The 57,671-nt window shown below is 54.2% G+C and carries 47 protein-coding genes (1 of these 47 running past the window's edge); 11 read left to right on the top strand and 36 right to left on the bottom strand.

What is annotated here, in order from left to right:
* The first annotated feature begins 256 nt into the window (after positions 1-256).
* Positions 257-820, top strand: coding sequence for an alkyl hydroperoxide reductase subunit C (gene ahpC / locus HZS52_RS13430; protein WP_190372951.1), 564 nt, complete (start codon positions 257-259; stop codon positions 818-820).
* Between the two features lie 173 nt (positions 821-993).
* Positions 994-2,550 (top strand): alkyl hydroperoxide reductase subunit F, encoded by a 1,557-nt coding sequence (gene ahpF, locus HZS52_RS13425; RefSeq protein WP_190372950.1) that lies wholly within the window; start codon positions 994-996, stop codon positions 2,548-2,550.
* 97 nt (positions 2,551-2,647) lie between these two features.
* Here ahpF and phaC read toward each other — a convergent pair whose 3' ends face one another.
* The 5 genes from phaC to prmB all read right to left on the bottom strand — a co-directional run bounded on the left by phaC (position 2,648) and on the right by prmB (position 7,974).
* Positions 2,648-4,555, bottom strand: a complete 1,908-nt coding sequence (gene phaC / locus HZS52_RS13420) for a class I poly(R)-hydroxyalkanoic acid synthase (protein ID WP_022522770.1) — start codon at positions 4,553-4,555, stop codon at positions 2,648-2,650.
* A gap of 118 nt (positions 4,556-4,673) precedes the next feature.
* On the bottom strand, positions 4,674-5,084 hold the full coding sequence (locus HZS52_RS13415) for a phasin family protein (protein ID WP_007113285.1): 411 nt from the start codon (positions 5,082-5,084) through the stop codon (positions 4,674-4,676).
* Between the two features lie 253 nt (positions 5,085-5,337).
* Entirely contained in the window at positions 5,338-5,847 is a 510-nt protein-coding gene (locus tag HZS52_RS13410) for a hypothetical protein (RefSeq protein WP_051430497.1), read from the bottom strand.
* A gap of 62 nt (positions 5,848-5,909) precedes the next feature.
* Positions 5,910-7,001: a chorismate synthase gene (gene aroC, locus HZS52_RS13405; protein ID WP_053857021.1), complete on the bottom strand. Its 1,092-nt coding sequence runs from the start codon at positions 6,999-7,001 to the stop codon at positions 5,910-5,912.
* Positions 7,002-7,014: 13 nt separating this feature from the next.
* Positions 7,015-7,974 (bottom strand): 50S ribosomal protein L3 N(5)-glutamine methyltransferase, encoded by a 960-nt coding sequence (gene prmB, locus HZS52_RS13400; protein ID WP_009287957.1) that lies wholly within the window; start codon positions 7,972-7,974, stop codon positions 7,015-7,017.
* Between the two features lie 176 nt (positions 7,975-8,150).
* Between prmB and HZS52_RS13395 the strand changes: the two genes are divergently transcribed.
* The gene (locus HZS52_RS13395) at positions 8,151-8,720 is read left to right on the top strand and encodes a Smr/MutS family protein (RefSeq protein ID WP_022522766.1); all 570 of its coding nucleotides are present in this window, start codon (positions 8,151-8,153) and stop codon (positions 8,718-8,720) included.
* Positions 8,721-8,723: 3 nt separating this feature from the next.
* On the opposite strand, the gene HZS52_RS13390 is transcribed toward HZS52_RS13395, so the two are convergent.
* The 4 genes from HZS52_RS13390 to HZS52_RS13375 form a co-directional block, all read right to left on the bottom strand.
* Positions 8,724-9,755, bottom strand: coding sequence for a patatin-like phospholipase family protein (locus HZS52_RS13390; RefSeq protein ID WP_022522765.1), 1,032 nt, complete (start codon positions 9,753-9,755; stop codon positions 8,724-8,726).
* A 15-nt stretch (positions 9,756-9,770) separates the two neighbouring features.
* Entirely contained in the window at positions 9,771-10,688 is a 918-nt protein-coding gene (locus tag HZS52_RS13385) for an alpha/beta fold hydrolase (protein WP_022522764.1), read from the bottom strand.
* Between the two features lie 278 nt (positions 10,689-10,966).
* Positions 10,967-13,558 carry an ABC transporter permease gene (locus HZS52_RS13380; RefSeq protein WP_190372949.1) on the bottom strand — a complete coding sequence of 864 codons (2,592 nt, stop codon included), beginning with the start codon at positions 13,556-13,558 and terminating at the stop codon, positions 10,967-10,969.
* Positions 13,555-14,355, bottom strand: a complete 801-nt coding sequence (locus HZS52_RS13375) for an ABC transporter ATP-binding protein (RefSeq protein WP_022522761.1) — start codon at positions 14,353-14,355, stop codon at positions 13,555-13,557. The genes HZS52_RS13380 and HZS52_RS13375 overlap by 4 nt, the downstream gene beginning before the upstream one ends.
* 76 nt (positions 14,356-14,431) lie before the next feature.
* On the opposite strand from HZS52_RS13375, the gene HZS52_RS13370 reads away from it, so the two are divergent.
* From HZS52_RS13370 to HZS52_RS13360, 3 genes are all read left to right on the top strand, one after another.
* Entirely contained in the window at positions 14,432-15,136 is a 705-nt protein-coding gene (locus tag HZS52_RS13370; RefSeq protein WP_022522759.1) for an arylesterase, read from the top strand.
* Positions 15,137-15,222: 86 nt separating this feature from the next.
* Positions 15,223-15,924 carry a transglutaminase-like cysteine peptidase gene (locus HZS52_RS13365; protein ID WP_009287953.1) on the top strand — a complete coding sequence of 234 codons (702 nt, stop codon included), beginning with the start codon at positions 15,223-15,225 and terminating at the stop codon, positions 15,922-15,924.
* A gap of 14 nt (positions 15,925-15,938) precedes the next feature.
* Positions 15,939-17,840, top strand: a complete 1,902-nt coding sequence (locus HZS52_RS13360) for a bifunctional diguanylate cyclase/phosphodiesterase (protein WP_022522758.1) — start codon at positions 15,939-15,941, stop codon at positions 17,838-17,840.
* A 23-nt stretch (positions 17,841-17,863) separates the two neighbouring features.
* On the opposite strand, the gene HZS52_RS13355 is transcribed toward HZS52_RS13360, so the two are convergent.
* The 12 genes from HZS52_RS13355 to HZS52_RS13300 form a co-directional block, all read right to left on the bottom strand.
* Positions 17,864-18,184, bottom strand: coding sequence for a hypothetical protein (locus HZS52_RS13355; protein WP_022522757.1), 321 nt, complete (start codon positions 18,182-18,184; stop codon positions 17,864-17,866).
* Positions 18,185-18,236: 52 nt separating this feature from the next.
* Positions 18,237-18,713 (bottom strand): hypothetical protein, encoded by a 477-nt coding sequence (locus HZS52_RS13350; protein WP_022522756.1) that lies wholly within the window; start codon positions 18,711-18,713, stop codon positions 18,237-18,239.
* Between the two features lie 72 nt (positions 18,714-18,785).
* The gene (locus tag HZS52_RS13345; RefSeq protein ID WP_190372948.1) at positions 18,786-27,899 is read right to left on the bottom strand and encodes an Ig-like domain-containing protein; all 9,114 of its coding nucleotides are present in this window, start codon (positions 27,897-27,899) and stop codon (positions 18,786-18,788) included.
* A 291-nt stretch (positions 27,900-28,190) separates the two neighbouring features.
* Positions 28,191-30,020: an ABC transporter ATP-binding protein gene (locus HZS52_RS13340; RefSeq protein WP_190372947.1), complete on the bottom strand. Its 1,830-nt coding sequence runs from the start codon at positions 30,018-30,020 to the stop codon at positions 28,191-28,193.
* The gene (locus HZS52_RS13335) at positions 30,020-30,988 is read right to left on the bottom strand and encodes a hypothetical protein (protein WP_223827927.1); all 969 of its coding nucleotides are present in this window, start codon (positions 30,986-30,988) and stop codon (positions 30,020-30,022) included. The genes HZS52_RS13340 and HZS52_RS13335 overlap by 1 nt, the downstream gene beginning before the upstream one ends.
* Before the next feature lie 40 nt (positions 30,989-31,028).
* Entirely contained in the window at positions 31,029-34,001 is a 2,973-nt protein-coding gene (locus HZS52_RS13330) for a UDP-N-acetylmuramoyl-tripeptide--D-alanyl-D-alanine ligase (protein ID WP_223827926.1), read from the bottom strand.
* A gap of 315 nt (positions 34,002-34,316) precedes the next feature.
* Positions 34,317-34,949 carry a response regulator transcription factor gene (locus tag HZS52_RS13325; protein WP_022522751.1) on the bottom strand — a complete coding sequence of 211 codons (633 nt, stop codon included), beginning with the start codon at positions 34,947-34,949 and terminating at the stop codon, positions 34,317-34,319.
* Positions 34,949-36,379, bottom strand: a complete 1,431-nt coding sequence (locus HZS52_RS13320; RefSeq protein WP_190372944.1) for an HlyD family type I secretion periplasmic adaptor subunit — start codon at positions 36,377-36,379, stop codon at positions 34,949-34,951. Before HZS52_RS13320 ends, HZS52_RS13325 begins: the two co-directional genes overlap by 1 nt.
* Positions 36,379-38,556, bottom strand: coding sequence for a type I secretion system permease/ATPase (locus tag HZS52_RS13315; RefSeq protein WP_190372943.1), 2,178 nt, complete (start codon positions 38,554-38,556; stop codon positions 36,379-36,381). Before HZS52_RS13315 ends, HZS52_RS13320 begins: the two co-directional genes overlap by 1 nt.
* A gap of 124 nt (positions 38,557-38,680) precedes the next feature.
* Complete coding sequence (locus HZS52_RS13310) at positions 38,681-40,198, bottom strand: TolC family outer membrane protein (protein WP_223827925.1); 1,518 nt, start codon at positions 40,196-40,198, stop codon at positions 38,681-38,683.
* A 358-nt stretch (positions 40,199-40,556) separates the two neighbouring features.
* On the bottom strand, positions 40,557-41,429 hold the full coding sequence (locus tag HZS52_RS13305; RefSeq protein ID WP_009287682.1) for a DMT family transporter: 873 nt from the start codon (positions 41,427-41,429) through the stop codon (positions 40,557-40,559).
* Positions 41,426-41,695, bottom strand: coding sequence for an Rdx family protein (locus HZS52_RS13300; RefSeq protein ID WP_022522748.1), 270 nt, complete (start codon positions 41,693-41,695; stop codon positions 41,426-41,428). The genes HZS52_RS13305 and HZS52_RS13300 overlap by 4 nt, the downstream gene beginning before the upstream one ends.
* A 135-nt stretch (positions 41,696-41,830) precedes the next feature.
* On the opposite strand from HZS52_RS13300, the gene HZS52_RS13295 reads away from it, so the two are divergent.
* From HZS52_RS13295 to ettA, 4 genes are all read left to right on the top strand, one after another.
* Entirely contained in the window at positions 41,831-43,144 is a 1,314-nt protein-coding gene (locus HZS52_RS13295; RefSeq protein ID WP_022522747.1) for an MFS transporter, read from the top strand.
* 234 nt (positions 43,145-43,378) lie between these two features.
* Complete coding sequence (locus HZS52_RS13290; protein ID WP_022522746.1) at positions 43,379-43,813, top strand: PAS domain S-box protein; 435 nt, start codon at positions 43,379-43,381, stop codon at positions 43,811-43,813.
* Positions 43,814-44,001: 188 nt separating this feature from the next.
* Positions 44,002-44,229 carry a PA3496 family putative envelope integrity protein gene (locus HZS52_RS13285; RefSeq protein ID WP_022522745.1) on the top strand — a complete coding sequence of 76 codons (228 nt, stop codon included), beginning with the start codon at positions 44,002-44,004 and terminating at the stop codon, positions 44,227-44,229.
* A 168-nt stretch (positions 44,230-44,397) separates the two neighbouring features.
* A complete protein-coding gene (ettA, locus tag HZS52_RS13280; protein WP_009287680.1) occupies positions 44,398-46,059 on the top strand; it encodes an energy-dependent translational throttle protein EttA in 1,662 nt (553 codons plus the stop codon).
* Between the two features lie 95 nt (positions 46,060-46,154).
* Here the strand turns inward: ettA and HZS52_RS13275 are convergent, their stop codons facing one another.
* The 7 genes from HZS52_RS13275 to phaR all read right to left on the bottom strand — a co-directional run bounded on the left by HZS52_RS13275 (position 46,155) and on the right by phaR (position 50,734).
* Positions 46,155-46,313, bottom strand: a complete 159-nt coding sequence (locus HZS52_RS13275; RefSeq protein ID WP_022522744.1) for a DUF1328 domain-containing protein — start codon at positions 46,311-46,313, stop codon at positions 46,155-46,157.
* Between the two features lie 71 nt (positions 46,314-46,384).
* Positions 46,385-47,026, bottom strand: a complete 642-nt coding sequence (coq7, locus tag HZS52_RS13270) for a 2-polyprenyl-3-methyl-6-methoxy-1,4-benzoquinone monooxygenase (RefSeq protein WP_027960152.1) — start codon at positions 47,024-47,026, stop codon at positions 46,385-46,387.
* A 39-nt stretch (positions 47,027-47,065) separates the two neighbouring features.
* Positions 47,066-47,407 carry a histidine triad nucleotide-binding protein gene (locus HZS52_RS13265; RefSeq protein ID WP_022522743.1) on the bottom strand — a complete coding sequence of 114 codons (342 nt, stop codon included), beginning with the start codon at positions 47,405-47,407 and terminating at the stop codon, positions 47,066-47,068.
* 112 nt (positions 47,408-47,519) lie between these two features.
* Positions 47,520-48,392, bottom strand: coding sequence for a phosphoribulokinase (locus tag HZS52_RS13260; RefSeq protein WP_009287678.1), 873 nt, complete (start codon positions 48,390-48,392; stop codon positions 47,520-47,522).
* On the bottom strand, positions 48,392-48,832 hold the full coding sequence (locus HZS52_RS13255) for an acyl-CoA thioesterase (protein WP_022522742.1): 441 nt from the start codon (positions 48,830-48,832) through the stop codon (positions 48,392-48,394). The genes HZS52_RS13260 and HZS52_RS13255 overlap by 1 nt, the downstream gene beginning before the upstream one ends.
* 41 nt (positions 48,833-48,873) lie before the next feature.
* Positions 48,874-50,160, bottom strand: a complete 1,287-nt coding sequence (purD, locus tag HZS52_RS13250; protein WP_022522741.1) for a phosphoribosylamine--glycine ligase — start codon at positions 50,158-50,160, stop codon at positions 48,874-48,876.
* Between the two features lie 67 nt (positions 50,161-50,227).
* The gene (gene phaR, locus HZS52_RS13245) at positions 50,228-50,734 is read right to left on the bottom strand and encodes a polyhydroxyalkanoate synthesis repressor PhaR (protein WP_009287676.1); all 507 of its coding nucleotides are present in this window, start codon (positions 50,732-50,734) and stop codon (positions 50,228-50,230) included.
* 149 nt (positions 50,735-50,883) lie between these two features.
* On the opposite strand from phaR, the gene HZS52_RS13240 reads away from it, so the two are divergent.
* Positions 50,884-51,597, top strand: a complete 714-nt coding sequence (locus HZS52_RS13240; protein ID WP_190372942.1) for a 16S rRNA (uracil(1498)-N(3))-methyltransferase — start codon at positions 50,884-50,886, stop codon at positions 51,595-51,597.
* Positions 51,598-51,616: 19 nt separating this feature from the next.
* On the opposite strand, the gene rloA3 is transcribed toward HZS52_RS13240, so the two are convergent.
* From rloA3 to HZS52_RS13200, 8 genes are all read right to left on the bottom strand, one after another.
* On the bottom strand, positions 51,617-52,186 hold the full coding sequence (gene rloA3, locus HZS52_RS13235; RefSeq protein WP_051052079.1) for a retropepsin-like aspartic peptidase RloA3: 570 nt from the start codon (positions 52,184-52,186) through the stop codon (positions 51,617-51,619).
* A gap of 41 nt (positions 52,187-52,227) precedes the next feature.
* Positions 52,228-53,496 carry a lytic murein transglycosylase gene (locus tag HZS52_RS13230; protein WP_190372941.1) on the bottom strand — a complete coding sequence of 423 codons (1,269 nt, stop codon included), beginning with the start codon at positions 53,494-53,496 and terminating at the stop codon, positions 52,228-52,230.
* 86 nt (positions 53,497-53,582) lie between these two features.
* The gene (locus HZS52_RS13225) at positions 53,583-55,028 is read right to left on the bottom strand and encodes a DASH family cryptochrome (protein WP_190372940.1); all 1,446 of its coding nucleotides are present in this window, start codon (positions 55,026-55,028) and stop codon (positions 53,583-53,585) included.
* A gap of 63 nt (positions 55,029-55,091) precedes the next feature.
* A complete protein-coding gene (locus HZS52_RS13220; RefSeq protein ID WP_083868814.1) occupies positions 55,092-55,226 on the bottom strand; it encodes a DUF2256 domain-containing protein in 135 nt (44 codons plus the stop codon).
* Between the two features lie 227 nt (positions 55,227-55,453).
* Entirely contained in the window at positions 55,454-55,858 is a 405-nt protein-coding gene (gene mnhG / locus HZS52_RS13215) for a monovalent cation/H(+) antiporter subunit G (RefSeq protein WP_007113321.1), read from the bottom strand.
* Entirely contained in the window at positions 55,851-56,120 is a 270-nt protein-coding gene (locus HZS52_RS13210) for an MrpF/PhaF family protein (protein ID WP_022522735.1), read from the bottom strand. The genes mnhG and HZS52_RS13210 overlap by 8 nt, the downstream gene beginning before the upstream one ends.
* On the bottom strand, positions 56,120-56,593 hold the full coding sequence (locus HZS52_RS13205; protein WP_022522734.1) for a Na+/H+ antiporter subunit E: 474 nt from the start codon (positions 56,591-56,593) through the stop codon (positions 56,120-56,122). The genes HZS52_RS13210 and HZS52_RS13205 overlap by 1 nt, the downstream gene beginning before the upstream one ends.
* Positions 56,590-57,671: the 3' portion of a Na+/H+ antiporter subunit D gene (locus HZS52_RS13200; RefSeq protein WP_190372939.1), read on the bottom strand. Its footprint extends 523 nt past the window's final position; only the last 1,082 of its 1,605 coding nucleotides appear in the window; its start codon lies off the right edge, out of view; the stop codon is at positions 56,590-56,592. Before HZS52_RS13200 ends, HZS52_RS13205 begins: the two co-directional genes overlap by 4 nt.

The raw sequence follows: 57,671 nt of genomic DNA, 5'->3' as shown, positions 1-57,671 counted from the left end.
AACAATAGCGTAGGCCATATTACTGACCGTGCGAATTTTGCGGTGCAGTGACGCCTACCGCAAGCCAATGTGAAAAATTCTTGTATTTTGCCCTACCGACCCCATTAAGTAGCTAGTAAAACAGGATCTTGTGGTACGCCAATAGGGCAATGCTATTGGCTAGATGGCTTTTTTTAATTTTAGACATTAGTCGCTAGCCGTTAGCATTAGCACTACTTTATAAACCCTTCGCTCATGACAACTGGAGATTATCTGAATGTCCTTGATCAACACTGAAGTAAAACCGTTTAAAGCCACTGCTTACCTGAATGGCGAATTCGTCGACGTAAGTGAAGCTGATCTGCAAGGCCAGTGGTCTATTTTCTTCTTCTACCCCGCCGATTTTACCTTTGTTTGCCCCACTGAGCTGGGCGATTTGGCCGATCACTATGCCGAGTTCAAGAAGCTGGGCGTTGAGATCTACAGCGTTTCGACCGATACCCACTTCACTCACAAAGCATGGCACGACAGCTCAGAGACCATCGGCAAGCTGCAGTACCCAATGATCGCCGATCCGACGCTACGGATTTCACGTAACTTCGAAGTGTTGATTGAAGAAGCGGGTCTTGCTGAGCGCGGCACATTCGTTGTCGACCCAGACGGTAAAATCCAAATTGTCGAAATCAACGCTGGCAATATCGGCCGTAACGCCGAAGAGCTGCTGCGTAAAGTGAAAGCCGCTCAATACGTTCGTGCCAACCCGAACGAAGTGTGCCCGGCTAAATGGAAAGAAGGCGAAGAAACGCTGGCACCTTCACTGGATCTTGTAGGCAAAATCTAAACCGCCTACGGCTTTCACGCGCTTGCTCTTATTTGCGTGGCGCAAGAGCGTGCAGGTTCAACGCCCGGGTTTCGCCCGGGCGTTCTGTTTTAAAACAGTTTTAAATTATTAATGATTAGTGCCGTCACACGCGTGTATTTAATACGTCTGTTACTTGCGAGGAAGCTACTGTCATGCTGGACGCCAATTTAAAATCCCAGTTAAAAGCGTATCTGGAAAAAGTGACTCAGCCGTTCGAGATCGTTGCCTCCCTCGATGACGGTGCCAAGTCACAAGAACTACTCGGCCTGCTTGAGGACATCAGCAGCCTGAGCGATCAGATTACCCTACACAGCGATGGCCAGGACGACCGCACGCCATCATTTGCGATTAACCGCCCGGGTGAAGAAACTGGCGTGGTGTTTGCCGGTATCCCCATGGGCCACGAGTTCACGTCGCTGGTGTTGGCACTGCTGCAAGTCGGCGGTCATCCGCCTAAAACGTCTGCTGAGCTACTCGACCAAATCAAAGCCCTCGACGGCGAGATGCTTTTCGAGACTTACTACTCGCTCTCGTGCCAGAACTGCCCTGACGTGGTTCAAGCGCTTAACCTCATGGCTATCTTCAACCCGAACGTTCGTCACGTCGCTATTGACGGGGCACTGTTTCAGGACGAAGTTGAGTCGCGGGAAATCATGTCAGTACCAAGCATCTATCTGAACGGTAAGCCGTTCGATCAAGGCCGTATGACCCTTGAGCAGATTTTGGCCAAAGTTGATACTGGTGCCGCCGAACGCGATGCCAAAAAGCTCAACGAGAAAGCCGCTTTCGATACGCTCGTCATTGGTGGTGGCCCGGCAGGCGCGGCGGCCGCCATTTACTCAGCACGCAAAGGCATTAACACCGGCATTGCCGCTGAGCGTTTCGGTGGTCAGGTGGCTGACACCATGGGAATTGAAAACTTTATCTCCGTTTCCCATACCGAAGGCCCCAAGCTAGTTAGCGCGCTTGAAGAGCACGTAAAAGATTACGAAGTCGATGTCATGAACCTGCAGCTTGCCACGGCGTTTAAAGCAGCCGAGGCGGAAGGTGGGCTGCACGGAGTCACCTTTGAGTCGGGTGCGACGCTTAAGAGCAAAACCCTGGTACTGGCGACGGGTGCCCGCTGGCGCGAAATGAACGTGCCCGGCGAACAGCAGTACCGCAACAAAGGGGTGGCTTACTGCCCTCACTGTGACGGCCCGCTGTTCAAAGGTAAGCGGGTAGCGGTGATTGGCGGCGGTAACTCTGGCGTTGAAGCGGCGATCGATCTGGCGGGTATTGTCGGCCATGTCACGCTCGTAGAGTTTATGGGTGAGATGCGTGCCGACGCAGTGCTGCAGAAAAAGCTCAAGAGTCTGCCTAACGTCGATATTATCCTCAACGCACAAACCACCGAAGTAACGGGCGATGGCAGCCGTGTGAATGGCTTGAACTATAAAGACCGCACGTCCGACGAGAGCAAATCCATCGCGCTGGAAGGCATTTTTGTTCAGATTGGTCTGGTGCCTAACACCGAGTGGTTGAAAGGCTCTCCGATTGAAATGACGCCCCGCGGTGAGATCATCGTCGATGCTCACGGTATGACATCCGTGCCCGGCGTCTTCGCCGCAGGCGATGTAACTACCGTGCCCTACAAGCAGATCATCATCGCCATGGGCGAAGGCGCCAAGGCATCGCTGGGTGCTTTCGACTATCTCATTCGAAACTGACAGTGGCGAAGAAAAGCCCGCTGACAAAAATGTCAGCGGGCTTTTTAGTGGGAGGGAGTTTCAGCTCGCGAAACCTTAGGCTATTCGCCTATGCCAATTACGAAGAAGACGGGATTTCCCCCAACACTTCGGGGATTGTCATCTTCACGTAGCGGCCCGGCGCAGGCTCAATAATGTTGAGTTCACCGTCCCCTGGTTGGCGCACGGGCACCATTTTTTCGCTATTGGCATAGCCATTGTCGGTCATCCATGCCTGCCAGTGAGGCCACCAGGAGCCTTCCTGAGCCGTAGCACCTGCAAGCCACTCCTCATGGCTTTCGGGCAGTGTGTCGTTAGTCCAGTAGCTATACTTGTTCTTATGGGGCGGGTTGACGATACCTGCGATATGCCCCGAGCCGCCGAGCACAAAGGTCACCGGCCCCTTGGGTAGCAACGCCCCATAGTAGGTGCTGTTCCATTTGGCGATGTGGTCTTCTTTGGTGGAGATAAAATAGCTGGGCGCCGACACCTTGCGCAGATCAATTTTCACGCCATCCAACTCAATGCCACCTGGCTCAACCAAGCGGTTCTCTAAATACATATGGCGTAAATACCAGGCATGGGTGCCTGCGGTTAAATTGGTACCATCAGTATTCCAGTAGAGTAGATCAAAGGCGGCAGGCGTCTCGCCCTTCAAATAGTTATTAATGTAGAACGACCAAAACAGATCATTCTCACGCAACAAATTGAAAGTGTAAGCCATCGAGCGGCCATCAAGGTAGCCCTTCGCTTCTAGCGTTTGTTCGATCCCTTCAACCACCCGCTCATTGAGAAATACGCCGATATCGCCAGGATCACGAAAATCCTGCAGCGTGGCCATATAGGTCACCGACTTTACTTTGCGCCCACGGCGGGTGCTGGTGAGGTACGCTACCGTAGATGCCGTTAACGTGCCGCCGACACAGTAGCTGAGGAGATTAACCGACTTCTCGCCGCAGGCCTGCTCGATAGCTTCTATCGCGCTGATCGGCCCCATCTGCATATAATCGGCCCAGGTAATATCGCGCTGCTCCGGGCCAGGATTACGCCAGGAGATCAGGAACACCGTATGGCCCTGATCCACCAGCCACTTCACCATGGAATTATCTTCACGCAGATCGAGAATGTAGTACTTATTGATCCACGGCGGCACCATTAGCAATGGCGTTTTAAAGGTCTTTTCCGTCGTTGGCGTGTATTGGATCAACTGAATCAGTTCGTTTTCATACACCACTGAACCGGGCGTTACCGCTATGTTTTCGCCCACGCCAAAGGCGGCGCGGTCTGTCATGCGGACATTAATGCCTTCACCAGAGTTACCTAAATCTTCACGTAGACGGGCCAGACCATCCACTAGGTTTTGACCACGGGTTTCAATGGTGCAGCGCATGACCTCTGGATTGGTAGTTATAAAGTTAGTGGGCGCCATCGCGTTGACCAACTGGCGCGCGTAAAACATCAAGTTACGCTTCTGGGTTTCATCCAACCCACTTAAGTTTTCAACCAGCTCTTCCACCATCTGCGAGAACAGTAAGTACTGCTGCATAATGGCCATATAGTGGGGGTTTTGAGTCCAGGCTTCATCTTTGAAGCGACGGTCACTTTTAGCCGGAGTAATCAGCGGCGTTATTTGCTCGCCAGCCATGCCACGCAGGGCCTGTTGCCACAATAGCCACTGGTCTTGAAGCAAACGGTTCTGGGTTTCCCACAGCAGCGTAGGGTTTTGCATTAATGACTGAGCACCCGCTTCAAAGCTTTCACGCATATCACTGTAAATTGAGTCGGCGGCTTCACTGGGCGCAATACGGGAAAGCAGATCCTGCATCAATCCTTGGTACTGTTCGCTAATCTCTTTAAGCTGGTTATTCCAGGCTTCAATTTCCTCTGGGGATAACCCTTCAGGCAGTCCTTGAGAAAGCCCTTCAGACAGGCTGTCAGATAGCCCTTGTGATATTGCCTGGAACGGATTGTGCCACGCTGACTGCATACTCATTCTCCCTACGCCTATCATCGGGCGCACCGACCACTTTGGCTATGTAAGCATATATAAATTAAAGCTTATAAATGCATCGCGGCGCCCTTGGGCGCCGCGATGAGGTCACTAATCAGCTTTTGCGCGATGACTGACTAGAGGCTTTGGCAGGTTGCTCGCTTTTTGTAGCCGCCTTGGCTTGCTCGGACATTTGCTGACCGGCTTCGCTGAACATTTTTTCCATTTCAGACTTAAACTGCAGGCTCATTTCGCTCATGACGCGCGCGTCTTCCTGCATCTGCTGGGAAAGCTCGTTCATCATTTCAGCTTGCTTGGTGCCGAAATCACGCAGGCTTTCTGCGTCTTGAATTTCAGTGGCGCTACGAATGCGCTCTGTACCCATCTGGCTGTAGCGCTTCATGGCTTCCAGCTGATACTGGGTCATTTTTTCCATGTTGTTGAGCATCAGCGAATTAATTTTACGCATGGGCTCAAACATTTGCTTAGTTTGGGCGTTGAAGGCGTCCATCATATTGTCTTGCATAGTGTCTGCTCCTGTTTAGTTCCTTGGCATGAGCCTTGGAGTGACTCATCGTGATGTAGCTTGTCTTGCCTTGATTTGCTGCACTGCAAAAAGAGTAGTCCCTGGCATGCTGCATTGCAACAGCGACACTGTTTTCAGTAGCTGCATTCAGTAACGCTGCAAAACGTCTCCGCATTGCCTCTCTCACATCGCCATTAGCGATCTTTCAATCCACTTCCCCACAATCTATTTTTGCCAGTCTATCGTTACTGATTTATGAATCACTGCGCTTGGATGTTGAACGTGTGCTTGAGCCGGAACGGGAGCGCGACGACGCTGTTGACTTGGCCTTACCACCACTACTGGTACTTTTATTGGCACTACTATTATTAGTACTGCTCGCCCTGGAACTCGCCGCACTGCTTTTAGAGCTGGTGTTACCACCCTGTTCAGCCGCACTGCCGTTAGACGAGGACGCACTAGTGGCATTAGTGCTGGCGCTGCCCGCTTGGCGCAACATATCCAGCATCATTTGCTGATAAGTGCCGAAGTTGGCTAGCCCTTGAGACAGTCCTTCAGATAGTCCCTGCGAGAGCCCTTGCTGCATCATCGGCTGCTGGAGAAAGGGCCTCATAAGACTCATGGGGTCGTAGCCCTCTACCCCAGACTCCATTTGCCGCTGGATATTTTCCAGCAGGTTTTTCTGGAAAGCTTCGACATCCGGCAGACCCAGAGATTGGCGAAATTCGTCCGGGGTAAGATCAAATTCAACGTTAATCTTCATAGGCGGCTCCTGCACTGTTTTGTTTGAGTGTAGCAGTGAACTGCAAACCTCACCGTATTGCGCTAGCGCTGGGTTAAACGCGGCGTATCAACGCTCACCTCACTATTTTGGCCGCGATGACGCAGCCAGTGATCCAGCAACGTAATCGCCATCATCGCCTCAGCGATGGGCGTTGCGCGAATACCCACACAGGGGTCGTGACGCCCTTTGGTAATCACTTCGACGGCCTGTCCATGGATATCGATAGAGCGGCCAGGCGTGGTAATGCTGGACGTCGGTTTTAGCGCCAAACGAGCCACAATGGGTTGGCCGCTGGAAATACCGCCCAGCACGCCACCAGCATGATTGGAGAGAAAGCCTTCAGGCGTCATCTCGTCACGGTGTTCACTGCCCCGCTGAGCGACACAACCAAACCCTGCGCCTATCTCCACACCTTTTACCGCATTAATACTCATCAAACCATGCGCCAGGTCAGCATCCAGGCGGTCAAACACCGGTTCGCCCAGCCCTACCGGCACCCCTTCGGCAATCACGGTGATCTCAGCACCTACCGAATCCTGATCGCGGCGCAGCTGATCCATGTAGGCTTCCAGTTCTGCTACGCGCTCCGGGTCAGGGCAGAAAAAGGCATTTTGACCCACCGCTTCCCACTGTTTGAAATCAATCTTGATGGGGCCTAGCTGGCTCATATAACCGCGAATCTGAACACCTTGGGCGGCCAAATATTTCTTGGCAATCGCCCCTGCCGCCACTCGCATAGCGGTTTCACGGGCGCTGGAGCGCCCACCGCCGCGGTAGTCACGGTGGCCATATTTATGGTGGTAGGTGTAATCCGCATGCGCTGGCCGAAACTGCTCTTTGATTTTTGAGTAGTCGTTAGAGCGCTGATCGGTATTTTCGATTAACAGGCCAATAGAGGTGCCGGTGGTCTTGCCTTCAAACACCCCTGACAGGATGCGCACCTGATCAGGTTCTTTGCGCTGGGTAGTATGCCGCGAACTGCCCGGCCGACGGCGATCCAGATCATGCTGTAAATCTGCTTCGCTTAACGGTAACCCAGGCGGGCAGCCATCAACGATCGCGCCGAGCGCAGGGCCGTGACTCTCACCAAAGGTAGTGACGGTAAATAGTTTGCCAAACGTATTGCCAGACATGGCGATTAGTTCCTCACTGGAAAGACGCCACATGGGCGTCGAGTTCAGCGGCGCTCAAGGCAAATACGCCCTGGCCGCCACGCTCGAATTCAAGCCATAGGAAAGGCACGTCGGGAAACGCCGCTTCCACATGGCGATCAGAGTTGCCGACTTCTACGATCAGCCAACCCTCATCGGTTAGGTGTTCCCGCGCTTCACGGAGTATGCGCCGCACGATATCCAAGCCATCGCTGCCTGCCCCCAGTGCCAAGGAGGGTTCATGGCGGAACTCAGCAGGCATGGTGGCCAAGTCGCGGGCATCAACATAGGGCGGGTTGGAGACGATGAGATCAAAACGTCGACCTTCCAAGCCGCTGAATACATCCGATTCCACCGCTCGCACCCGGTCTCCCACATCATGGCGGGTAATATTTTGCCGTGCCACAGCCAGGGCATCCTGGCTGATATCAGCAAGCGCCACTTCACAAGTGGGCAAATAGAGTGCCGTAGCAATGCCGATACAACCGGAGCCAGTGCATAGATCCAGCACGCTAGCAGGCGGCTCTTCGGGAAACCAGGCGGCAAAGCCGTCTTCAATCAACTCGGCAATCGGCGAGCGCGGAATCAGCACGCGCTCGTCAACGCTAAACGGGTGACCGGCAAAGAAGCTCTCGCCGAGCAGATAAGGCAGCGGGCGGCGGGTGGTAACACGCTCCCGCGCCAGGGCAATAATCCGCTGACGCTCCACGGGCAGCAGCCGCGCCTCTAGCACACTGGGGTCGATATTCCACGGCAGGTGCAGCGCGCCCAAGCAGAGTGCCACCGCCTCATCCCAGGCAGAATCGGTACCATGGCCATAGTGCAGGCCCGCCAGATAAAACTCGCTGGAGACCCAGCGCAGGTAGTCGCGCAGCGTAAAGAGCTGGCTCACCAGCAACGACTCCGACAGGGAAAGGGTTGAGTGAGAATGCTCAACATTTAGATGCGTGGTCACAGCGGCTCCTGGTTAACGATAATCATGACTGCAGGCAATAGAACCTGAGCCATATGACGAATAAAAGATTGTACCTTTCACGCCGCCCGGTTCACAGCAACGCTCAGCCCGCTATACTGTGCTTCTTTAACTGATTCACCCGTGCTACCCCCATTTTTCTACCACCCGAGCCTGACATGACGCGACACCGCCACCTGCCAAATGATGACGATATCAGTGCCTTCCGCGACGCCTTGAAGGCGGCGGGGGTACGCCCTATCGCCACCAATCAGGCCGACCCTGGCAAACCCAAGCGCGACGTTAAGGCCCATGAAGCACGGCGCAACGCGGCGGTTGAGAGCAGCGCCCCTCAATCCAGCGGGCGCACTTCGGATGGCCGGGTGGAAGCCGTGCGCCCCTCAGAGTACCTCGAGTTCAGCGTGCCCGACTTGCCATGGCGCACGTTTAGCCAGCTAAAGCGCGGCCAAACCGCATGGCAGGCGGGGCTTGATCTGCATGGCTATACGCTGGAGGAGGCCCGCACGGAGTTGGAGAGTTTTCTGCGTGATTCAGCGGGGCAAGGTCTGCGCTGTGTGCTGGTGGTGCATGGCAAAGCGTGGGGCACCACCTCTGATTTTCCTGTACTCAAAAGCCATACCAATACCTGGCTACGGGAGTGGCCGGGGGTGTTGGCGTTCTGCTCGGCCATCGATCTCGATGGTGGCACTGGGGCAGTGTACATCCTACTGCGCAAGCGGGGTCAGTAGCCGTTACTCGGTAGCATCGGAAGCGATACTGGGCATCCGGCGTTCCAGCGCTTCATCTGCCAAGTGGCGACCAAGGCGAATCAAATCTCGGCCCCGGTAAAATTCGTAAGTACTACACACCGTTTTGGGGATTTCGATCAGCACATCGGGTGGATATCCTGCCACTTTGTACTTGGCCAACGCCGCCTGGGTAATATCGAATGACTCCAAAATCATATCGAGCTTGCTCCACTCGCGCTTGCCGCGCGCTTCAGTGGTTTCTTCTAGCTCTTTGTCGTCGCTCTCCCCGTTTGCGCCATCACCATTGGCACCCAGCCCTGCCCACAGTTTTTGGGTAGCTGCGCGTACATCGCCTATCCAACTGCTCATGCGTTGATCGCGGTCGATCTCGCTTTGGGTGCGGCTATCGGCTTCTTCCTCCTCTTTAGGCAGTAACTCCTCCAAGGTCACCGGCAACGGGCTATGGGCAGTCACATTAACCGCTACCACAAAGTCTGCTTGGTGCGCGGCTACCATAGGCATAATCGGCAGCGGGTTGAGCAGCCCGCCATCCACCAGCACCTGCTCGCCCAGATGAACAGGGGTTATAACACCCGGCACGGCCATTGAGGCACGAATCGCCTGCAGCAAGGGGCCACTTTGAAACCACACTTCCCGTTGCCGCACCAGGTCTGTCGCTACCGTGGTGACGGGGATCGCTAGGTCTTCTATCAGAATATCGCCGACCAGAGCTTCCAGTTTGCTCATGACTTTGCTGGCACGCATCGCCCCCATTGAGCTCCAGGTTACGTCAACCAGTTTGAGCACATCCAGGTAGTCGAGTTGACACACCCAGTCACGGTATTCAGGCAGCTTACCCGCGGCATAAATACCGCCAATCACTGCGCCCATTGAACACCCTGATACGGCAATAATTTCGAATCCCCGCGCCTCCAGTGCTTCGATCACGCCGATATGCGCGTAGCCACGGGCACCACCGCTGCCCAATACCAGAGCGACTTTATTGCCACTGCTCACGTGAGCCAATTCATTCATGCTGCGTTCCCTCCCTTAAACGGCACCAGTGTTACCCCAGTGAGTGCCGATAACCGTGGCAACTTGCGCCACTGCTCTAGGCTCCAAGTGTAAATGGTGGCCCCCCTTGAGCACTTTTCGGGTTAATCCTTTGACCGCTTGCCGTGCCTCTTGAGCCCATTGGCGCTCGCCTAAAATTCCCTGCTCGCCTTCTATCAATAGCAGCGGTGCGTTAATTTCCGCCAGTAGCGATAGCACTTGCTGAGGGGTAAAGCGCACCAGGGACGGCTTCAGTAACCGGCTGTCGGTGCGCATTTGCACATGACCATCAGCAGTAGGCTGGGTGTTACGCTCTACTAGCGGCGTGGCCGTGATGCTATCCAGCGGCGTGACCCCGCCTGCAACACGCGCAGCAATGGCACTCTCGATATCGGGGTAACGCGGCGCTCGTGACAGCGGCCGACGGTAGGCTGTAAGCCCCTTACGCAGCTGGCTGGCGGTCTCTTCAATGGGTGTATTGAGCGCCCCAAGTCCATCAATCAGCGTTAGCCGCTCGACGCGTTCGGGTAACGAAGCGGCGAGCAAGCAGGCCACTGCCGCCCCCATGGAATGGGCCAGTAAGCTGGTTTGCTCCAGCCCCAAGGACTCCATGGCATCCAATACATCATGGCAATAGTCCCAAAGAGCATAGTCGCATAAGGCATAGTCACCGCCCTGTGGCGCGTGTGCCGAATGACCATGGCCGCGAAAATCCAGCGCCACAATACGAATATCCAACGCCTCGACCAACAGCGGGGCTAACCGGGTAAAGCTGGCCGCATTATCCAGCCAGCCGTGTAAGGCTAACCAGGTTGGGGCGTCAGCACGCCCCCAGCTCAGCGCCGCTAAGCGTCCTTGGGCAAGTGAAAGCGGCTTTGGCGCAACAGAGAGCGCTACCGGGGTGATTTGGGGCATAGAGTAACAGTCCTGAATAAACAGCTAATGATCCTGAACGAACGGTCGCGTCACTGGATCAGTAAGATGACGGCGCAGACGACAAACGTTACCATGCTAGGCATATTTTACTTCAACCTTGTACTTAACATTGTACTTAACACTGTATTGGTGCCGTTATGAAACCACGTCGTGATACCCGCGCCCGTAATCTGGTCTTTTTTGTAGCTGTCATCAGCGCCACCGTCGTCGGTTTTTGGCTGGCCCGCTGATTCATGAGTCGTCAAATCCTCACCGGATTAAGCTTCACCCAGTAGGCCGAGGCTGGCTGCCGGCGCTTGGCGACGCAACCCCCGCGAAAGCGCATGCCCAATGACACCGATCAATAGCGCCCCGCCAACGGGAAGGAAAACCCATAGTCCCAGGTGCAAACGCGGGGTGAGATCCAGCAGGTAAATATACAGTACGGCCGAGGTTAGCTCCGCAAGTATTGCGCCCATCAAACCACTGGCAAAACCCAACAGCGCGTACTCGGCCCCCTGTACCCGTGAAATCATTCTGCTGCCTGCGCCAAATACGCGCAGTAGGCCGCTTTCATGGGCACGCACCGGGCGGCTTGCGGTCAGCGCGGCATACAGCACGCTAATCCCTGCCAGTAGCACCAAGGCGAGCACCAACTCCACTGCCCGGGTGACCTGGGCAAGCACATCCCGCACCTGACCTAAAATCGCGTCCACATTAAGCAACGAGACGCCTGGGAAGTCGGTGATCAGCTCACGAATCAGTCCCTGTTCCGCGTCTGGCAGGTGAAAAGCGGTGATGTAACTATGGCCAAACTGCTCCAGCACGCCCGGCGGGAAAATAACGAAGAAATTAGGCTGGAAGCTATCCCAATTCAGACTGCGCAGGCTGGTAATTTGGGTAGTGATCTCGTCGCTACCCACCGAGAAGGTCATCTCATCACCAATGCTTAGCCCAAGCCTTTCGGCGAGCCCATCCTCCATTGAAATGGGCACAGGCCCCGACTGTGGTGTTGCCTCCACGGCACTCATCCAGCCTTGGCTTTCATCGCTGCTCTCACTGCCTGAGTTGCTACCCAGCTGCGCTGGCGTGAACCACTCGCCAGCCACCACTTGGTTGCCTTCTGGCACTTCAGATTGCCAAGTAAGGTTGAGCTCACGACGCAGTGAGTTGTCGCCACGGGCATCCGGTGGTACGGCATCGGTGGGAGGCTGATCGTTAATCGCAATGACGCGCCCGCGCACCATTGGATAGAGAGTGCTTTGGGTTTCTACACGCGGCGAAACGGCCGCTTCAAAAGGGTCGCGTTCTGAAGGTTGGATATTGATGGCAAAGTAGTTGGGCGTATTTTCAGGCAGTTGGTCTTGCCACGTGCTTAGCAGGTCGCCACGCACCAAGACAATCATTGCCATGGCAAAGAAGGTCACCGAGAAGGCCAGCAACTGCCCTAGACCCGCTTGACGACGCCTTGCCAATTGACGGCCACCCAAACGTAGCGCCTGTGACCATTCACTGCGCCCAGAAAAACGCTGAACAACGCGTAGTAAGCCGCTTAGCAACAAGGCGCTAATCATCCACAGCACACCCAGCAGCAGCGCCCCGCCGATTAACAGTCCGATCGCCAATGGTAGGCTACCTGAGTAGAGCCATAGCAGCCCGCCAAACACGATACTGGCCACGCCGACAACTAACCAAGCCGAAGGCGGCAATGGGTCGAGCTCACGGCGCAGCACTTTTAACGCGCTGACCCGTTTAATCCGTAGCAGCGTGGGGCCAGCAAACCCCACCAGCACGGCTAGGGCCGTAAACACGCCTAACCCCAACGGCATGAGACCAGGAGGCGGTAGCGTCATAGGTAGAAAGCTTACCAATAGCCAAATCAGTACCGCTTGACCAATGAGCCCAAGCAGCGCGCCAATGGCTGCTGCCACTAACGCAAGCCCCATTAACTGAAGGGTAAAGATGGTCACTAATTGGCGCTGACTTGCACCAAAGCAGCGCAGCAATGCCGCGGTATCCAAATGACGCTCGACATAGCGGCGAGTCGACATCGCAACCGCCACGCCCGCTAGCAATACCGCGGCTAAACCGGCTAACCCCAGATAACTTTCAGCTCGCTGTAAAGCATTGCCCAACTGTGGGCGGTCTACTCGTACGTCACGCACTTCTACCCCTTCGCGGCGTAGTTCGGCCAGCAGGCCTTGCACTTGATCAAGCGCCGCAGGTGAGCCCGCCGCTAAAATCTCAAACTCAATCCGCGAGCCTTCCTGCACTAGGCCAGTGGCTTCGACATCCGCAGTATTCAGCATTAAGCGTGGGTTAAAATTACCAAAACCGCCGGATTGATCCGCTTCACGCTCGATGATGCCCGTTACGGTGAGCTCGGTTTGTCCCACCTGGACGCGATCACCCAACTCGATCTCGACCAGTTCGATCAGCCGAGGGTCGGCCCATGCTTCTCCGGGCTGGGGGCCTGAGTCTATTTGCTCAGTGCCATTTCCAAAATCGACATGAGAAACACCGTAGTGAGGGTAGACGTCATCCACGGCCTTTAAACTAGCCGGTTGAAAACGCCCGTCGCGGCTAATCATCGACACCAAGTCGACTTGATCACTGAGTATAAAACCGGCGCTTTCAAGGCGCTCTCGCAGCTCGGCTGAAAACGGATCACGCTGTTCCAGCACCAGATCACCGCCCAGCATCTGCCCTGCCTGGCGCTCCAAGCCGCGCTCTAGACGATCCAGAAAAAACGCGATCATGGTGGAAGCTGCGACGGCCAATACCAGGGCAATAAAGAGCGCGCGTACATCGGCTGCACGCAGGTCTCGCTTAAGGCTGCGCATGGCTAAACGCCAATTCACATCACTCATTGCGCCCCCTCATCAATCGAAGCGGCAGTTGGTACGATGTTTTCAAGTACGGCTTCTAACTTGCCATGATCTAACCGCAAGCAGCGATCGCAGCGCCGCGCCAAGGCGTGGTCGTGAGTAACCAGAATAAGCGTAGTGCCCGCCTCATGGTTGAGCTGGAAGAGCAGATCTATGACTTGCCCACCGGTATCCGGATCCAGGTTGCCGGTGGGCTCATCAGCAAATACCAGCTCGGGGTCGGTCACGAAAGCACGCGCCACGGCAACGCGCTGCTGCTCGCCGCCGGAAAGCTGTTTGGGTAAGTGGTTCACTCGCTCACCAAGCCCAACACGCTCCAACCACTGAGCTGCAGTTTGCGTTTCCCCGGCGCGGGGCGATAATTCAAGGGGCAACATGACGTTTTCAAGCGCGCTCAAAGTGGGCAGCAATTGAAAGTTCTGGAACACAAAGCCTACTCGTCCGGCACGCAGCGCTGCTCGACCATCTTCATCCAAACGGCTTAATGCGTGTCCAAACAGCGTTAGTTCACCGTCGCTTGGCGTATCAAGACCCGCTAATAGCCCCAAAAGCGTTGATTTACCCGCACCGCTCTTACCCAGAATCGCTACGCTCTCTCCCGCCGCTACGCTCAGCGACAGGTCGTGTAAGATGGTGAGCGAGCGTTCACCGCTGGTGACTTTTTTAGAAAGTTTGTCAGCGTGCAGCACGGCTTGCCTAACAGTGCCGCGGGGAACATCGGCTACCGCTTGGTTGTCGGTAGTAGCTTGGCGCTCACCTTGGGATGCCTCGCTCGACATGGATATATCCGTAGCAGCATTGGCAGCTTTATCTAAGGAGCTTGAACTTGAAGAGTTTGAACTTGAGGAATAAGACATGAAGCGTGGCATCCCTATGGCATGGCATGGACTGAACCGCATGGTAACCGGATGGCTGGTGCTGCTGATAGTCACCTTTGCCTCATCGTCTATCAACGCAGAGCCTGTCAACGCAGACACAAACCCAGGCCCCACCCTGCTGGTGATGGGTGATAGCTTAAGCGCCGCTTACGGCATAGAGCGTGATCAGGGCTGGGTGAACCTACTGGAAGAACGCTTGGGAGATGATGCCCAAGTCATTAACGCCAGCATTAGTGGTGAAACGACGTCTGGAGGATTACAAAGGTTCACTGACCTTCTCGGACAGCGGCAGCCGGATATTGTTCTCATTGAGCTGGGCGGCAACGATGGTCTACGCGGCTTATCACCCAATCAAATGCAGGCAAACCTAGCCAGTATGATTGAGCAGAGCCAAGACGCTGGTGCTCAGGTGCTGCTACTGGGGATCGATATCCCGCCTAACTATGGCCAAGCGTACCGAGACGCCTTCACCGGGGTTTTCCACTCGCTGGCGGAAGAGTATGACGTTTCCCTAGTGCCTTTTTTATTGGAGGATATCGCCCTGAACGAGGCGTTAATGCAGAGCGATGGCATTCACCCTACCGCCGATGCTCAGCCGATTATCCTCGACAATGTATGGCCCGAACTTGAGCCGCTCATTGAACCCCTATTAGAAACAACGCATCAGGCAGCGGTTCAATAACCTCAGCCTTTTGACTGAGAGGTGTAGCACTTCCACTCGTCAGCTTGTAATCTTAAGCCCTATTTGGCGGTTACTAACGGCGACTCATGCCTGCATCCTCGCATCACACTCCTACATTCTCGCGTCGACAGTTCTTAGCAACAGTCGGCGCGCTTTGGTTAGGCGCAGGTCTTGGCATTCATCCAACGCCTGCCGCAGCGTTTGATCCACAACGCCTACGCCAAAGCATGCAGCAACAGTATGGGCAGGCTGGTTTGTCCGTATTAGAGGAGTGGTTTAACCTGCTTCAACAGCTACAAAACCAAGACGTTCAAGCCAAGCTGCGTGGGGTTAATGACTTCTTTAATCGCCGCATCCGGTGGATTGACGATATCCAGGTGTGGGGGCAAGAGGATTATTGGGCTACGCCTTTGGAAGCAATGGGTAAAGGCCAGGGAGATTGCGAGGATTACTCCATTGCCAAGTACATTACCCTTAAACAATTAGGCATTACTAGTCAGTACCTACGCATGATTTATGTCCGTGCGCGCATTGGGCGTAGTCAAATTACCCAAGCCCACATGGTGCTAGGCTATTACTCGACCCCAGATGCAGAACCGTTGGTGCTAGACAATATTGTACCGTCTATCACCCCTGCCTCTCAGCGTACTGATCTCGACCCACTGTTTAGTTTTAATAGCGATGGACTTTGGGCAGGTGGTTCTTCTGAATCCCGCGCAGACCCATTGGCTCGGCTATCACGCTGGCGCAGCGTCATTGAACGTATGCAAACCCAGGGTTTCATTTAAGAGGAATTGGCACGATGTCACTTATCAAACAACTTTGGATTGCCATTATCGCCCTGCTGCTGCTGTCGTTCATTGGTAGTCTTGCCATTAGTATTACCACTAGCCGCGATTATATCGAACAGGAAGTGCGCATTAAGAACGCTGACAATGCTACCGCTCTGGCGCTTTCAATGAGCCAGCTCGATAAAGACCTTGTCACCCTCGAACTGTTAATCGCAGCTCAATTTGACACCGGCTACTACCGCCGAATCACCCTGCGCGATACGGACGATAGCGTACTTATTGAACGCTCCGCCGAAGAGTATAGTGGCGATGTGCCCGCCTGGTTTCGTCAGCTTATTGAGTTTGATGTGCCCAACGGCACCGCGACGATTCAAGATGGCTGGCGACAGTACGGTACGTTGGAGCTTGAGAGCCAACACAGTTTTGCCTACGCTTCTTTATGGCGCAGCATGCTGGAACTCGCTGCTTGGTTTTTACTTGCCGGAGTAATTAGTTTAGCGATTGCTACCGTGATCGTTCGTGGTATTAAGCACCCCCTTTCCCGCGTCGTCACTCAGGCGCAAGATATCAGTGCGCGGCGGTTTACCACTATTAAGGAGCCACGCACGCTGGAGTTACGCCAAGTCACTCAAGCAATGAACGTGCTTTCTGCCAATGTCCATCAGATGCTCAGTCATGAAAGCCATAAGCTGGACGAGTTACGCCGCCATTTACAGCATGACCGAGTCACCGGTGCGCTGAATCGCGACGTGTTTATGGGTAAGCTTTCGTCTCAATTGGGCAGTGAAGATGCCCGCGCAACGGGCATGTTGATCATGGTTCGCGTACAGGCATTAGAGTCACTCAATGAGCAGCTCGGCTACGCTGCCACAGACCAACTATTAAATACGCTGGTTACCCAGTTGGGGCAATTGGACAGCGCGTCGGCAGAACCAATGGTAGGCCGCCTTAACGGCAGCGATTTTATCTTTATGCTGCCGCTTATGGATGATGTAGAGGAGCTTCGAATTCAGGTGATGGCAGCGTTAGCCGAGGTAGCCGCCACGCAGCCCGACGTGGAGATTTATCTACCAACGGCGATTGTTCCTTATGCTCCACATGATGATCGCGGCACACTGTTAGCCACCCTGGATGACGCTTTGGCACAAGCCGAAAGCCTAACGTCCTTTGAACAGGTAGTCGTGCGTCAGCGCAAGCGTATTTCACTCTACAGCAGCCATGCCGAATGGCGAAATGCACTGGAAGCAGCAATCCTGGTTGGCCCTGAGTTAGCGTACTTCCCGGTAGTAGACGCTCACGGAGACATCATCCATTACGAATGCCCGGCTCGCTTACTGCTAGGTGGGGAGTGGCAAACCGCCGGAGTCTTTATTCCCTGGATCACCCGCTTTGAGATGGAGCCTGCACTTGATTTAGCCGTGGTCAAAAAAGCGCTCGCTAATCTAGAAGATGATCTAAAGCCGGTAGGCATTAACCTCTCTGCGGCATCGATCACTAATACACAGTTCGTTAACGAGCTACGGACTCTGTTGGCAGCACACCCACTATTGGCCAAGCAGCTCTGCTTTGAAGTGCCCGCCACGCTTAGCACGCACGCGATTGGTAGCTTACGAGGGCTTTGTACCGCCTTACGGCCCCTTGGTTGCACGTTTGGTATAGAGCATGTGGGGGCAGAGTTCACCAAACTTGCAGATTTACACGATGTGGGTCTTGCTTACTTAAAAATGGATAGCAGTCTTATTCACCAACTGCATGCTTCGAATGAGCAGCAAACCATTGTCCGCGGCATGGCTACGCTCTGCCATTCATTGGGCATTCAGGTGATAGGGGAAGGCGTTGCAGACGATGAGGAAATAGCCTGCCTGTTCCGCGTGGGTGTCGATGGAGCCACCGGACCAGGCGTACGCCTTTAACGCATAAACGCAATCGACGACGACTAGATAGTGTCGTCGTCGCTTAGCAAACCTACATCATTTTTAACCCGCAAGGACTTACGCTCCATCACTTTCGCCTGTGCAGCTTCCGGAAGGTCAGTGAAAGTGATGACTCCCTTGTTTAGTAACACCTCAAGAATATCTTCTACCACCCTCACAAACGCTAAGTCAGACGCTATAAAGTGTGCTGAGGATCCTGGCTGATCAGCAAGGAAAGCCAGTACCTCAGGTGAATCAGGATCAATCGTTTCGTTGCACTCTGACGTTGGCTCTTTGCTGAGCATCAGGATCTCGCCGGATGTATTACGTTTGGTGTAGAGCATAGATCACTCCCATGCAGGTTCACTGGCTACTAATGAGAATAGGTTCGATTCTTTATTTTTTCGCTAAACGAGCATTTTTTTCAGTTGCTAGATTTGTAAGATAGCCCTCATAGGTTTCATTATGGGTAATCTTTCTTACTTCTTTTCCCACTTGGCATGCCCATTTATTTCCACCACATATCAAAGCAGCTTGCGTAATTAGATCTACATAGGAGGAGCGCAGTATAAATGCTATGCTCGTTTCGTAGTCTCCCCCCTCCCTTTCCAACTGGGTTGCAACTTGCCAGTTAGAGATAGCATTCATCAACACTGAATTCATGTGTTCAAAATTCTTACGATAAAAAGTATTCCTTGGAAGCTTAATCAATATATCAAAAAAAAGCTTATTAATATCGTCGTCGCTAAGCACTTTATCCTTATCAATCAAGTCATCCCATTTATGAGCAACATCACAAATAATTTCTATATACTCAACGGCTAATTTATCACCTTTCATCCAACGTAAAAGCTGTATCTCATCAAAATACATATTCCCCCCTCACAATTGAAAAAAGCCCCACACATAGCGTGCGGGGCATTTTTTATTGCCAAACAGTACTAATTACTGATCGATTTTAAGTTGACCATCATCCAGCATGCTTTGGATAAAGTCGGAAGAGCTACCACCCTGCGGAATTTCCACGCCCTTCAAGACGATACGTTGATCAGCATTACTGCCATCTGATGCTAAGCCTCCATCAGATTTAACATGCAATACCGCATCATCTCCCTGCTGTTCAGCCATTATATACTGATCTAGGTTATCTGCATTTTCTCCCTGAAGAAGGTCTGCGATGTCCAAGCGATCAGACTCTGAATCGGCTCCAAATTTACCCATATTAAACCCGGTTATCTGGTCTATAGCAGGAGCTTGCTCTGCATCCTGGTTTTGATCCCCAGACTCCCACATAAATGTATTGGCACCGGTACCACCATACATCATATCGTCACCAGCCCCCCCAATCAGAGTATCATTGCCACCTTGTCCAAATAGAATGTCATCGCCATCACCGCCGATGAGGATATCATTACCGCTTGTCTCCATAGAGTTATTAAACTCTTCATGATTGTCAGTGATGTACTGATGAATTTGCTCGGCAGAAACTTGGTTAGGATCTGCGATACCCAACTGCCCGGCAATGTAAGACTTTATGGATGGTAAGCCATTACCTTCAATACCTGCAAAGGTCACCTGATCTCCAAACAGGATATCATTGCCCTCACCCCCGGATACTGTGTCGTCGCCGGACAGCAATTGGACATTTTCGCCAAGAATAGCATCAGCAAGTTGTTCAGGGTCGATATTCGATTGGACAATGCCATCGGAGTCATAAGCCTGGAGGCTGCTTTCATTCAAGCTGCTGCCCAAGCCAATTGAATTAACCGACGACATACCGTCTAATAGCTCAAACGCTTCCGACGAGTTCTGGACAACCGTATTCGTGGTGCTTCTACCATCACCAGCAAGCGCAGAAATCTCGTATGCGCCATCTCCATCGGGCCTTATTTGACCGATAACACTGCTACTCCAACTTCCTCCGCCACAGCCAGAGCTATGAGTCCACTGATTTACGTTTCCGCTTGAGTCAATAACTTCACGAACATGTCCATCAATATTCATCGAGTAGGCTTGACCTGGGACATAGTCAATATCGTCGACTGTAAGATTCCAGCGGCTACCTCCTTTGGAGCCTATAACTACACTCTCCTGTTCATTGCCCTGATAATACGTTGGCAAACCGTCGGTAATAAAGTAAGTCAGGTTAGTACCAGAATTGGCTTGGACAGAATCTGTATTGAACCAGTTGGCCGTCGTCTTAAAAACGTCTTCGTAGTTGGTACCGCCACCTTTCTGGAATCCATCTAACACTGTCTGCAGTTTCGACAGCGCTTGTGGATCCGACAGATCAACACTGACATTGCTGCCTGCCTGAGTATCAAACTCTACCAAGAAGATGTTTACAGTGCCGGCATTATCCTCGCCTACACTCTCTTTAAGAGTATTGAACACCTCGGTCAGAGATGCCTTAGCATTGGCAATATCGGCATTCGACATACTGCCCGATGTATCCATCATGAATGCCAGGTTATAGTTTTCACCTGGCACCAACTGGAGACCAGCAACATCACCAATAATGATGTCATTCGCACTGCTACCTCCAATAGAGTCTCCGCCGGGTGAACCCACCACGATATTATATTGCTCCACTGCGGTGGTATCAGTGCTTGTTTCACTATCTATGACTTGCTGGTCTCCAGCGGCATCTTCGTATATCTCGCTAGAAGTTACCGTAGCCGTGATATCAAACGCTCCGGCACTCACAGGCACTTTCATCGTCAACATCAACTGTTCGATGCTATCCCCTGTAGGATTAGTCACCAGCCAACTGCCATCCGACTGGCTAACTACGCCCTCACCAGTCAGCTCCACGCCTGCTGGGATGTTCGTCAAAACAATATCTGAAAGTACCTCGCTACCGTCCTCATCCGCTAATAGCGTAGAGAGCTCGACTTCGATAACGTCATAGCCGGTTTGGGTAATAGTGGTAGTCGCATCAGAGGGCAACATAGTTGAGCCATCGCCATATATGACCCCACGAATGTTATTAACACTAATAGTCACGCCCGTTGCCAAATCGGTGATAGTACCGTCATAGCCTGAGTTTTGATGCTGCTCGCCCAGATTAACGGCATAGCTTGTCAATGGCTTGTTTAAGTAGACATAGTCTTTGTCATCACCATTGATCGAATTGACTGCCTGGCTGCCATTCACCAGCTTATCGAAGTCACCGGTAAGCGCAATGACATCCACACCGCTAGTATTATTGGCACTACCAGGATTTAGATTGCCGTCACTAAACGGTGGTTTGATAACCTCACCACTGATTCCTTCAGCACTGATGTCAGAGCCCTCAATAGTGATAGTAGAGCCGTTATGCTCAACCGTAATGACAGAGGCACGTACAGACTCTAGTGTGTCACCCAGCGACACTGAGATAGCGGGCGCATCGGCCACCGGCCTGATGTCAATTGTGAGGGTAGCTTCAGCCCCTTCATTGAGGGCATCAGTGGGCAGGAACTGCAACTGAGCATAGTCAGCTTCCTGGTTCCCTACCCCTTCACCGCCATAACTGTCGAAGCCCGACTCATTAGTGTCTGGCATAAAGCGCAGTTGCCCAGCATCTATTTCTGCTCTGGAGAAACTTGCATCTTCAGCCACAATCTGCCATTGCCCATCGGTATCTTGGAACTCCAATGTTCCAGAGGCTGGCAAATTGGTAATCACAATTCCCTGTTCATCAGCAGGTGAATCGTCAGTGATATTAAAGTCACTCCATTTCAATATTAAAGCAGTGTCTTCCTCACCTGTTACTTGTCCATCCGCAGTCTCTGGGGCTGCATCTATCGCATACTCACGGTCGGCCTCGGCGCTGTAGGCGTTGCCCGCGGCGTCTTCGCCGGTTACTTCGGCGCTGATGCTGTCGTTCTCGGCCAGCACCGATCCGGGCACGTCGATGGCGTAGTTGCCGTCGGCGTCCACTTGGCCGCTGTAGCTCTCGTCACCCACGCTCAGGGTGACGGTGTCGCCGGCTTGGGCGTCGCCGCCCACGCTGCCGGTGACGCTGATGGTCTGGGTGGCTTCTTCGCCGTTGATCACGTCGTCACCGGCGATGGTGTCGATGGTGATGGTGGCCGCGGCGTCGGTGTCCACGCCGTAGTCGCGCGCAGCATCGGCACTGTAGCCATTGCCCGCGGCGTCTTCGCCGGTCACTTCAGCGCTGATGCTGTCGTTCTCGACCAGCACGCTGCCGGGCACGTCGATGGCGTAGTTGCCGTCGGCGTCCACTTGGCCGCTGTAGCTCTCGTCACCCACGCTCAGGGTGACGGTGTCGCCGGCTTGGGCGTCGCCGCCCACGCTGCCGGTGACGCTGATGGTCTGGGTGGCTTCTTCGCCGTTGATCACGTCGTCACCGGCGATGGTGTCGATGGTGATGGTGGCGGAGGCGTCGGTGTCCACGCCGTAATCACGGTCGGCATCGGCGCTGTAGGTGTTGCCCGCGGCGTCTTCGCCGGTCACTTCAGCACTGATGCTGTCGTTCTCGGCCAGCACCGATCCGGGCACGTCGATGGCGTAGTTGCCGTCGGCGTCCACTTGGCCGCTGTAGCTCTCGTCGCCCACGCTCAGGGTGACGGTGTCGCCTTCGCCGGCGTCGCCGCCCACGCTGCCGGTGACGCTGATGGTCTGGGTGGCTTCGCCGCCGTTGATCACGTCGTCACCGGCAATGGTGTCGATGGTGATGGTGGCGGAGGCGTCGGTGTCCACGCCGTAGTCACGGTCGGCATCGGCACTGTAGGCGTTGCCTGCGGCGTCTTCGCCGGTCACTTCGGCGCTGATGCTGTCGTTCTCGGCCAGCACCGATCCGGGCACGTCGATGGCGTAGTTGCCGTCGGCGTCCACTTGGCCGCTGTAGCTCTCGTCACCCACGCTCAGGGTGACGGTGTCGCCGGCTTGGGCGTCGCCGCCCACGCTGCCGGTGACGCTGATGGTCTGGGTGGCTTCTTCGCCGTTGATCACGTCGTCACCGGCGATGGTGTCGATGGTGATGGTGGCGGAGGCGTCGGTGTCCACGCCGTAGTCACGGTCGGCATCGGCGCTGTAGGTGTTGCCCGCGGCGTCTTCGCCGGTCACTTCAGCACTGATGCTGTCGTTCTCGGCCAGCACCGATCCGGGCACGTCGATGGCGTAGTTGCCGTCGGCGTCCACTTGGCCGCTGTAGCTCTCGTCGCCCACGCTCAGGGTGACGGTGTCGCCTTCGCCGGCGTCGCCGCCCACGCTGCCGGTGACGCTGATGGTCTGGGTGGCTTCGTCGCCGTTGATCACGTCGTCACCGGCAATGGTGTCGATGGTGATGGTGGCCGCGGCGTCGGTGTCCACGCCGTAGTCGCGCGCAGCATCGGCACTGTAGCCATTGCCCGCGGCGTCTTCGCCGGTCACTTCAGCACTGATGCTGTCGTTCTCGGCCAGCACCGATCCGGGCACGTCGATGGCGTAGTTGCCGTCGGCGTCCACTTGGCCGCTGTAGCTCTCGTCGCCCACGCTCAGGGTGACGGTGTCGCCTTCGCCGGCGTCGCCGCCCACGCTGCCGGTGACGCTGATGGTCTGGGTGGCTTCTTCGCCGTTGATCACGTCGTCACCGGCGATGGTGTCGATGGTGATGGTGGCCGCGGCGTCGGTGTCCACGCCGTAGTCGCGCGCAGCATCGGCACTGTAGCCATTGCCCGCGGCGTCTTCGCCGGTCACTTCAGCACTGATGCTGTCGTTCTCGGCCAGCACCGATCCGGGCACGTCGATGGCGTAGTTGCCGTCGGCGTCCACTTGGCCGCTGTAGCTCTCGTCGCCCACGCTCAGGGTGACGGTGTCGCCTTTGCCGGCGTCGCCGCCCACGCTGCCGGTGACGCTGATGGTCTGGGTGGCTTCTTCGCCGTTGATCACGTCGTCACCGGCGATGGTGTCGATGGTGATGGTGGCCGCGGCGTCGGTGTCCACGCCGTAGTCGCGCGCAGCATCGGCACTGTAGCCATTGCCCGCGGCGTCTTCGCCGGTCACTTCAGCACTGATGCTGTCGTTCTCGGCCAGCACCGATCCGGGCACGTCGATGGCGTAGTTGCCGTCGGCGTCCACTTGGCCGCTGTAGCTCTCGTCGCCCACGCTCAGGGTGACGGTGTCGCCTTCGCCGGCGTCGCCGCCCACGCTGCCGGTGACGCTGATGGTCTGGGTGGCTTCTTCGCCGTTGATCACGTCGTCACCGGCGATGGTGTCGATGGTGATGGTGGCCGCGGCGTCGGTGTCCACGCCGTAGTCGCGCGCAGCATCGGCACTGTAGCCATTGCCCGCGGCGTCTTCGCCGGTCACTTCAGCGCTGATGCTGTCGTTCTCGACCAGCACGCTGCCGGGCACGTCGATGGCGTAGTTGCCGTCGGCGTCCACTTGGCCGCTGTAGCTCTCGTCGCCCACGCTCAGGGTGACGGTGTCGCCTTCGCCGGCGTCGCCGCCCACGCTGCCGGTGACGCTGATGGTCTGGGTGGCTTCTTCGCCGTTGATCACGTCGTCACCGGCGATGGTGTCGATGGTGATGGTGGCGGAGGCGTCGGTGTCCACGCCGTAGTCGCGCGCAGCATCGGCACTGTAGCCATTGCCCGCGGCGTCTTCGCCGGTCACTTCAGCGCTGATGCTGTCGTTCTCGACCAGCACGCTGCCGGGCACGTCGATGGCGTAGTTGCCGTCGGCGTCCACTTGGCCGCTGTAGCTCTCGTCGCCCACGCTCAGGGTGACGGTGTCGCCTTCGCCGGCGTCGCCGCCCACGCTGCCGGTGACGCTGATGGTCTGGGTGGCTTCGCCGCCGTTGATCACGTCGTCACCGGCAATGGTGTCGATGGTGATGGTGGCGGAGGCGTCGGTGTCCACGCCGTAGTCACGGTCGGCATCGGCACTGTAGGCGTTGCCTGCGGCGTCTTCGCCGGTCACTTCGGCGCTGATGCTGTCGTTCTCGGCCAGCACCGATCCGGGCACGTCGATGGCGTAGTTGCCGTCGGCGTCCACTTGGCCGCTGTAGCTCTCGTCACCCACGCTCAGGGTGACGGTGTCGCCGGCTTGGGCGTCGCCGCCCACGCTGCCGGTGACGCTGATGGTCTGGGTGGCTTCTTCGCCGTTGATCACGTCGTCACCGGCGATGGTGTCGATGGTGATGGTGGCCGCGGCGTCGGTGTCCACGCCGTAGTCGCGCGCAGCATCGGCACTGTAGCCATTGCCCGCGGCGTCTTCGCCGGTCACTTCAGCGCTGATGCTGTCGTTCTCGGCCAGCACCGATCCGGGCACGTCGATGGCGTAGTTGCCGTCGGCGTCCACTTGGCCGCTGTAGCTCTCGTCGCCCACGCTCAGGGTGACGGTGTCGCCTTCGCCGGCGTCGCCGCCCACGCTGCCGGTGACGCTGATGGTCTGGGTGGCTTCTTCGCCGTTGATCACGTCGTCACCGGCGATGGTGTCGATGGTGATGGTGGCGGAGGCGTCGGTGTCCACTCCGTAGTCACGCGCAGCATCGGCGCTGTAGCCATTGCCCGCGGCGTCTTCGCCGGTCACTTCAGCACTGATGCTGTCGTTCTCGGCCAGCACCGATCCGGGCACGTCGATGGCGTAGTTGCCGTCGGCGTCCACTTGGCCGCTGTAGCTCTCGTCGCCCACGCTCAGGGTGACGGTGTCGCCTTCGCCGGCGTCGCCGCCCACGCTGCCGGTGACGCTGATGGTCTGGGTGGCTTCTTCGCCGTTGATCACGTCGTCACCGGCGATGGTGTCGATGGTGATGGTGGCGGAGGCGTCGGTGTTGACCGTGATGTCACGTGTTTCGGTCGCGGTCTGGCTGTTACCCGCCGCGTCGGTGGCGGTCACGCTCGCTTCCACACTGTTGTCGGCGATCAGGTCGGCGGTTGCCACGGTAGTGCTGTAGCTCAGGTTGCCCGCACCGTCGTCGACCACGTTAGTGGTGTAGCTGTTGCCATTTACACTCAACGTGACTTGATCACCCGCTACCACGTCACCACTCACCGTGCCGCTGACAGCTGTGAAGTTCTGCTCAGCCTCGGCAGCGTTGATCACGTCGTCACCGGCGATGGTGTCGATGGTGATGGTGGCTTCTAAATCCGCATCAGCGTCTGCATCGGCATCCGCGTCTGCATCGGCGTCTGCATCGGCATCCGCGTCAGCGTCCGCATCTGCATCCGCGTCTGCATCGGCATCAGCGTCAGCGTCAGCATCCGCATCGGCATCCGCGTCTGCATCAGCATCGGCGTCTGCATCAGCATCGGCGTCTGCATCTGCATCAGCGTCCGCATCGGCATCCGCATCTGCATCGGCATCTGCGTCAGCATCAGAATCCGCGTCGGCGTCGGCATCTGCATCCGCATCAGCGTCCGCATCGGCATCTGAGTCAGCATCTGCATCTGCATCAGCGTCCGCATCGGCATCCGCGTCAGCGTCAGCATCTGCGTCGGCGTCGGCGTCGGCGTCGGCGTCGGCGTCGGCGTCGGCGTCGGCGTCGGCGTCGGCATCAGCATCCGCGTCTGCATCCGCATCGGCGTCCGCGTCAGCGTCCGCGTCAGCATCCGCATCTGCGTCAGCATCGGCATCCGCGTCGGCATCTGCATCAGCGTCCGCATCGGCATCCGCATCTGCATCAGCATCGGAATCCGCGTCGGCGTCGGCGTCGGCGTCGGCGTCGGCATCCGCGTCCGCATCAGCGTCCGCATCGGCATCTGAGTCAGCATCTGCATCTGAGTCAGCATCTGCATCTGCATCAGCGTCCGCATCGGCATCCGCGTCAGCGTCAGCATCCGCGTCTGCATCTGCGTCGGCGTCGGCGTCGGCATCAGCATCCGCGTCTGCATCGGCATCAGCGTCGGCATCTGCATCGGCGTCTGCATCCGCATCAGCATCGGCATCCGCGTCTGCATCAGCATCCGCATCGGCGTCTGCATCAGCGTCCGCGTCTGCATCGGCATCAGCGTCGGCATCTGCATCGGCGTCTGCATCCGCATCAGCATCGGCATCCGCGTCTGCATCAGCATCCGCATCGGCGTCTGCATCAGCGTCCGCATCGGCATCCGCATCTGCATCGGCATCTGCGTCAGCATCGGAATCCGCGTCGGCGTCGGCATCTGCATCGGCATCCGCATCAGCGTCCGCATCGGCATCTGAGTCAGCATCTGCATCAGCGTCCGCATCGGCATCTGCGTCGGCGTCGGCGTCGGCGTCGGCATCAGCATCCGCGTCTGCATCCGCATCGGCGTCAGCATCCGCATCGGCGTCAGCATCCGCATCTGCGTCAGCGTCAGCGTCAGCGTCAGCGTCAGCATCGGCATCCGCGTCGGCATCTGCATCCGCGTCGGCATCTGCATCGGCATCTGCATCCGCATCTGCATCCGCATCCGCGTCAGCGTCTGCATCCGCATCCGCATCCGCATCCGCATCAGCGTCAGCATCCGCATCGGCATCGGCGTCGGCGTCGGCATCAGCATCAGCATCAGCGTCTGCGTCTGCGTCAGCGTCTGCATCTGCGTCGGCGTCGGCGTCTGCATCCGCATCGGCGTCTGCATCCGCATCAGCATCTGCATCTGCATCTGCATCTGCGTCCGCATCCGCGTCGGCAGCCAACGCAACATCATCAAATTCAACAAGCTCAGCGGAGTCTAAACCGCCTTCAGCAGCCTCGAAACTTAATGGGTCGGTTTCTTCAGCAATACGTGCAACGCGAACGAAATCGCTACCGCCACCACCGCCGCCGGCGCCACCACCGGCAGCAGTCGCGTCAAGAAGATCGAGGAGATCTCCTTCTTCGTCGTCAAGAGCGGCAAGTAGCGCTTCAAGATCGTCGTCTTGGGCGCTGGCATCTGTGGCTACAATTGCGTCAACATCAAGCTCGGGCGTAACAGCAACTTCTTGGCCACCCTCGACAACGTTAGCGCCTGTTCCGTCGGCAAAGTCTAGCTCCACACGACCATCCTCAGATGTGATGAGCGTTTCGCCCTCCTGAAGAACGTCGCCAATGCGCAGTTCGCGCAAGTTGCCGTCTTCGTCACGTGCCCATGCCTGACCTGAAATCGCTGTAACCGTCGCCGTTGCCATGCGCTGTTCTCCACCCACCGTTTAATTAAAGAGGTCGCCGCTTTGCCAAGCCCTGTGAAAAATAGCTATTAGCGGCATTTTGGAACAAGGCTAGTCTTGATTAAGACAGTTGCATATTGTACCGGTGGACAATACGGGCAAAATAATAGGAAGAGTGTGTTGGTGAGGTTCGCAACTGTCGTGTCAGGGGGCACTTACAGCCAATTCACCGAACAAAAGAACAGAAATCGCTAACGCTAGCTGATCAAAGAAGCTGATACAGGAGCTGATGAACAGTAGCTACCCTTTCTCCTAATTTACACTATGGTGCAAGCTGGCAATATCACGCCGCAGGGTAGAGAAAGAATGGCTATGATTGACTGCCTCATAAGCTTTAATAAGACCAGCCATCATATTGAGTGCACCAGAATCGTTATTAGCATGACAACGCTGACAAAATTCGTGCGCGCGTGCAGCCAATGCAACGTAGTTCGCAGCAGTGGCCGGGGTATCAAATTCAAACCAGCGTGGCTGAGTATTTGAACCCTCCCACTGGTTGCCAATCACTTCAAGCACTTCGGCATGCAGTTTTGCAGATAATGGCCAGAAAGCCCCAACCGTGTCGTATACCCAACCAAACCAGTCCATCAGAAGCATATGACCATCTATATTCGCCATGCGTGCACTACTCGGATTTTGCACCGTCAGGCTCTTGGGAATCCTTTCCACCTCAGCCACCATAAGTGGCCATAACCGCATAAAATGATCAATTTGAAAGCTTTCTTTATCCTCTTGCGTCAAATACGCAAAATGCGAAGCGTCTATTTTCTTCATACGCTCGGGTAAAGAGGCAAAAGTTGCTGTGTATTGCGCAATAAGCCGGTTAGGCAAAGGGACATGAAGCAGACATTGACGCAGCTCACTCATCCAGGGTTTTCGTTCTTCTGAGTTTTTCCACTGAGGAAATTGGCCACCTATCTCCAACAATACAAAAGAGCACCACGGCAACCTACCACTCTCCAGCAAGATAGGCACAGCGGGAATGACACCATGGTAATGGCCATTTACTTCGTTCAGCAGCGCGGTTTCATGCAGAGCTTCATTTTCTCGCGCTGAGACATAACACTTGAGCAATATATAACGTGGGACATCGCTGGCATCAGTATCACGAATCAATACCTGTGCTATAGATCGCCCATGAATCAGGCGGCACTGTAAAACATCAATGTCGCTATTGCAGTGCTTACGCTCAACCAACCACGGCAACAGCCACTGTTTGAGAGTCCTTTGTTCAAAACGTTGAACAAAATCCGTGGTTGAAAAGAGAGATATCTGTTGAGAGCGCGGCAAAAGCAACATGTTAATCTGCTGAAAACGCTTGATGATGCTCAAAAAGCTTACTAGCCCATTGACACTCGCCGCCATTAATTGGCGTACCCCCAGCAGCAGTATGAATAGCGTCAACAGTGGCCGCATAGTGCCATTAAGATAATCCAGCACAATGATCAGAAAACCCAGTACAAAACTGATATTGATCACTGTGAGAACATTGCCTTGAAGCGTATCCTGGATTTTTTGCACCCTTTCAAAGCGGTAGTAAAAGCCCACCACCATCACCAACCCAAGCACACATAAAACAGCCAATAGTGCTAGAAGAGGATGTAGAAGAGCGATCATCAGACAGAACAGTATGGCAATAACTGCTGATGATAAGGCGCCTAACACAACACCCAGTACACGTTTACCAAGTAATCGATGGTTGGCAACTAGCCGAGTTTTATTCAAGTGCTGCAGTATTGAAGCTGAAAGGCTGGCAATGGCTTTTTTAACTAGCCATTTAAGCAAGGCATAGGCGCAAAAACAGAGTACTGCCAATGCGATCAGAACCGCTATTTTTTCACTGTTGGCATCCGTCCAGAAAACCCATCCGTCGATGCGGCTACGGCCAGTTATCAACATTTGGAGCAGTTGCCAGGGGAGTACCAAGCTTGCCAACAGCATTACTTGAGTTGCGATCTGCATCAACAGGATAGTGGCCACGCGCCAGCGAAATGGCCACAGCACCTCGCGAGCCAGCGCCATCATTAAGTCACGAACCTGATCGCCATGGATCTCATTCGTCTCAGTCACCAGATTGCTCATCAATCAGTCATTGGCTTAATAAGTTGCATGAATACACGTAACTCTTCCGGCTGATCTGCTACCGACATATACGTTGAAACTGCATGATGCACTGCAGATAGGATGGCCTCATTGTGGCGCAGACTGCGCTGCTGAGCCTCTGCCCAGCTGTACACTGGCCATTGTTCTTGGGTCGCAAGGGCCTTCCCGGCCTCGTTTAGTGAAGAGAATAGCAGCGGCAGAAACGCGCTCCCATAAAGCTCGGTCACCGCCACTACTTGGCTGCCATCGTGATAGCGTATATCTCGAAGCGCATCAGGAATGGATATATCCCCTTGGGGGTCAAGCAGGTAAAACAACCGCTGCCAAAATGGCGCTGCGCCGTAGCTCTCTTGCATCACCCTCTCAAGCGCCTCGATATTAGCGGGCAGGGACTCCCCCTGTTGTACATCCCCTCTCAACAGCGATTCCGACCAGCGAGCCAACCCTTCATGCACCCAACCTTGCTTGAACATCATGTGTGCGTTTTGGTATAGATGAAACAGTTCATGTGCAGGCGTTAAGCTCCGTGCTGCATTCACATGCCCACCCAGAGCCATGCGAATATGACAATCTGGCGAGGCAGCGCTGTGTACAACTTCGTCATAAGCCTGCCCGCTACGTGTTTGATCAGTACGTAAAACCACCATAATGAAGTGCGCACGCTGATAGCGTGGCATGAGCAAAGGTGGTGTGAGCCCCAGAACGTCGCGATAAAGCGCATCGGCAGCCGCCAACTGAAGCTCCAAGTCTTCAAGTTGCGTTGCGTTTAGCGCCGCACTCTGGTCAGGGCTCTCGACAAAGAAGTGAATGTCATCAAAACCCTTCGCAGGATTCGGCTCATTTGCCAACTCCTCGAGCGATCCATCACCCTGCAGGTAGTAGCATTCACCGGCTTCATGCTGCGGCTGAGCAACAGCAGGCGCTAGCTTGCCTATCGCACAAAGCAATAGCAGAGCGCCCCACCAGCGCCGGCTTGACGATAAGTATTTATCCACGGGTCAGGTGTGAAAAAAGCGCGTGTAACCCAATACCATGGGATGCCTTAACAAGTACGCTATCTTGCGACATCATGTGGTTAGGCAATGCTGCTTCAAGTGCTTTGACATCCGAGAAATGAAACACTCCGGCGGCCTCCCCTCCCAGTAGTGGCGCTAACGCTTGGCAATGTTGACCGCACAGCAGTATTTGCCTGGCCGATAACGCGTTAAGTATGGGAACAAGCTCCAGGTGCAGCACCTCTGATTCTGAGCCAAGCTCCAGCATATCGCCAATAATCAATAGCTTGTGATCCGCATCGACAGGTAGTGCGGAGAAAGCTTCCAGTGCCATACGCATCGATAACGGATTGGCATTATAAGCTTCATCGTACACAGTGATCGCCACTCCTTGGTAATCAATGGCCCGCACCTCCCCCCTCCCTGCCACAGCCTGAAAAGAGGCTAGGCGAGCCATAACGGTGTCTAAAGGAAGGTTATCGTGCCTGGCCACTGCCAGCACTGCCATAGCGTTAAGCAGCATATGACGCCCAACGGCGCTCATGCATAGTTCATACGAAGCGCCATCGAACGTAATGCGCCCGCTATTGCCTGAAAACTCAAGCATGCGTATGTCAGCGTCAGCATGCTCGCCAAAGCTGACTACTTTTAGGTGGTAGCTCCTTGCCTGCTCAGCAAGATAGGCATACTGCGGCATATCACGATAGAGAATTGCGACCCCATTGGCTGGCATACCCTGAAAAATAAGCGCTTTCTTACGAGCAATTTCGTCCAACGAGTGGTGATATTCCAGGTGCGACGCAGCGATATTCGTAACAATGGCGATATCAGGGCGAGCAATATCCGTATTGTGGGCCATGGAGCCGATGGCCATTTCAACAACCCAGTATGGCGCCTCTGGAGGCATTGAAGCGATGTTCCAGGCAATACCAATCGGCAGGTTGGCACTGCCTTGCGTTTGCCCTACTGAACTGTTGTAGCTCAGCACATGGGCTAGCATCGCCACCGCCGTTGTTTTGCCTGCGCTTCCGGTAATACCAACGACCCGACCTGCGTAGCAGCGCCGTTGCCACTGCCCTATGGCCAGTGTTGCTGCGCGAATATCGTCTACCTGTAACACGGGCACACCGATATCACGATATGCCTCGCCATCATCACAAAGCACTGAGGAAGCACCTTTAGTGACCAGTGATTTCACCGCCGCGAATGGCAAAAAACCTTTGCTCATCTCCTTGCCCCGAGCGACAACCACCTGCCCAGGTTGAAAGGATTTCGGCCAGCAGCATACTCCACTTGCCAACCATTTATCAGGAGGAGATGTTATCCATTCTCCCCCCGTTGCCGAGGCCATAGCCTCTGCATCAAGCTTATTTTCTAACGGTGGCTTGATACTGGCATATTTTCCCTTACACAGCAGTTGCTGATAGGCCACCAGCCCTGAAAGGTAGTGCTCTACATCATCAATCCTTACGCGAAAACCGTGATGGCGAATAAAAAAACCATCCAGGATAGTAGCGGGTGACTTAAAGTACATCGCTACTTCCGGCCAGAAAAAACCATTCAGAAGATAGTTCGCTCTGGCGTGCAGTGCCCGATAAAACGCATTGATATCAAAACCGTTCAGCACATCGATTAAATCAGGGCGTGTCTCCAGCTTGAGCAGCGTCTTGTGAAACGCCATTGACAGCTCAAGCAGTGTTGGAAAAGTGGTCAGCCGCTCGCGAATAAAATCGACATAACCTTCTATGTTGCGCACCGCAAACGCAAAATATTGTCGCTCTGGACAATGCGCCACCAATTCATTTGCGCAATAAGCAAGCCAATGGTCATGCGCCTTTTCGTGCCCGTTAGCGATAAAGTAGTCAAACGCTTTGACAACGCAGTCCAGCCAACGACTATTGCGGGTATGATCGTAAAGTCGCATCAGAGCAAAAGCGGCTTCACCATCGTAATAAATTATCCGGGTCTTTTCCTTAACCGATAAATCCGCAGCATTGAGTACGTGCACAAAGCTACCGTCAGCTTCCTGCATTCTTGAAATCCCTAGCGCCAGTGCATCCACCAAATCAGCATAACGATCATCTCCCATGACTTGGTGATACTTCACCAACGCAAGAATGGCGACCGCATTGGCTCCCAACTTGATGATATCGCCCCTATCCACCACATAGGCCGCCCCTTGGCGATGAACGACAAACTCGGAACATAAGCCCGAAAGCGCCCAAGATATCTGTTGGCGTACCAGCCCAAGCTGCTCATCACTTAAAAGCAGTTGATCAGAGCAAGCCTCATACCCCTCCAACAAAGCATAAGTACTGCTGGCGTGACGTAATACATTGTAAGTATTAATGAGGCGATCAAAACAAGGAAAATAGCCATATACGTATCGACCATCCTGGCCAACCTGTTTGCCTAAAAAGCGGGTCGAGCGGGCTATCAGTTCCCCTGTGGAAGCCACTGTCAGCGGTGGCATCTCCCGCCTACTCCAGCGCCTTGGTCGGGTTTCCAGTGCATGCACACTTGTTGTCTCACCGCTAACATCCACAAATATGCCGGTAGTGGAAAAACTCCACACCGTCATGTTGTCGGCAAAGTCCGGCATCTGGCTTGAGCCGTGACGCGCTTTCATGTAGCGCTCAAGGTGATGTTGGTTGACTTCAGCATGCTCAACATGCCCTCCTGCGTACAAACAGGCATTGGCGTTTAGCTCCATCTCAGTCAACAAAAGTCGCGGGAGCCTCTTACCAACAAAGGCTAGGCCGCTGCGAAAATAGCTGCGCTTATAGCGCTTCATCTCCTGTTTTAGCGCCTGCCACTGCCACTCTCGTACGGCAAAAGGCCATTCCAACCGACACCACACCAAAGGATGGGAGAACTTTCGCTCCAGTCTTGTCACTGCTTGCTTCAAAGTGGGTAATAACGCCGCCCAGTTGCCTGCCTGCAAGCTGCTCAAATCAAGTTGCATAGACGTGACTTGTGCACGCTCATAGCCATCGCTTACTGAAATCAACATTACCTGCGAAAATTCCGCAAACTCTGTGTGTCTGTCCAACCACATAGGCATCACGGTGTCGCCCATGCTATCCAACACATGCGAAATTTCCGCCGCTCGGGAGGAGTGTTCAGCACTCGACTTACTTAATGGAAGCGAGCAATACAGTGAAGAATCTTTAATACCCGGCATTAAGTTGCTCAATAATAGAGGCTAATGTGAGGGACAGAAATGTATTGAATAAGCGCTGCAACATATAGAGGCGCTGCTCGCGCTAAGTTATGAACATTAAAAGCGTTCTGGAATGCGTTCCACTACCGGTGCTAGCTTCAAAATAAGCTGTAAGCGGTCTCGAACAGCCAGCTTTTTGAAAATAGCGCTAAGATGCGCTTTTACTGTACGCTCCGTAATATCTAACTGACGCGCGACTTCCTTATTTGTAGCGCCGCGCACCACAGCAAGTGCAACGCCCCGTTCACGGTCGGTTAAATCTCCAAGCTGCTCTGTATTGAAAGAACTGCCACCTTCAGCCCTTTGCTGCAACGCTTTAAAAGAGCCTCCAAGCACTTTAGCAAGCAACTCTTGACCAACCCACACGCCTTGGTTAGTGACCACCAACGCCACTTGCTTAAGTACCTCGGGCGCAGCAAGCGTATGAACATATCCCCGCGCCCCCAGATCCAGTGACCTTAAAGCCTCACGGTCATCCGGCGAGTAACTTAGTACAACGACAACAGCTCCCTTGGCAGTTACGGTACCGATCAGCTCTGACCACCCTTCAACAGTCGTAGACAGCCAAACCACATCATTAGGCTGTGTTTTATTAATAAACACATCTGGTTTGGAGGCTACCATCTCGGGAAACGCTTTTTTCCAACGCGCTTTTAAGTTTCCATCCGTCGTAATGAACCAATGCTTCATCAGCGTTCCCCCATGGAATCACGCCACGCTCTTAAGACAGGTTTCAGCATAAACTGCATCACTGTGCGCTTGCCCGTTACTATGTCCACTTGCGCCGTCATGCCGGGAATTACTTGTAGTTTATCGGCGACATTTTCGTTTTCTAAACTGCGCACCCGCACCTGATAGAAGGTATTACCGTCATCATCAGTAATGGTATCGGCGCTAATACGATCAAGCTCGGCCTGTAAGCCACCATAAATGGCATAGTCATAGGCCGTCAGTTTGATAGTCGCAGGCTGCCCAGGATGCAAAAAGGCGATATCTTGCGGGGCGATGCGCGCCTCAACCAGCAGTTGGTCGTCAGTAGGCACGATTTCAACAACCTCTTCCCCTGGCTGAGCAACACCACCTATGGTGTTGATGTGTATGCGCTGAACAATACCATCAACCGGTGAGCGAATTTCGGTCAGTCGTACCCTATCCTGCAAACCAGTTCCCGATTGTTGCAATGCATTTAGGTCGCCCAACGTTTGAGCCAGATCATTCCGCCACTCACTCCGGCGTTCGGCACCCAGCTCCAGCAATTGCCCTTCTGCTTCTTCCACCCCGGCCTCTAAACGTGAAACAGCGGCATCCGCTTGGTTACGCTCCCCTGTGGCACTAGATACATCTCTCTCTAAGCGCAGCACTTCTACCTCAGACACAGCCCCCGAAGCCAACAGCGGGCGAGTCAAGTTAAGCTCTTGACTGGCCATATTGACTTCACGCTGGGCTGTATCACGGCGAGCTTGCGCCTCTCGCAGCTCTTCCTGACGCTGACGAATGCGGTCATTAAGCACATTTTCTTGTTCGCGCAACTCTTCACGACGGCTTTCATAAACCTCGCGCTCTTGCATCACAATGTCAGGCACTTCTTGACGGAGCTCTTCGGAAGGCTCAAACGCAGTGCCCGTTGCTAGCGCACGTAGCCTTTCAGCACGCGCCTGAAGCGCATAACGCTGGGCACGGTTTTCTCGAAAATCAGAAACAAAGCGCGTAGGGTCGATCTGCATCAGCACTTGACCTGCCTCGACGATCTGCCCTTCGCGAATAAAGATCTGTTCAACAACGCCACCATCAAAAGACTGGATACGCTGTAGTTGGCTTGCAGGGATCACTCGCCCTGCCCCACGGGTTACTTCATCGATAGAAGCAAAATACGCCCACACTAACAACGCAACCACAGTGAGCAGGACGGTATAGAGGAATAACCGTGCACGAATGGGCTCTTGCTGCATACGCGCCCAGTCGGTATCGCTTGCCCAATCGCGGTTTAGGTGGGCAGAGGTCACACGCTTGGCAAACAACCGATCCATAAAAGGGCGAAATGGTTTTTGGCCTTTTTCTGAGAAACGGCCAATGGCGTCAAAACCTTTTTGCTCGGTCGTGGAAGAGGGTTTACGCGCCATTACGATGCCCTCCCGATCTGGCCTTTACGCAATGCCTCTACCACTGTATCCCGCGGGCCATCCGCCACGACCTTGCCGGCATCCATGACAATAATTCGGTCGACCAATGAGAGGAGCGAGGTACGGTGCGTGACCACTAGGATGGTTTTGCCAGCAGCGACGTTTTTAAGGTTGGCTTTAAACGCTTCTTCGCTAGCATTATCCATAGAGCTTGTCGGTTCATCTAACAGCAAAATAGGCGGATCCTGCACTAGCGCACGGGCAATGGCGACAGACTGTTTTTGCCCGCCGGAAAGTGCTTGGCCGCGTTCACCTACTTGCAAATCCACGCCATGTGGATGGTTGTTGACGAGTGACTCTAGGCCGGCCAAGTCAATCGCTCTAAGCAATGCCTCATCCTCAACGCGGTCGCTACCGCCACCCGCCACAATATTGTCCCGCAGAGATCCTGAAAACAGGCTAACGTCTTGAGGAACATAGCCAATATGACGGCGCAACTGCAGTGGGTCTAACTGGCGAATATCCACGTTATCAACCAGCACGGCCCCCGAGGTTGGCTGATAAAACCCTAGCACTAGCTTGTTTAATGAAGATTTGCCGCAACCAATGCGGCCAAGTAGCGCAACTTTCTCACCGGCTTTGACAGTTATCGATACATCCTTTAGCGCCTCGCGCTCTTCATTGGGGTAACGAAGAGTGACTTTCTCAAGGCGTATATTGCCGGCGAAGCTGGGCTTTTCTACATAAGCCTTGCCTTCATGGCGCTCAACCTTCTTATCCATTACCGCATTGAGTGACTCAAGCGCCGTGGAGGATTGATGATATTGCGCCAGCAGCGCTGCAGCCTGACTTATAGGTGCCATCGCCCGGGAAGAGAGCATATAAGCGGCAATCAACCCACCCTGGGTGAGGTTACCTTCGATGATTTGATACACACCGACGATAATGACGCACACCGCCACACTGTGCTGCGCCCACTGGGCCACGCTGGAGACTGAGGTGCTCACCATCTTAAGCTGCGCGCCAGTACGGGAAAGGAAGGCCGATGATTTTTCCCAATGGCGCTGGATACGGCTTTCAGCCCGCAGGGCCTTAACATTTTCTAATTGGGAAATAGACTCCACCAACAGTGAGTTGCGCTGTGCGCCGATTTCCCAGGTAGTTTGAGAAAGTTCATGAAGCTTACCCTGAGCAGCCAGCGCGTAGAGCAGCACAAACACGATGCCCACCAATACCGGCAGCACTAGCCAGGGATTAATCAGCGCGATAATCGCCGCAAACATCAGTACGAACGGAAGATCGACAATCCCCAGAATGGTCGCAGAACCAATAAACGCGCGTACCGACTCAAAAGACTGGAGCGTCGAAGTGAACGAGCCGGTTGATGCGGGGCGCTCTTCTAAACGAAGGCCCAATGCTTTAGCCATGATTGAGGAAGAGAGCTTCACATCCGCACGGCTAGCAGCTAAGTCGACAAAGCTGCTGCGCATTAGCCTGAGTACCAAATCAAAGCACAGCACTATAAAGATGCCTATTGCCAGCACCCATAGCGTTTCCGTTGCCTGATTGGGCACTACTCGGTCATAGACGTTAAGCACGAACAGCGGCATGGCGATGGCGAACACATTGATCGCCACCGACCCCAACACGATATCGCGGTAGAGAGATCTATTTTCGCGAATGACGCCCCAAAACCAGTGCTGGTCGCGGCGCTTCTTGACGCCTGGTTCAGACGCGTTATCCACTAGAAACTTAGGACGAACGTATATAGCTTCACCGCTATAGCCCGCATAGAGTTCATCTAGGGGCAGTTCAACGTTTGATTCAGATAGTTCAGGAAAAATGACGTTCGCTTTTTGCTGTTTGAGATCAATTCCCAACAGCACGCACGCCCTACCTGGTTCCAACAATAGAATAGCGGGGAAGAGCGCTGGGTTAAGCGCCGACAGCTTGCTTTTAACAATTCGCGCCGTCAGTCCAGCACGGGAGGCAGCCCTACCAAATACGGAAGGCGTTAGCTTGCCCTGCTCCAAGGGCAAGCCAGCTCTAAGGGCCTCTGATGACACCTCATGCTGATGAAATGAGGCAACCGCTTTCAAACATTCGAGTAACTCATCGCCTACTGGCTGCTCGCTAGCATTTGCAGCGGCCGGCCTTTCCAGCTTGGTTTGTGTCACAGAGACCTCATTCCCCTAATGCCTATTTAGGCATCTATTTCCCCTATGATTAGCGAAAGCCGCTAACCCTTCGCCGCCAAACGACGAATAACTCTGTTTCTGCACAGCAAACTATTCGAACACGTTAGCCGTTAGTGACCAGCACATCCTCGTGGCCCAATTGCAGGTACTGGGAAATCATGACTGGCTGCTCATTGGCGGCGTAAGACGACGCTAGCGTATCAGCGTGAGCGGGTAACGAAGAAATACCGCGCGTAAAGTCTTCTAAATTAAAGCCACGAGGCCCTTCCGTTCCACAGGCCATCTCAGCGCTAAGTGTGGCGTCGTCGTACCCCAATTCGTCAAGAGTGGGGATATCGTCACGCACCACTTCAAGGGTGTGCATAAGTTGCCCCATTGCTGCTAGCGTACGCGCTTGAGCCAAAGTTAAGTCAAACTCTGCATTCGCGTAGGCTCGACTGGCTTCGAAGTACTCGTTTTCACTATCAAGCACGTCCAACAAAGTACGTTGACCAATATCAAACTGCTGCTGGTAAGCCCCACGAACCCGGTTGATCGATTGGCGATGATCATTCAGATAGCTCAATTGCTCACCCAAACGCTGGGTATCGTTATAAGCAATTTGCGTGGTTTGACGTACGTTTGTACAGGCCGTTTCGCGCTGGTTGACAGCTTGTTCAATACGCGTGGCCGCCGCATCAAAAGCTGCACTATCAGAACCACCGCGATAGAGGTTCATGCTGGCGACCAGTTGAATACTGTGCTCATCACTGCGCCCAGCTATCGAGTCGTCTTGATTATTGGTGCCCGTACGTCCCTGTATATCCAGGCGGGGCATAAAGGCGGCCTTCGCAGCCTCTTGTTCCGCACGTTGCACAGCAATATTTTCAATCGCGGCATGGAACTCAGGGTTCCCCTCAAATGCCATTTCGATCGCTTGGTTGACACCAGCGGGTAGTTCATCGGCCAAGCTAGGTGCAGGCGACATATTCTGAGGAGGAAGTTCGCCTACGATACGCTGATAGCGAGCCGTTACATCGTGCAGGTTCGACGCCTCGGTCATCAAGTTGGATTCGGCTAATGCCAAACGGCCGCTAATTTGCTCTAGGTCAACGCCACGGCCCGCCCCGGAAAGCGCACGCTCTTCAATTTGCGAGAACACACGTTGGTGTTCGCGGTAATTATCTTGAGCTAAACGCACCATCTCGCGGTAGCGAAGCACATCAAGGTAGGTGCGAAAAGCTTCAAGCGTCACCTCTTCACTTGCACCCAGCAGCTCAAAATAGGCAATCAGCCGAGTGCGATCCAAACGCTCTACTTCGCTACGGGTGGCAAACCCATCAAACACCATTTGGGTGAGCGTGAGCTCAGCAAAGTCACTGCTATAGCTTCCGCGCCCATCATTTTGCTGGTCTTGCCGACCCACGCCCGCAGAGATATCAATAGAAGGCAAATAATTACCCTTTGCGACTCTGACATCGCTCCCAGAAGCGCTAAAGTTCGCCCATGCAGCGTTTACATCGGGATTAGTAATGATCGTTTGTTGAATAGTACTGGGAAGATCAGTGGCACCTGGCGCGTAGAGGCTAGCGGGCAGCGACTGCGCTAATGCCGTAAGCGGGACACACGCTAACGTGGTCATTGTCAGCGGCTTAAAAACATGGTGACAGAAGGTTTTTTTTAGTCTCGATACGGCATTTTTTTTCATCGTCAGCGTTCCCTATGATGTGGCACTCATCGCACGCAGCTCATTATTCGTGTGACCCATTGAGCCATGCTGCACTATTGCTTCAAGCGTAAGCCCGCGAAGTCTCATCCCGAAGTGAGCCTGTGTCCCTCTACGAGCGCCCAATTTTTGAAGTAAACACATGGTAGATAAAACTTAATTAGCTGAGCTTAGCCTAATTTAGTTAATTTCCTACTCATCCTGAGGCTATAAAACCAAATGTCACAAAAAATTACAATAAGAACACCATTAAAACACAAAAAAATATTCAGAATTATTCGTTTTTCTGTGCTTGTTGCAGCCCGAGACCCAGCAGTATCAGCACTAGCCCAATCAACGTTGAAGGCAAAATAGGCTCTCCCACTACCAGGAAAAGTAACAGCAGTGATACAGGAGGTGAGAGAAAAATCAGGTTGGAGACTTTGGCCGTGCGCGACACTTTATGCACTGCCAACTGCCACAGAATGAAGGCCACCCCCATTTCAAATAGCCCCACATACACACCAGCACCAAAGGCAGGCCAACCGTGCCACTGGTAACCAGGGCCCAGTAATAGCAATAGGGTCAACACAGGTAGGCCAACGCTAAAGTTTTGCCACTGGCCAACAAGGGGTGGTCGGCTATCCCGCGCATTAAGCAGCCAATACAGCGCCCAAAGAAGAGTCGAAGCGAGTGCCAGCACGACCCCTAACGGGTCGGCAAAAGAGACATTTAAAACCGCGCCTCGTGTTGCTATCACCCATACGCCTGCGTAGGCGACCAGCCCAGCAACAATATCCATACGCGTTAAGCGCTGCCCGAGCAAAGGCACGGCCAAAAACGCCATCGCTAAGGCCCAGGTGTAATTTAGTGCCATCGCCTCTTGCCCTGGGAGACGGTCATAGGCGGCGAAGAGCACCAAATAATAAGCCACTGGGTTCATAAGCCCTGCCCACGCTGCTGTCTTCCAACCGGTGCGCAACGCTGTGGCGATATTTCCCTGCTTGATGACCAGCGCCCCCATCAGTGCCCAAGAAACAAGCGCTGCGAGCCACATCAGCTCTAGAGGGCTCATCCAAGCGAGTGCCACTTTGAAGGCCGTTGCCACCGTCGACCATAATGCGACGGCCCCTAAGCCAAACAGGATTGCTTGCCTATCCTGATTCATCGGTCGATATGCCCTAAATCTCGACCCGGCTCCAACTGGTCGCGTACACGCTGCTTAAGAAGCTTGATATCTGGGAAACCGCCATCGCGCTTGCGCTCCCATAACAGCAGATCATCACACCAGATCTCGAACGTACCGCCATGGGAAGGGGCTAATGAGACCTCGCTTAAATCTTCACCAAAGGTTGAGAGCAACTCCTGTGCATACCAACCACTGCGCAGCAGCCATTGGCATTGCGTGCAATAACGGATTTGAATACGTGACATCCCTGATCTCCCAGGCAAGTTAATGTGGCATTCTAAAAGGATATTCTGTCATTTTGAGATGGCTTGAGATAGCTCTCTTGAAATAGCTCTCTTGAGACAGGTCGCTTGAGATAGGTCGATTAAGAAGGAGTCCCAATGGCCGAACATAACGTTTCACAAACTCGCCTGTATGAGTGGCTAACGGGCGATGACGACAGCCGCATGTGCGACGACATACCTGAAAGCGCCTGCGACGAACAACCGCGTAATTTTTTTCTACATATATGGGCCTCTTTGGGCAATAAACTGGCTGACGAGCTGTCGAGCGCGCGTTTAGTCTTACCCTGGCTGATGGGCATTATTGGCGCTCCCATCTGGATGGTAGGTCTGCTGGTCCCCATCCGAGAATCGGGTGCCCTGCTGCCGCAAATCTTCGTAGCGGGGTTTATTCGCTTAAAACCTAAGCGCAAATGGGTGTGGGTGGTCGGCGCGCTGACCCAAGCCTTCGCTGCCTTAACGCTTGCCGTACTGGCGTTGTTCGCCACCGGCACCTTGGGCGGAGCGTTAGTGCTCACAGCATTAGTTCTGCTCTCACTGGCACGTGGCTTATCCTCAATTGCCACAAAAGATGTGCTGGGCAAAACCATTGCCAAGCGCCGCCGCGGTACGCTAATGGGCTGGAGCGGCAGCATTGCTGGTGGTGCAACGCTGGTCGCTGGGACACTGCTAATGTTGTTTGAGAGCCGACCCGGCCATTTAGTGGTGGCGATACTGCTGGCCATAGCTGCCTGCGGGTGGCTAATCAATGCCATCGCCGCCGCACGCATCAAAGAAGCCCCTGGGGCAGTAGAAGGCGGCGAAAACGGCTGGGACAGTATTAAACAGGGACTGTCGCTGTTAAAAGATGACCGTACTTTTTTACACTTCAACCTTGCCAGGGCGCTGCTGCTCTCAAGTGCACTCGCCCTACCCTACATCGCCCTGCTAGGGCAAAACCAAAGCGGCACCGACCTGGGAGGCCTGGGCATACTGATTGTGGTGTCGGGGCTGGCCGCGATGGTAGCTAGCCCGGTATGGGGGAAACGGGCGGATCAGTCGAGCCGTGGCGTGATGCGCGATGCGGCGATCGGTACCGCCATTTGCTGCATAATGGGCGCTAGTTTAGCTTGGTTACCCGGCGAGTGGACACACAGCATATGGCCCTATGCGGCAGTTTATGCACTACTCGTGATTGTTCACCACGGCGTACGCTTAGGGCGTAAAACCTACCTCGTCGATATGGCCAGCCAAGATAATCGTGCGCTTTACGTGGCGCTCTCGAATACCTTAACCGGCGTATTAATGTTGATTGTAGGTGGCCTTATTGGCGCCTTTGCCCAGTGGTTTGGTAGCGGCACATTACTCCTCATGCTAGCGGCTACCGCCGTGGGGGCCATACTTAGCACCCATCAATTACCTGAAGTCGAGTGACGCGCCACTGGTAACCACATGTATTCAAGCGTGCTATCGAGAGCTCTACCTACATTAGCGTAGCGTTCGCGATTGCAATGCGTGACAACGCTCGCCATGATAGGGCCGAATAGCAGTGATGTAGTGGCGCCTTTGCTATGCTGCCTATAATAAGTGATTGGAAACTCCGTTAGCTCATGGGCGAAAGCGACTGTGAACGACGGAAAGGATTGGAGCTGCAACAGGAACCCCTTGATGAAACGATCTCCATTGATCAGTCCAGAATTGCTCGAACGTATTGTTGACGCATCGGAAGACGGCATTGTCGTTGCCGAACAGGAAGGGGATGAAAATATCCTCATCTACGTCAACAAAGGCTTTGAGCGCTTGACGGGCTATAGTGCTGATGAAATTCTGTATCGCGATTGCCGCTTTTTACAGAACGAAGACCGCGACCAGGACGCGCTTGTCGCCATTCGAGATGCGCTAAACGAGGGCCGACCTTCTCGAGAAGTACTGCGTAATTATCGCAAAGACGGCACCATGTTTTGGAATGAACTTTCCATTACGCCGGTCTATGACGAAGCAGACAAGCTGATGTATTACATTGGCGTGCAAAAAGATGTAACGGAGCGTGTAGAAACACAGCTTGCGCTAGCGGAGTTACAAAAGCAGCGAGAAAACAGCTAATCATTAACTTTCTCACTAAAAAAAACTATAAAGCTTGAACTTCATCCCAACTGGCGTTATATAGCGGCAAGGCGCTTGAATTGCGCTAGGCGCTTCACTTTGCAGTTGGCATGTGTTTAATAAACTGCACATGTACTCGCGTGAAGCCGTTGTTACGCCGGCACGCCGGCTGGGTTGGAGGACATCACATGAGCCGTGATCCCCTAAGTCGTGAGACCCTAAGTCATGAAACCTTAGGCAACGAAACACTCGACTCAGATGAGTTCGAAAGCTTAGACGCCGTCAATGACGACCACTACAACAGAAGCAAACCGAGCAAAGCTGACAGCTTACGCGCGCGGCGCCAAGTCGAGGCGTGGTTGGAAGAGCGACGACTTCAGCGCGCCATCGAAGATGACTGGGACGAAGAAGAGTAATCCTTGAGCAGCTTGGCCTTCTCAGCAAATGAGCGGGCCTGGCTAGCCAACACCTCAAGTAGCCTAGCCTTTCCTGGTGCAGACCACTATCATCACGCTTCAGCCAGCAATAAGAGCCAGCAGTCTGCTGCTGTCGCTTTCTTCTTTTCAACAACTTAACGGATCTCCATGGCGCAATACGTTTTCACCATGAACCGGGTTGGCAAAGTAGTGCCGCCCAAAAAGCAAATTCTCAAGGATATTTCGCTCTCGTTTTTCCCTGGCGCCAAAATCGGCGTTCTGGGGCTTAACGGTTCGGGCAAATCCACACTGCTGCGCATTATGGCCGGTGTCGATAAAGAGTTTGAAGGTGAAGCTCGTCCGATGCCTGGCATCAATGTTGGCTACCTTCCACAGGAGCCGCAGCTAGATGACGAGAAAAACGTCCGCGACACCGTCGAAGAAGCACTGGGGGCGATCAAAGATGCCCAGGAGAAGTTGGATGGGGTGTATGCGGCCTACGCAGAGCCCGACGCCGACTTTGATGCGCTAGCCAGTGAGCAGGCCCGGCTTGAAAATATTATCGAAGCTGCTGATGCGCACAACCTGGAACGCAAACTTGACGTTGCTGCCGAAGCACTGCGACTCCCCCCCTGGGATGCCAAAGTGGGTAACCTCTCAGGTGGTGAGCGCCGTCGTGTAGCACTCTGCCGCTTACTGCTCTCCAGCCCCGATATGCTGCTGCTTGACGAGCCTACCAACCACCTGGATGCAGAATCGGTGGCTTGGCTTGAACGCTTCCTTCACGACTATAACGGTACAGTAGTGGCGATCACCCACGACCGCTACTTCCTGGACAATGTGGCGGGTTGGATTTTGGAGCTTGATCGTGGCCAAGGCATACCCTTCGAGGGTAACTACTCCCAGTGGCTGGAGCAGAAAGATCAGCGTTTGAACCAGGAAGCCAAGCAGGAAGCCTCGCGTCAGAAAGCCATCAAGCAAGAGCTTGAGTGGGTGCGCAGTAACGCCAAAGGCCGCCAGGCAAAAAGCAAAGCACGCCTCAACCGCTTTGAAGAGATGCAGTCTGGCGACTTCCAAAAGCGCAATGAAACCAATGAAATTTATATTCCGCCTGGCCCGCGCCTGGGCGATAACGTCATTGAGTTTCGTGATGTGGCTAAACGCTTCGATGACAAGCTGCTCTACCAGAACCTCTCCTTCACCATTCCCCAGGGTGCGATCGTTGGTATCGTCGGTGGTAACGGTGCGGGTAAATCGACGCTCTTTAAACTGATTACCGGTAAAGAGCAGCCGGACGAAGGCGAAGTCCTGGTGGGTGAAACGGTCGATATCGCTTACGTCGAACAGCTACGCGACGGCTTAGATGACAAGCAGAGCGTGTGGGAAGCCGTTTCGGATGGTCAGGATATCCTTAATATTAACGGCTACGAAGTCTCCTCGCGTGCCTATGTGGGTCGCTTCAACTTTAAGGGTAACGACCAGCAGAAGCGTTTGTCGGAGCTTTCCGGTGGTGAGCGCGGTCGCTTACAGCTTGCCCAAACGCTCAAGCAAGGCGCTAACGTGCTGCTGCTCGATGAGCCCTCCAACGACCTGGATATTGAAACCCTGCGGGCACTGGAGGACGCGCTTCTAGCCTTCCCAGGCTGCGCGATGGTGATCTCTCACGATCGTTGGTTCCTTGACCGTATCGCCACGCACATTATGGCCTTTGAAGGTGACTCTGAAGTGGTCTTATTTGAAGGCAACTACGCGGAGTACGAAGAGGATCATAGAAAGCGGGTCGGAAACGATACGCCTAAGCGCATGAAGTATAAGCGTATTGATGCTTAATCATTAGCATCACGCTGGCAGTCAATGCTGACAGCAAAAGGCCCCGCAGAGCGGGGCCTTTTAGTTTGTGTTTGCACTGACGCTAGCGCAAAGCCCTAACGTCTGCGGCCGGTAAAAAATGACACAAGAAACAAAATAAGAAACAGCACAAACAAAATTTGCGCAATGGTGGACGCCGCCCCGGCAATGCCAGAAAAACCGACCGCCCCAGCGATGATCGCAATAATTAAAAACAGCACTGCATTGCCTAGCATCTTCTTGCTCCTCTCCTTGGTAACGACTTCCCTACACCGCCACTTAACCCATTATGCAGCGTGAATATGTCTCAGAGATGATAGGCGCTTTTAGTCATTACCTTAGAGGCCAGCCGTATGCCCCACTTCACCGGTGCCGGAAAGCGAACGCCCCCCGCTTCTAAGGCAAGCTGAGCATGGTGAGCTTCATCAACTGCCATCTGGCGCAGTATGGCGCGGGAGCGGTTGTCGCCACGGGGTAGCGACTGTTGGTGTGAATCAAGATGCTTACCTACCTGCTCTTCGGTCGCGGCGACCAATCCCAAACTAATACGATCACTGACCGCCCCAGTGGCCACGCCAATGCCAAAGGAAGCGGCATAAAACAACGGGTTTAAGCAGCTTGTTCGGCTCTGCAACTGTTCTAGACGCTCATCACACCAGGCAAGATGGTCGATCTCCTCTAGCGCCGACTGCTCCATCTGGTGACGCACATGAGGAAGTTTAGCGGTCACGCCCTGCCCCTGATACAGCGCTTGAACACACACCTCACCAGTATGGTTGATACGCATCAAACCTGCTGCATGGCGGCGCTCTTGATCGTCGAACGTTCCCTCAGCCACACCTTCAGCGGGGCTGGTGCGCTGTGGTGAAGCAGCGTGTGGCATAAGCGTTCGTAAAACGGTATCGAACTGATGTATCAGGCGATCTGAACGACTCTGTTGACGATCCATGGCAACACTCCGTTGACTTGCGATAGCGATCTGCCGAACTCAACCGGCAGGCCATGTGAATGCACGCCCACCGAGTAGATGCATATGAATATGGTAGACCGTTTGTCCGCCCATTTCGTTGCAGTTCATCACCACGCGGTAGCCATCTTCAGCAAACCCCTGCTCGCGGGCAAGCTTGGCGGCGGTAAACTGAAGCCGCCCTACTGTGGCAATATCAGCCTCATCGATATCATTGAGCGTGGCGATATGCTTTTTAGGAATGATTAGCTGATGAGTAGGCGCCTGGGGGCCAATATCATTGAATGCCAACACGTGGTCATCTTCATAAACGATATCAGCGGGAATTTCACGGTTAATGATTTTACAAAACAGACAATCCATACAGCTCTCCTTTATTAACTACTTGCCACTTAAGTGTCGAATTATCTCTGCCAGTCTGATGATTGCACCGATGAATTGCACCGGTGAGAGGTAGCTTCAAGCCCGCTACCTTTTAACGAAAGCGTCTCTGGGAAAGAAGATGCCTAACCAAGGGGGCAAGAATCAACTCCATCGCCAGCGACATCCGCGCCCCCGGCACCACTAACGTGTGCGGACGGGTCATAAACGAGTCCTTAATCATCGCCAGCAGCCAAGGGAAATCAACGGTGGAGGGATCACGAAAACGGATGACCACGAACGACTCAGCGTCGGTGGGAATATCCTGAACTTCAAAGGGGTTAGAGGTGTCGACAGTGGGCACACGTTGAAAATTGATGTGAGTACGCGAAAACTGCGGTTGGATGTAGCGCACATAGTCATCCATCCGACCCAGGATAGTGTCAATGACCGCTTCTTGTGAGTAGCCCCGCAGCTTGGTATCACGGTCGATCTTTTGAATCCACTCAAGATTCATGGTTGGCGCCACACCAACCAACAGATCCACATGGCGGGCAATGTCATACTCCTCAGTGACCAGCCCACCATGTAAGCCTTCATAAAACAGCAGGTCGGTACCACAGGGCAGCGACTGCCACTCGGTGAAAGTACCTACCCGGCAGCCTGCTTCAATTTTCTGCTTATCCTCAGCATGGATATAGTGCCGAAAAGTACCCGAACCGTGTTCGCCATACTCACTAAACAACCCTTCCAGACGATCCAGCAAATTCGCCTCTACAGCAAAATGCGAAAGTTCGTCTTTGCGTTCTGGCTCTTCTCGGAAGATGCGGTGCAGGTCATCACGGGTATAGCGGTGAAAGGCATCGCCATCGACCATTGCTGCATGCACATCTTCGCGCAGAAACATGCGCTCAAAGCTGCGCTTCACGGTGGTGGTACCCGCCCCTGAGGAACCGGTTACCGCGATAATCGGATACTCCCGAGACATCAGCCATACCTCGCGTGGGAAAGCGCTTGTTTAACCTGCTCGGGTACTTCGACAGGACGCCCAGTAGCACGATCAATCAGTAGCTGATTGATCCGTGCGGTAGCAACTACCTGCTGAGAATCTGCCTGGTAGATGCGCTGATAGATCGTCAACGCTTTGCCTTGGGGCTCGGGTACAGCGGTGGCAATCGTTAGGCCATCGGGCCAGCGCGCTTCACTTTGATACTGAACGGCGAGATCAGCGACCACCGAAGGGTATCCCTGCATATCCCACTCAGGCAGATCCAGTGCAGCAAAGGCTTGAATGCGCGCCTCGTGGAGCAGTGATACCAGCGCATCATGCCCCAAGTGACGGCCGTAGTTCATATCGGTTACCCTCACGGTCAAGGGGTGACGATGTATGACCGCCTCAGCGGGAAAGTCCAGCTTGACACGCTCCATGCCCTGTTTCCTCGTCAGTATTAGCTTAGCGTAAGGCGTGCTTACTCCTCTCGGGCAATCGCCCTGAAGGCGATATCACGGCGACACTCGACGCCGTCCCAGTGAATAGCATTAACGCCTTGGTACGCTTGCTGCTGCGCCGCTGAGACGCTATTGCCCAATGCCGTTACACACAGCACACGGCCACCTGCCGTAATAATCTCGCCCTGGGAATCCTGCGCGGTACCGGCGTGGAACACTTTGCAGCCCGTTTCTTCAGCCGCAGCTAAACCGTGAATCACGTCACCCTTGCGGTAGCTGCCAGGGTAGCCTCCGGCCGCCAGCACCACGCCCACCGCTGCACGGGAATCCCATTCGCAGCGTTGCCCATCCAGCTTGCCCTGGGCACCCGCTAAGCAAAGCTCAGCGAAGTCAGAGGTTAAGCGCAGCATGATTGGCTGAGTTTCAGGATCACCAAAGCGGCAGTTGTACTCAATAACCTTGGGGTTACCCGCCGCGTCGATCATCAGGCCTGCATATAAGAACCCTGTATAAGCATTGCCTTCTGCAGCCATGCCCCTCACGGTGGGCAGAATGACCTGCTCCATGATACGTGCATCAACCTCGGGCGTGACCACAGGCGCTGGTGAATAGGCGCCCATACCGCCGGTATTAGGGCCGGTATCACCATCATAAGCGCGTTTGTGGTCTTGGCTGGTGGCCATGGGTACCACATGCTCGCCGTCCACCATGACAATAAAGCTCGCCTCTTCGCCCTCCAGAAACTCTTCGATAACCACGCGAGCGCCTGCACCGCCGAAGGCATTGGCCTCCAGCATATCGCGAATAGCAGCCTCAGCTTCGGCTTCACTCAGCGCCACGATGACGCCTTTGCCCGCTGCTAGGCCATCCGCCTTAATCACAATGGGTGCGCCCATTTTGCTTAAATAGGCAAGCGCAGAGTCTACGTCAGTAAACGTTTGGTAGTCAGCCGAAGGAATATCATGACGGGCCAGGAAGTCCTTGGTAAATGATTTTGAGCCTTCCAACTGAGCAGCCGCCTGAGTAGGGCCAAAGATAGTCAGACCGGCCGCTTGGAACCGGTCAACAACACCTTCAACCAAGGGAGCCTCCGGCCCCACCACGGTCAAGCCAATCTGCTCATCACGGGCAAAAGCGACCAGGCTGTCGAGATCCGTTGCGGCAATCGCTACGTTGGTCAGCTTCGCTTCCGCCGCGGTGCCGGCATTGCCGGGGGCGACAAAGACCTGCTCAACCTGGGTAGATTGCGCCAATTTCCAAGCCAGGGCGTGCTCGCGACCACCGCCGCCTATCATCAAAACCTTCATGTGCATCCTTCTCAAACGGGAGAGCGTATATCGGCGGCATTATGCCACAGCGCAGCACCAAGTGGGGTCAGGAGGAGGGTTTGTTATCTTTGCTGGTATCGTTGCTATCGCTCTCAGGCTGCTCAGCATCACTCGACTCATCGGCTTGACCCGGCTGATTCAAGGTATTTTGCCAAAAGCGCATGTTCTCTTCGGCAAGCTCACGCATAAATTCTAACGGCGTGTTGCGCATTGCCTGTTTCCACTGGCTCTGCAAACGTTTCTGCTGCTCCAACATCAGTTGCGTACCCTGTTCGAGGTAACGCGACAGCGGCAACGGTGAGGTCATATCGTAAACCCGGATAAGCTGCGCTAGAAGATCGTTTGAAAACACTTCCGCTTCGCTATCCGCTTGCTCCTGCTCAATAATGATAGAGAGCAGAATAGTCCGCGTCAGGTCTTCTCCGCTTTTGGCATCTTCCACCCTGAACGGCTCTTCTTCGATGATTAAACGACGCAGGTCTTCCAGCGTCACATAACGACTCTGCTGAGTATCGTACAACCTGCGGTTTGCATATTTGCGAATTACGCGCACGGCGCATCTCCTTAAACGCGATAGGGACTTTTTTATTCCCGTTACTGGTTCCGTTGCTGATATTGTGCCTGCACCACGCGCCTATGCAAGCCACCTTAATAGTTTAGCAAGGCGTACCGTGCCTGCTTTGTGACCAATAGACCATCATTATGAATTTGATTCTGCTCAATCCCAACGATCTCACCAATGACGGCCACGTCTGCATCACCGATCCACGCCGACTAAAACACCTTCGTGATGTCCATCGATCGGCACCTGGCGACCGGCTCACCGTGGGTGTGCAAGGCGGCGCCATGGGCAAAGCGATGCTAAAAGAGCTCAACGCTGAGCGCGCGTATTTCCAATTAGAAAACCTTGATGAGCCACCGCCGCCACCGTTACCCGTACATTTGGCATTGGCTCTGCCCCGTCCCCGTATGTTGGCGCGTACGTTAGAGCATGTGACGGCACTAGGCGTCAAAGAGATCACCCTGCTACATACTAAACGGGTTGAGAAGAGCTACTGGCAATCCCCTGAGTTACGCCCGGAGAAAATCCACCAGCACTTAGTACTCGGCTTAGAGCAAGCCCGCGACACCCAGCTACCATCGGTCACCCTGAGCAAAGGCTTTCGTCCTTTTTTGGAGCAGCAACTGCCTGGCTTACTCAGCGAACGCCGCGGACTCGTAGCCCATCCTGGCATGCCCAACGCCTGCCCAAGAGGCATAAGTGAACCTACCCTGCTATTGGTAGGCCCTGAGGGCGGTTTTATTGCTTGGGAGGTAGAGCAACTAATGCTAGCAGGTTGCGAGGGTATGCATCTAGGCCCGCGCATTTTACGCGTTGAAACAGCCGTGACCGCGCTTCTATCACGGCTGTTTTAAGCATTTATCGATAGGTAAGTTAGGACTGTTCATCTTCTGGGTCGTGGGGCACAACGGTGGCGTTTTCCCCACACTCGGGCTCCTGCAAGAAGGTTTCACGCACATCCAGCAAGCCAAGGTGGCTAATGGTACGACGACCGAGCAGCAGCGGATAGTTCATTTCTTCACGGTCACGTAGACTAAACTGCTCTTCGTAAATGGTGTCGCCCATACATACTTCCAACAACACCACGGGACGCTCGTCGCGGCCGCCTGCTCCGCGAACAGCCAATTCTCGATAAAGCGGCCGCTCAATTTGGTCGCTGAATACGTCTCCGCTTCCTTGATCTTCAAGCTTCAAACGAAAGCGCACCCACTCCTCGTCATCCTGCTCGAACATCTCTATATCGCGAGCGTCTAATGAAGAGGTTAATGCTCCGCTATCGAGCTTGGCTTTTACCTCGATATCCCAGGGTTGCAGGGTGGCTTTTTCAACCCAGCCGAATACCTGGTCATCATCTGCCATCGCCATGGAAGCAGACAGACCAGAACCTAACAACACGGCACCTAACATCACTCTGTTAAAAAACATCTTACCTATCAACTGCATAACATCATCCTTGGAAATTAGAAGCACCCTTTTAACACTGCTTACTGCGAACGCTGGCGTAGCTGTTCAAGTAGCTCCTGGGTCGCAAACCCATCCGGTATTAACCCTTGATCACGCTGAAAGTTCCGCAAACCTTGCCGAGTGTTGGGCCCCATAATGCCGTCCGCGCCGCCTACAGAGTATCCTACCCGGTTCAATGCGCGCTGCAGTTCTTGAACATTGTCACGGGTAAGTGGCGCTTGATCCCGGGGCCAGCTGTGCTGAATGCCCTCGCGTCCAGCGATCGCATCGCCTAAAGTCGCGACGGCCAGTGCATAACTGGTGGCATTGTTATAGCGTAAAATCGCACGGAAATTAGCACCTACCAAAAATGCAGGGCCATTAGCGCCAGCGGGTACCACGATGGCGGCGCTATCGAAGTTCGGTAATTCTCCCTGCTGCGCCTGTACGCCTTGGTTACGCCACTCAGCACTGCTGCGTCGTTCGGTCTGAGCGTAATCGAACCCTTCGGGCAGGCGTACCTCAACACCCCAGGGTTGACCAGTTTGCCATCCGGCTCGGTCAAGGTAGTTGGCCGTTGATGCCATGACATCGGGAATGCTGTCCCAAATATCGCGCCGACCGTCACCGTCGCCATCGATAGCATAGGCTTCGAAGCTACTGGGAATAAACTGAGTATGTCCCATCGCCCCAGCCCAGGAGCCCTTCATGTCTTCAGCAGCGATATCACCTTGCTCAATAATACGTAACGCCGCGAGCAGCTCACCTCGGGCAAAGTCACGGCGTCGACCATCGTAAGCCAGCGTGGCCAGAGACTCCAACGTCGAAAAATCGCCAAAATTGCTGCCATAGTTACTTTCGATGCCCCAAATGGCGACGATTATTTCTGCTGGCACCCCATAGCGCTGCTCCATTTGCTGAGCGGTGTCACGATGATTAGCCAGCTTTTCTTGACCGTTAGTAATACGCGTGGATGAAACCGCGGTATCCAGATACTCCCAAATAGGGCGAACAAATTCGGGCTGGTAGCCGTCGAGTTCAATCACACGCTCACGATAACGAACGCCATCCAGGGCGTTGCTTAGCGTGGCTTCGCTGATCCCCTGGCCTGCAGCGTACTGGCGAAAATCTCGAAGCCATTGTTGGAAATTAGCGTAGCTAACCTCAGAAGCAGCCTGGGTATCGACTTCTGACATTAGCTGAGGGTTAGCGACCGCTACGCTTGACGCGAAAGGAGCGCTTAACGCTGCGACTATGGAAACACACAAAAGAGGGCTGCAGCGCCGCCCAATAGAGAAATTACCAGACATTATATCGATCCTTAGGCAGTCCTTGGCATATCTGGAATGATGGCCTAGAAAAGAGGTAGATACTAGGGTCTGGCCGAAGGTGATAATTACTTTATAACGCTCTCCACGGCGGACGACTCAGCTAAAGTGCCTACTTCACAGCGAGGAATTAGCCATCGCTCCCACTGCTCGGGCACAACGCAGGGAGCATCAAACCTCAAGGGGTCTGCACGCCACGGCTGATGGCGCTCCAGGCCATTGGGCAGTGTTTCGAGCTGCTCCAGCCAGTGAGCAACATAGAGCCCCTGGGGATCGTAATGGCCCGCCTGTTTGAGCACATTAAAGTAACGATCTTGGCGAGGATCGCGCCCAACACCAGCAATATAGCGCCAATTGCCCCAGTTGCTGGCCACGTCATAATCAATCAGGCAGTGCTCGAACCATAACGCCCCCAAACGCCAATCTACCTTTAAGTCTTTAACTAAAAAGCTGGCCACGTTTTGCCGGGCACGATTGGATAGCCAGCCAGTGTGGCGAAGCTCCAGCATAGCGGCATCCACAAACGGCAACCCCGTGGTGCCGTTACGCCAGGCATCGAAAGCGGCACACGGCTGGTCAGTCTGGCGTGAGCCAAACATTTTCGTCCCTTCCAACTGAGCGGCACAGATAAAATACTCCCGCCAGAGCAGTTCGAAGCTAATCCAGTAGCTTGACTCATTACTGCCGTTTTCCGCTTCCCATGCTTTCACAGCCTCATAGACTTGACGAGCTGACAGGCAACCTCGCGCCAGCCAGGGTGAAACGCGGGTTGAAAAATTAGCCCCCAATAGCCCGTTGCGGGTTTTCTTGTAGGTTTCACCGCCCTGTTGACGCCACAAGTAATCCTTCAGACGCCCATGAGCCGCTGACTCTCCTCCCCTATAAGCGTAACCTTGGCGAGGATCGGGCTGCCAGGTAGCGCTCTGCTCACAGACGGCTTTTAGCGGCGGAAATCCCCTTGCCGCCTCGGGCCAAGGGGGCAACGTTATTGGAGCGCAGCGGCTGGCAGGCACAGCACATTCGCTCTCCACACTGCGCCTAAAGGCAGAAAAACTCCCAGGCAGCGCTTCCCGCTCAAAAGGCAGCGCCTTTCGATCAATGAGTCGCCCACTCTCTATGCAATTGAGGGCCGTTTGACTAGGCAGGCCTTGCTCAACCGCCTGAATATGCGCGAATTCCTCAACCCCTGCATGGTCAGCAACACGCACCTCTCGTGCGTTTAGCTTTGACGCCAACTCAATCACCACATCACTGGGCTTGCCAATGCGCACCAGCAGATCGCTGCCACGCTTTAGGAGCTCACCACGCAACTCCATTAAGCTTTGCCATAAAAAGCGCAACCGCGCAGGCCCAATACGCGGCGTTGATTCGCCGTCAAATAATGGCAAGAACCATCGCTCATCTAACACGTAGATACACATCAGATAACTAGGAGGAGAGGCAAAGTGTAAAAGAGGATTATCAGCAATACGCAGGTCGTCTTGCAGCCAGACAATATCAATCGTGCTGTACATGCTTGTGCCTCCTAGGGGTACATTCCTGCCCAGAACTTGGTGCTATCACCGTGGCTTGCTTGGCTACTTGGCACTACGACGGCACCGCTCACTGCAGTAGCGCACCTCGTCCCAGCAGCGTGCCCATTTTTTCCGCCAGAGAAACGGTCGCTGGCATTGAGCACAGTCTTTCTGTGGCAGGTGTTGTTTGCGTCGCATGGTCACGTTTAATCACATTTCTGCGGGGCATGGGGTAAAACATGAACGCATTATCTTATACAGTATAATTATTGTACATGATTTTTTTATTGTACATTATTTGTTAAGGGCGAACTAATTACTCGTGTCTTAATACACCCCATCTCCAGACGCAAAAAAAACCACCCGAAGGTGGCTTAGCAGCGGTTATTCAATGGCTACTACGCTGTGATTTGCTCTAGTCAAGCCTAGTCAGGGTCAGTCTCGCGGGGTTGGCGCTTGGCGTTTTCCTGGGTTTCCAGGCCGCTTTTAAGCTCATGGGTTAAGGGATCATAGTTCGGGCGCAACTCATCCTTTACGGTACCGCTCCACAGCTTCGAGCCAACAAAGTACCCGGCACGGCCAATCACGTGGGCCGCCACGGGGGCGGTCATCAGGATAAACACGATGATGGCAAATGAGCGGGCCACGATCCCCACTTCAGCAAAGTGCATGGCCGCTGCCAACATAATTAAGATAACGCCTAACGCCGCGGCCTTGGTAGTGGCATGCATGCGGGTTAACAAATCGGGCAACCGCAGCAATCCGACTGAGGCAAGCAGTATAAATAGTGCACCACCAATGATTAACGCGCCCTTTATGAAATCAATCATCCCTTGGGCCTCCCCTTTCCAAAAAGCGCGCAAACGCAATTGCCGCTAAGAACCCCATTAATGCGATCACAATGGCGGCATCCAGAAAGCTAGCCACGTCAGACTTGATGGCATAAACCCCGACCAATCCCACCACGGTGGTAGAAAAAAGCTCTAACGCCACCACCCGATCAGGCAAACTCGGCCCGCGCACTACACGCACAAAAGTAAAGATAAGCGCCAGGCTCATGATGACTTGGCTTATTAAAATGACGGTATCCATTAGCGAAATAGCTCCAAAGCCCGGTGCTCCATCTCTTTTAAGTTGCGCCGTAGCTCCTCTTCATTGTCTAAAAACATCGCGTGGATATACAAGACTTTACGGTCATCTGATACATCCAGGCTCAACGTTCCTGGTGTCAATGAAATCAGATTGGCTACCAGAGTAATTTCCATTTCGGTACGCGCGGAAAGCGGCATCGCAATGACCCCAGGCTTCATATGCCAAGGGGGGGTGACAATATCAAAAGCGACACGCAAGTTGGCTTGAACAAGTTCTTTTAGAAAAAAACCAATAAAGCCGATAAAACGCGGTACTCGCGCAGGATAGCCTTTTAGGGAATCAAGCTGAGGTTCGATGAGTATCAGCGTAATGTAGCCAAATATTAGCCCGACAAGGAGGTTTAAGCCGCTAAAATCACCGCTTAACAGTACCCAAGCAAGGCCTAGCAGTAGGTTCCAAATGGCTCCGGTCATTGCGCTGCCTCCCCGACATCCGCCTCAGGTTGATCTTCTGCTGCCCCCGTTGGCTGCAGCAGAACATCGTCTGCACTGGCTGAAGCACCCAATACGGCTTCGATGTACCCCGAAGGTTCAAACAGTTGATCACCAATACCCATCATCACCCACATAATAGGTTCTGCAAGCACACCAATGAGCAAAGAAAATAACGCCAACACCATAACGGGCGAATACATCATCCACAGGCTAGGCTTTAACAGACGACCGTCGTCACCAGTGGGCGTGGCAGTCGCAGGCACGTCGTTATCTTCGGGTAACGACTTCCAAAACACTTCATTCCAAATTTTCACCATGGAATAAAGCGTCATCAATCCCACCGCCAGTGCAATGCCGGTCACCACATAGGCTTCAACTTCCAGGCCTGCACGCACAATCACGAATTTGGCAAAAAAGCCTGACAGCGGCGGCACCCCCGCCAGCGAGAAGGCAGAAAGAAAGAACGCCACGGCAAGCCAAGGGCGATCTCGGTACAGCCCGCCCATTTTTTTAAGCTGGTAGGTTCCCTGCAAACGGTGGGTGATACCACTGATCAAGAAGAGATTGGTCTTCACCACCATGTTATGCACGATGGCAAACACGCCACCGGCGATCGCCAAAGGTGTGTAAAGAGCTAAGCCTAAGATCATATAGCCAATCTGGCTGACGATATGAAACGACAAGATTCGCCTAAACTCATGCTGGGCGGCGGCACCGAGAACGCCTGTTACCATGGTGAAGGCAGCACCCCAGAGCATAATCTCCTGGAGATAGCCCATGGTTTGATCGAACATCAGGGTGAAGACACGGAACATCGCATACACCCCCACCTTGGTGAGCAACCCGGCAAACAGCGCCGAAACAGCGACAGGCGGGGTGTGATACGAGGCTGGCAGCCAGAAAAATAGCGGAAAGGCGGCGGCTTTGATGCCGAAGGCCACCATAAACATGACCGCCAGCACTTCCACCATACCGGTGTGCTCTGCCTCATCCATGCGCAACGCAATGTCGGCCATGTTGAGTGTACCCACCATGCCATAGAGTAGCCCCACCGCGG

It is taken from the genome of Vreelandella titanicae (assembly GCF_014697095.1).
Taxonomy (GTDB): Bacteria; Pseudomonadota; Gammaproteobacteria; order Pseudomonadales; family Halomonadaceae; genus Vreelandella; species Vreelandella titanicae.
The sequence above is the reverse complement of the archived record's forward strand: the minus strand, read 5'-3'. Positions and strand labels throughout refer to the sequence as shown.

What these genes read in the sequence shown, in the direction of transcription:
- ahpC (WP_190372951.1), top strand. Translation starts at nt 257, where the DNA reads ATGTCCTTGATCAACACTGAAGTAAAACCGTTTAAAGCCACTGCTTAC.
- ahpF (WP_190372950.1), top strand. Translation starts at nt 994, where the DNA reads ATGCTGGACGCCAATTTAAAATCCCAGTTAAAAGCGTATCTGGAAAAA.
- phaC (WP_022522770.1), bottom strand. Translation starts at nt 4,555, where the DNA reads ATGCAGTCAGCGTGGCACAATCCGTTCCAGGCAATATCACAAGGGCTA.
- HZS52_RS13415 (WP_007113285.1), bottom strand. Translation starts at nt 5,084, where the DNA reads ATGCAAGACAATATGATGGACGCCTTCAACGCCCAAACTAAGCAAATG.
- HZS52_RS13410 (WP_051430497.1), bottom strand. Translation starts at nt 5,847, where the DNA reads ATGAAGATTAACGTTGAATTTGATCTTACCCCGGACGAATTTCGCCAA.
- aroC (WP_053857021.1), bottom strand. Translation starts at nt 7,001, where the DNA reads ATGTCTGGCAATACGTTTGGCAAACTATTTACCGTCACTACCTTTGGT.
- HZS52_RS13395 (WP_022522766.1), top strand. Translation starts at nt 8,151, where the DNA reads ATGACGCGACACCGCCACCTGCCAAATGATGACGATATCAGTGCCTTC.
- HZS52_RS13390 (WP_022522765.1), bottom strand. Translation starts at nt 9,755, where the DNA reads ATGAATGAATTGGCTCACGTGAGCAGTGGCAATAAAGTCGCTCTGGTA.
- HZS52_RS13385 (WP_022522764.1), bottom strand. Translation starts at nt 10,688, where the DNA reads ATGCCCCAAATCACCCCGGTAGCGCTCTCTGTTGCGCCAAAGCCGCTT.
- HZS52_RS13380 (WP_190372949.1), bottom strand. Translation starts at nt 13,558, where the DNA reads ATGAGTGATGTGAATTGGCGTTTAGCCATGCGCAGCCTTAAGCGAGAC.
- HZS52_RS13375 (WP_022522761.1), bottom strand. Translation starts at nt 14,355, where the DNA reads ATGTCGAGCGAGGCATCCCAAGGTGAGCGCCAAGCTACTACCGACAAC.
- HZS52_RS13370 (WP_022522759.1), top strand. Translation starts at nt 14,432, where the DNA reads ATGAAGCGTGGCATCCCTATGGCATGGCATGGACTGAACCGCATGGTA.
- HZS52_RS13365 (WP_009287953.1), top strand. Translation starts at nt 15,223, where the DNA reads ATGCCTGCATCCTCGCATCACACTCCTACATTCTCGCGTCGACAGTTC.
- HZS52_RS13360 (WP_022522758.1), top strand. Translation starts at nt 15,939, where the DNA reads ATGTCACTTATCAAACAACTTTGGATTGCCATTATCGCCCTGCTGCTG.
- HZS52_RS13355 (WP_022522757.1), bottom strand. Translation starts at nt 18,184, where the DNA reads ATGCTCTACACCAAACGTAATACATCCGGCGAGATCCTGATGCTCAGC.
- HZS52_RS13350 (WP_022522756.1), bottom strand. Translation starts at nt 18,713, where the DNA reads ATGTATTTTGATGAGATACAGCTTTTACGTTGGATGAAAGGTGATAAA.
- HZS52_RS13345 (WP_190372948.1), bottom strand. Translation starts at nt 27,899, where the DNA reads ATGGCAACGGCGACGGTTACAGCGATTTCAGGTCAGGCATGGGCACGT.
- HZS52_RS13340 (WP_190372947.1), bottom strand. Translation starts at nt 30,020, where the DNA reads ATGAGCAATCTGGTGACTGAGACGAATGAGATCCATGGCGATCAGGTT.
- HZS52_RS13330 (WP_223827926.1), bottom strand. Translation starts at nt 34,001, where the DNA reads ATGCAACTTGATTTGAGCAGCTTGCAGGCAGGCAACTGGGCGGCGTTA.
- HZS52_RS13325 (WP_022522751.1), bottom strand. Translation starts at nt 34,949, where the DNA reads ATGAAGCATTGGTTCATTACGACGGATGGAAACTTAAAAGCGCGTTGG.
- HZS52_RS13320 (WP_190372944.1), bottom strand. Translation starts at nt 36,379, where the DNA reads ATGGCGCGTAAACCCTCTTCCACGACCGAGCAAAAAGGTTTTGACGCC.
- HZS52_RS13310 (WP_223827925.1), bottom strand. Translation starts at nt 40,198, where the DNA reads ATGACCACGTTAGCGTGTGTCCCGCTTACGGCATTAGCGCAGTCGCTG.
- HZS52_RS13305 (WP_009287682.1), bottom strand. Translation starts at nt 41,429, where the DNA reads ATGAATCAGGATAGGCAAGCAATCCTGTTTGGCTTAGGGGCCGTCGCA.
- HZS52_RS13300 (WP_022522748.1), bottom strand. Translation starts at nt 41,695, where the DNA reads ATGTCACGTATTCAAATCCGTTATTGCACGCAATGCCAATGGCTGCTG.
- HZS52_RS13295 (WP_022522747.1), top strand. Translation starts at nt 41,831, where the DNA reads ATGGCCGAACATAACGTTTCACAAACTCGCCTGTATGAGTGGCTAACG.
- HZS52_RS13290 (WP_022522746.1), top strand. Translation starts at nt 43,379, where the DNA reads ATGAAACGATCTCCATTGATCAGTCCAGAATTGCTCGAACGTATTGTT.
- HZS52_RS13285 (WP_022522745.1), top strand. Translation starts at nt 44,002, where the DNA reads ATGAGCCGTGATCCCCTAAGTCGTGAGACCCTAAGTCATGAAACCTTA.
- ettA (WP_009287680.1), top strand. Translation starts at nt 44,398, where the DNA reads ATGGCGCAATACGTTTTCACCATGAACCGGGTTGGCAAAGTAGTGCCG.
- HZS52_RS13275 (WP_022522744.1), bottom strand. Translation starts at nt 46,313, where the DNA reads ATGCTAGGCAATGCAGTGCTGTTTTTAATTATTGCGATCATCGCTGGG.
- coq7 (WP_027960152.1), bottom strand. Translation starts at nt 47,026, where the DNA reads ATGGATCGTCAACAGAGTCGTTCAGATCGCCTGATACATCAGTTCGAT.
- HZS52_RS13265 (WP_022522743.1), bottom strand. Translation starts at nt 47,407, where the DNA reads ATGGATTGTCTGTTTTGTAAAATCATTAACCGTGAAATTCCCGCTGAT.
- HZS52_RS13260 (WP_009287678.1), bottom strand. Translation starts at nt 48,392, where the DNA reads ATGTCTCGGGAGTATCCGATTATCGCGGTAACCGGTTCCTCAGGGGCG.
- HZS52_RS13255 (WP_022522742.1), bottom strand. Translation starts at nt 48,832, where the DNA reads ATGGAGCGTGTCAAGCTGGACTTTCCCGCTGAGGCGGTCATACATCGT.
- purD (WP_022522741.1), bottom strand. Translation starts at nt 50,160, where the DNA reads ATGAAGGTTTTGATGATAGGCGGCGGTGGTCGCGAGCACGCCCTGGCT.
- HZS52_RS13240 (WP_190372942.1), top strand. Translation starts at nt 50,884, where the DNA reads ATGAATTTGATTCTGCTCAATCCCAACGATCTCACCAATGACGGCCAC.
- rloA3 (WP_051052079.1), bottom strand. Translation starts at nt 52,186, where the DNA reads ATGCAGTTGATAGGTAAGATGTTTTTTAACAGAGTGATGTTAGGTGCC.
- HZS52_RS13230 (WP_190372941.1), bottom strand. Translation starts at nt 53,496, where the DNA reads ATGTCTGGTAATTTCTCTATTGGGCGGCGCTGCAGCCCTCTTTTGTGT.
- HZS52_RS13225 (WP_190372940.1), bottom strand. Translation starts at nt 55,028, where the DNA reads ATGTACAGCACGATTGATATTGTCTGGCTGCAAGACGACCTGCGTATT.
- HZS52_RS13220 (WP_083868814.1), bottom strand. Translation starts at nt 55,226, where the DNA reads ATGCGACGCAAACAACACCTGCCACAGAAAGACTGTGCTCAATGCCAG.
- mnhG (WP_007113321.1), bottom strand. Translation starts at nt 55,858, where the DNA reads ATGATTGATTTCATAAAGGGCGCGTTAATCATTGGTGGTGCACTATTT.
- HZS52_RS13210 (WP_022522735.1), bottom strand. Translation starts at nt 56,120, where the DNA reads ATGGATACCGTCATTTTAATAAGCCAAGTCATCATGAGCCTGGCGCTT.
- HZS52_RS13205 (WP_022522734.1), bottom strand. Translation starts at nt 56,593, where the DNA reads ATGACCGGAGCCATTTGGAACCTACTGCTAGGCCTTGCTTGGGTACTG.